Origin of the sequence: Butyrivibrio sp. (assembly GCF_015056685.1) — a bacterium.
In the GTDB taxonomy this organism is placed as follows: Bacteria; Bacillota; Clostridia; order Lachnospirales; family Lachnospiraceae; genus Butyrivibrio.
The window spans coordinates 1-44,032 of record NZ_SVFW01000034.1; the positions used below are offsets into that span (position 1 = coordinate 1).

Sequence of the window (44,032 nt, forward strand, 5' to 3'; positions counted from 1 at the left end):
GTTATTTTCTATAACGCTCAGGATTATCTCAACTTAAGAGTTGGTATGAATCCTGACAATGACAGCGATCCTGTGACCTTTAGTGGTGCGCTTAATGCAGGTATTAAGCTTATCCAGGAGAAGTATCCTTTCATAAGGATTGTGTGTATGTCTTTCCCTATGTGCTATGCCTATGATTCGTCAGGCCAGCTTGTGAGCGGCGACAGATATGATTTTGGAAATGGTAAGCTTACAACTTACCTGCAGTTTATGATTGATGTTTCCGGAGCAACTGGAGTTTCTTTTGTAGATAACTACTATGGCACGATTCATGAGGACAACAGTTCAACGTGGCTTTTGGACAACGTCCACGTGAATGCTGACTGTAATGCCTACATGGCAGATCACTTTGTGAGAGTCATCTATCCTGATTACGGTAATTGAGAGGTTTTATGAAAAAGAGAATTGGTTTAGCAGATATTTTGCTGCTCCAGAGTGCAGTAGTTGTTTATTCTCTGTCTACTGTGGCAGCCAATCTGGCTTCAAAATATGAATTTTTATCAGCCGGATACATTTTGTTTTTTGGACTTGAGTTTGTGATATTGGCAGCCTACGCACTTATCTGGCAGCAGATGATAAAAAGGTTCCAGCTATCAGTAGCCTATGCCAACAAGGCGATGACACTTATGTGGTCGATGCTTTGGAATTTTATAATTTTTAGTCAGGGTATAACTCCATTTAAGGTTGTGGGTGTAGTATTGGTAGTAATCGGAGTTATGATCATGAATACAGGCGCAGTGAAGGGGGAAGGTGAAGATGATTAACATTTACTTTTTCCTGATGATAGTATCTGAGTTTATAGCCTCCACTTCACAGATGCTTCTTAAGCAGAGTGCCGGACGTAAGTATTCTTCTTTTATCAGAGAGTATTTAAATGGACTTGTAATTGGCGGATATGGACTCTTGGTTTTATCCATGATCATTTCCATATTTTGTTATGATGGACTTGGATATATGGGGGTAGTAGTAATGGAGCCTGTGGGCTATATTATTGTTATGTTCATGTCCAGATTTTTCTTTAGAGAAAAGATCACGAACAGAAAACTTTTAGGAATGCTGTTTATTATTGCCGGAATAGCTGTTTTCTACGCATTGGGGTGAAAAATTGAAAGCGAAGCAAAAGTTAGAGGTAAACAATATAATCGCAAGGATTATCACAGTCATAATGGCTGTGGTAGTTCTTGCGCTTTTATTTGTATTTATCAGTGCAAATATTTTCCATTACACAGCCAGGATGGAAGCGGATATTGCGTCAGAGACTCTTTTGGGGACAGTGATATATGACAACGGTTTTGTTCAGCCATCAACCTGGTATGCTTCGACTACAGTGAGGGTCATATCCGTACCTAATCTTGCTGCATTTATTTATCCCCTTGTCTCACAGAATGCCAATCTTGCAGCAGGGATAGCCTGTGTCATAATGATGGTTTTACTTCTTGCGGTTATGATTGTCTACTTCAGACAGATAGGCTTTTCCTGGGCTCAGGTTTTGACGAGCCTTGTGATCATCTTGTCTTTTACAAATGCTGCAGATGAGTTTCAGAGAATGCTGTTTTTGTACGCTTCATACTATGTAAGTCATGCTATAACGCTGTTTATCATCCTTATTTTTTATAACAAATGGTTAAAAGATAACAAGGTAAGCTGGTGGACTTTGGCACTTTCTCTTTTGATAGCTGTTCTCAATGGATTACAGGGAATGCATGCCTGCCTCTTCTGCTATATACCCTTGGTTGTGGTTGAGGTTTTAAGGCGTTTCGTTTTCTGGATCAGGGAAAAGAAACAGAGTGATCCTTTCATTTTGATATGGACTGCTATTTTATTTGTTGTTTCTTTTGGATGTACCAAGATATTTGCTACCACCAACTTCGGAGCGAGCAGAAATATCAGACATGCCTTTGAGAAATTTGTAGGTGAGGTGTGTCCTGTTATTGGAACAACACTTAGTTTCAACAGGTTGCCAGTCTTAGTCATCCTGGTTCTTGCTGCAGCGCTTGCAGGCTTTGTTATTTACATTTTCAAGCTTGTTAAATATGCAGGTAAGAAGTTTGATGAAGATATATTCCAGAATTATAGGGCTGCTCTGTCAGACTATAAGCTTGATTCCTCTGATAAGACTTACAGATACTGGAGCATGTTGGTATTTCCTTTTGGATTTATTTTGTGTGTGCTGCTTGAGACCTTTACTACTGCAGATGTGGCAGGGAGATATTTTCTTATGCTTTTGTTTACAGTTGCTACAGGCTTTTCTCTTTTGATCCACCAGTTAAAAGAAAAGTTTCAGGACTTTGCTCTTTTGAGAGGAATTATTCTTACAGCATCTCTTTTCGTTGTGGCTTTCTATGGTGCTTTTTCTGCTGTTGTATTCTATAGTGACCTTGTGATTAATGACTATTCCTATGACACATATGCCTATAAGGCCTATAACTGGATGGCTGAGAATGGCTATACTTACGGTTATACAACATTTGATTATGCCAACTATATTACTGTTATGGGAAACAACACTGTCAAAGTCAGAGCTGTTAATAACATGGCTGAAATGGCCGGCTGCAAGTGGCTCTCTGACACTACCTGGTATCCGCCTGTTAAATCCCAGGAGGGGGAAACCTGCTATATAGTCTCTGAGGCTATGACTGAGGATTTTAATGTATTTCTTGAAACCTATGAGCCTGAAATTGTGAATACAGAAGAAGTTGGTAAATTTGTCATCTATGTTCTGGACCACGATTACACCCTGTGGGAGAGGTGACAAAAGGGGCTTGGTTGATGATGTGATTTATAAATGCTAGAATGTTTTTCGAGGGGATTACTGTTTTATGTGGAGGTATTTGGAAAAAGAGGAGTAATAATAATGATAATAACAATGATCAGTTGGGGCTACATCTTTTGTGTAAGCTTTTGCCTTGGATATGCTGTTTTGAAATTGCTGTCCAAAGTGATTCCGATACCGTCTCTTGAGACACTTGGTATTGCCGGCGTTGTAGTGACCGGACTGGTGAGTATGACTGTATATGCTGAGTATTTCAGCATTTTTTATAAGGTTGGGGGGCTATGTCATGGAATAATGTTTATAGCCTTTTTAGCGAGCTTTTTCATATATAGAAAAGAAATAGTGCCTATATTTAAGAATCAGCTTGTTCATGACAACAGATTAAAATTTGTCTTGTGTTCTATTATCTTTGTTACTGCGTCTTTCTATTCTTCCCGAGGACAATACCATACAGATACAGGAATTTATCACGCGCAGGCCATACGCCTGTTAGAGGAGTACGGATGCCTTAAGGGGCTGGGGAATTTCCAGCTTCATTTTGCTTATAATAGTTCATATCTGGCTTTATGCGCATTGTTTACCATGAGCTTTATTTTGCCGCAGGCTCTACACACCATGACAGGATTTTTTATGGTTCTTTTTACAGGCTACGCAGTAAGCGGGCTTATAAGGTCAAAAGGCCACGGCTGGAAGGGCTCTGATATGGCCAGGATAGCCATTATCATGTACTCTGTGACTGTATTGGACGGCCTTCAGTCCCCTGCCACTGATTATGGCACCATTTACATGATGATGTATATTTTTACAGCCTGGATCGTTCATGCAGAGGAGAAAAAAGATAAATCGGAAGACCTTGCGCTGTACGGGATTCTTTCAGTTTTTGCAATCTTTACTGTAAGCATGAAGTTGTCTGCAGCTGCTATTGTTTTACTTGCTGTGGTTCCGCTAGCTCTTTTGATCAGGCAAAAGAAGTTTCACCTGATTGTAATATATGTTTTGGTTGGATTCTTATCCTTCCTTCCGTTTTTGATTAGGAACGTGATTCTGTCGGGGTATCTGATATATCCTGTTACAGCAATAGATTTATTTGACGTGGTCTGGAAAATACCTGCTGAGTATGTAAAAGTTGATTCGCAGCAGATAACTGCCTGGGGAAGGGCTCTATATGACATAAGTAAACTTGATCTTCCACTTGCGGAGTGGCTTCCCATCTGGTGGGGTGGCCAACAGGTTTATGGTAAGTTTCTTATCTTTTCACAGGCTGTTGGAATATGTCTTGTTACTTTCATATTCCTAAGAAGGGTTGACAGAAGTCACAGGCTGAGAAATGATATGATAGTTTTCTACATAACGCTTCTTGGAGGCGTTGCTCTGTGGTTTTTGACAGCTCCATTTATAAGGTATGGTCTTGCATATCTGCTTTTGCTGCCTATGTGCGCTCTGGGTGATTACTTTGGTGAGATGTTTCACAGGTGGCAGATAAGGCTTTTGACTATAGTATTTGCAGTGGCAGTATTGTTCGGACCATGGACAGTCAATTATATTGGGGATGATATTGAGTTTGTGCAGGATTATACAAAGGATGGATATATATTTTGGCCCATCCCGTTTGAGGATGCGGAAACGGATATCTGTGAAATGGATGGTGTCACGGTGTATAATTCTACAGATGAAGAGGTTAACAGTTACAACTACTATCCAAACACCTGCTATCACGATATGATGAACAGGACAGAACTGATTGGAAGTACGATTAAAGAGGGATTTAAGCCAAAGGATGTTACCGATGGCGATTAAAGGGAGAAAAGTTAAGGTATGAGAAGAAGTTCGAAAAGAGGATTGGGGCTCATTGGGAAGAGTTCGCGTACAAGGCGCCATGACGAGGATATAGATTACAGAGAGCAGTACGATGATGAGTACGATGATTATCCTGAGGATGACTATGAGGATGATTACAGCGATGTAGAGGATGACGATTACTACGAGGATGATCGTGAGTATGATGAATCCGATGATGCGTACGAAAGAGATGAAGATTACAGATCAGATGATCGTAGGGATGATCAGGAATATGAGCGCGAGACAGACGGCATAGATGATGACGAATACGACAGAGACTATGACGACGACCGTGATTATTACGAAGATGATTATGAGGATGATGATTCCTACGAAGAAGATGACGAGCTCTACGAGGGCGACGAGGACTACAGAAATGTAGAAGACATCGATGCCCGTAGGAACTATGAGCACGACGACTACGATGAGGATGATGAAGACTACGACGATGTCTATGATGACTATGTGGCTGATTCCAGGCGTAGCAGATATCGTGAAGAAGATAGAAGAGATAATCGCCGTGATAGGGATTATGATGATAGGAAGTCTGGAAGAGGCAGAGCCCATGATGACTGGCATGAGAATGAGCTTCCAACTTTTCTTAGAATCATCACCGAGTCTTCTGCTGTTGAGAGAATCGCAGCATTGATTTTTGTTGTTCTGATTGCCGGAGCTGTGGCTACAGGTGTTTTCTACAAAAAAGCCATGGACAAAAATCATGAGATCAGTTCTTTTGCCAGTGTGGGAGAGAACTACGGCGAGACTGAGATCGTGGGTGAGAGCGGACTTATTGCAGTGGCAGATGCCCAGAGAGCAAAGCTTGAGGCGGCACAGCTTATTTCTGCGGACGAGGAAGCTGAGGAAGAGGAAAATAGTGAGAAAGAGGATGAGAGCGCAACGATCAATGTTTCCATGTCAGTTACCACTATTAAGAGCGATATTAAGATAAAGTTTACCAATTCCAAGACAGGAAAGCTTATTGCAAGCACTCCTTTTACAGTAACAGTTAAAAATCCTGATGGCAGCAGCGTAACCTATGACGACCACGATCAGGACGGAATCATCTATAAAAAAGACCTGACGGCAGGAAAGTACACAGTTACTCCAAATGCTCTTACAGGTGACTATGCAAAGTATAAGGTGGATACGTCTTCCAAGTCTGTTACTGTTAAGAATACAGTGGAGATGAAGGCCGTTGACGTTACAGGCGAAGTTAAGAAGGAATCTGAAGTCAACGTGGCAAAAGAGGACACGGCCGTAGCAGACAAGGTTGAGTCAGCCCTTACTGATACAGTTGAGTGGGTTGAAAGCACCAAGACTGCGGTTGGAGAAGGAACTGACAGCGGAGATGGCAGCTATACCTACGAGGCTGTGGATAAGAGCAACATTGTTGATCCTTCCAGCAGTGCAATGAACGGTGTTGGAAGATTCATGTTCCTTGCTTTTGCAGCTACATCTGAAGAGAATTCTGATAATGATGAAGAGGATAAAGAGTTCAAGGTAAAGTCCTACGATGTTACCCTGAAGATCGGCGAGACCTCCAAGATAGAGATAACTGATGGACCTTCAGAGTTTAATTATTCTTCATCTGATCCTGATCTTGTAAAGGTTTCTGATGATGGAACAATCACAGCTGTTGGCGAGGGTGTTGAGTACATTACCATCACAGCCGATGGCTATCAGAAGGAAATTGTAAAGGTTACTGTTAAGAAGGAAGATAGCTCATCAAGTAGCGCAAGCTCAAGCAGTTCTTCGTCAAGCTCCAGTAGCTCAAGCACCACAGGCAGCAGTTCTTCTGCAGATAAAACTGCACCTATCAGCATTACAAAGGTTACTCTTGTAAAGGGCAGGACCTTTAAGATTGAGCCTAAAAACTCTGATATATCACTTAAGGTAACTTCTGCAGACACCGGAAAAGTCTCTGTTGATGGCACAACCATAAAGGGTGAAGATGCCGGAGAGACAACAGTCACTGTAACAGCGGATGGCTATACAGAGGCAAAGGTGACAGTTACTGTAAAGAGCAATTCCGAAAAGCTCCAGACTAAAGACGGCAAACAGGTTTACATCAAGGACAGCGAAGGCAACTACATAGAGGCCGACTATGGTGACTACTATATTGAATCTGCCTTTTATCTTAGAAATGGTGCAACTTCTTACAAGTACACCGGATGGCAGACTATCGATGGAAAGACCTACTATTTTGATAAAAACGGCGTTGCTGTGACCGGTGAGCAGGTTATTCAGGGGGCAAAGTACACCTTTGGAAGCGACGGTGCTATTGCCGGTTCATCCAACGTTATGGGTATCGATGTCAGCAAGTGGAACGGAAATATTGACTGGGCCGCAGTTAAGAACTCAGGTGTGAACTTTGTTATCATCAGATGTGGTTACAGAGGTTCATCAGAGGGCGCACTTATTGAGGACTCCAAGTTCAAGTCCAACATAAAAGGTGCTCAGGATGCAGGACTTAAGGTCGGTGTATATTTCTTTTCACAGGCAGTTAATGAAGTTGAGGCCGTTGAGGAAGCTTCAATGGTTATCAGCCTTATAAAGGGCTACAGCCTTTCATACCCGGTTTACCTGGATATTGAAAAGAGTAACGGCCGTGGCGATGGAATCAGTAATGACCAGAGAACAGCCAATATCAAGGCTTTCTGCGGAACAATTGCAAATGCCGGTTACTCAGTTGGTGTTTATTCCAATAAGACCTGGTTTACTGAGAAGATGAATGTTTCTCAGCTTAGCAGCTACAACATCTGGCTTGCCCAGTACAAGTCAGCCATGGAATATTCAGCTTCCAAGGTAAATATGTGGCAGTACACTTCAAAAGGAAAAGTGTCCGGTATTTCCGGAAACGTAGATATGAACATCTACTATTAACAAACGGACGTATGAAAAAAATTTTTTATGATAGAAAATTGATATTTTTATACCTGATCCTCCCATTGGCATTTTTCTTGGGATTTGCAGTGTTTGATGGGACAGTATGGTGCGTGGATTCACCAAGTTACGTGAGCATGGATTTCACCAGGGAGCCTGTGTATCCTCTATTTCTCTTAGGCATCAGGAGAGTTTTTGAGTTTTTTGATTTTGCAGGTCAGATGTACGGGCAGCCTTCATATCTTTTCTGCGCTGTGATCATTCAGAGCCTTTTGTGGGTCTATGCTACAGCAAGACTTGGCTTTTTTATGTACAGGGTGGCAGGTGACAACACCTATGAGAACAAGGCAAGACTTGTTGGTTTCCTTGCTGTCTTTTTTCAGATTACTGTGTGCGTTTTGAACCGCTTTGTTGCGGCCAGAGGCTCTATGTATTCAGAGTGTATAATGACTGAGTCTCTTGCAATGCCACTGTTTGTGCTCTTTAACATCAGGCTCTTTATGGCACTTAAGGATTACAACAAGCTGAATGTGACTGTATTGTTCTTGCTGTGCGTCCTGATATCAAGCATCAGAAAGCAGATGCTCATAACTCTTCTTGTTTGGGGATTTGTGTCTTTTGTCATGCATCTTTTGTGGAAAAGAACCAGAGATATCAGGAGATTTGTGCAAACCTGTATCCTTGTGATCCTTGCAGTTGTCTGCATCAGCGTCGCAGACAGGAGCTATAACTACGTTCTTCGCGGGCATTTTGTGGAGCACACAGGAAACAGCAAGGGAGCTCTTGATACAGTTCTTTATACTGCAAAGGCTGAGGATGCAGTTTTGTATGAAAAGTATGATAGTTCTGAGGATTATCCAAAGCTTAGTGCGCTGTACACCAGGATTTATGATACTTTGATCGAGCGGGAGCTTACAATTGACTTTGCTCCATCAGGGTATGAACTTGGTGATGAATCTACGATTTCCAACTCTGACTGGGTATCCATGGCATCCCACTATGCGGACTGCTACGATGTTATAGGCTTTGACGTTGTGCTCCCCATCTGCGAAGAGTATGTGGCGGAGCATTTCCCGGAGCTTGATGAGGTGGAAGCTCAGCTAAAAGAGGACGCGGTTGAGAAAGTTCTTTTGACAGAGCTTATGAAAAAAGATATTTCGGGAATATTTAAGGGAGAGTCCAAAGCCTTCCTGTATGTATTCAAGGCAAATCTGCTCAAGGCATTTGTCATATCAGTGGCTAACATATCCCCAGGGATTCTTATTACAGCATCTTTGGTAATTTACATTTTGTATCTGACTTTGATGTTCAGAATGGGAGTCCTTAGGAAAAAAGAGGATATTCTTTTAATGGCATTCATTGTTATCGTAGGAGTGTTTATAAACAGCGTGGTTACGGGCTCTATGATATTCCCACAGCCCAGGTATATGTGCTATTCTATGGGACTCTTCTACTTATTGATGAGTTGTGGTATACTCCTATGATGAGAATATTTTTGTAGGATTGCGAGAACGAAGTGGAGCAATCCGTCTTATCATAGCTAAGTAAATAAAAGAACAAAAGGAAAACGAGGAAAAATAAATGAGAACTTATTTAGTAACTGGTGGTGCCGGATTCATCGGCTCTAACTACATTCACTACATGTTCAAAAAGTATGATAACGAGATCAGAATCATTAACGTTGATGCTCTTACATATGCGGGTAACCTTGAAAACCTCAAGGATATCGAGAACAGAGATAACTACACATTTGTAAAGGCTGATATCTGCGACAGAGATGCTATCAACAAGATCTTTGAAGAGAATGACATCGACAGAGTTGTTCATTTCGCAGCTGAAAGCCACGTTGACAGATCAATCGTTAACCCTGAGATTTTTGTTCAGACAAATGTTTTGGGAACAGCTACAATGCTTAACGCAGCCAAGAAGGCTTGGGAGCTTCCTGACGGAACATTCAAAGAGGGCAAGAAGTTCCTTCACGTTTCAACTGATGAAGTTTACGGTTCACTTGATGATGACCCAACAGCTTTCTTCTATGAGACAACACCATATTCACCACACAGCCCATACTCAGCTAGTAAGGCAAGTTCAGACATGCTTGTAAAGGCTTATATGGATACATATAAGTTCCCTGCAAACATCACAAACTGCTCCAATAACTACGGACCTTACCAGTTCCCTGAAAAGCTCATTCCACTTATCATCAACAACGCTCTTGCAGGCAAGACACTTCCTGTATACGGTGATGGTAAGAACGTTCGTGACTGGCTCTATGTTGAGGATCACGCTAAGGCAATCGACATGGTTCAGGAAAAGGGCCGTCTCTTCGAGACATACAACGTTGGTGGCCACAACGAGAAGCAGAACATCGAGATCGTTAAGACTATTATTGATGTTCTTAAGGATGAACTTGATGATTCAGATCCAAGAAAGGCTCACCTTTCATATGATCTTATCAAATACGTAGAAGATCGTAAGGGACATGACAGACGTTACGCTATCGCTCCTGACAAGATCAAGTCAGAAATTGGCTGGGAGCCTGAGACAATGTTCAAAGAAGGCATCCGTAAGACAATAAAGTGGTACTTCGAGCACATGGACTGGATGGCTAACGTTACATCCGGTGACTACGAAAAGTATTATGAAAAGATGTATAAAAATAAGTAAGGAGAACTGAGATGAAAGGTATAATTTTAGCTGGTGGATCAGGAACAAGGCTTTATCCACTTACACGTGCAATGTCTAAGCAGATGATGCCTGTTTACGACAAGCCAATGATCTACTACCCACTTTCAACACTTATGCTTGCGGGCATTAGAGAAGTTCTCATTATTTCAACTCCAAGAGACCTTCCTATGTTCGAAGAGCTTTTTGGCGATGGATCACAGCTTGGAATGCACTTTGAGTACGCAGTTCAGGATCAGCCAAGAGGACTTGCTGACGCATTTATCATCGGTGCCAAGTTCATTGGAAGTGATTCAGTAGCACTTGTTCTTGGAGATAATATCTTTTACGGTCAGAGCTTTTCAAAGCTCCTCAGAGAAGTTGCAGCAAGAGATAAGGGCGCAACTATCTTTGGTTACTATGTAAGAGATCCAAGAGCTTACGGCGTTGTAGAGTTTGATGAAAACGGCAAGGCTATCAGCATTGAAGAAAAGCCTGAACACCCAAAGAGCAATTATGCTGTTCCTGGTCTTTATTTCTATGACAACCAGGTAGTTGATATAGCAGCTAATGTAAAGCCATCAGCAAGAGGAGAGATTGAGATCACAAGTATCAACAACGAGTACTTAAGAAGAGGCGAGCTCAGAGTTGAGACTATGGGCAGGGGCTTTGCATGGCTTGATACAGGTAACCATGATTCACTTCTTGATGCATCAGACTTCGTTTGCGCATTCCAGAAGAGACAGGGACTTTACATTTCCTGCATCGAGGAGATTGCTTATAAGAGAGGCTTCATCGACAAAGAGCAGCTTCTTAAGCTTGCTGAGCCTTTGATGAAGACAGATTACGGTAAGTACCTTAAAGAGGTTGCTGAGGGCCTATAAGCACTGCCGAGGGGGCTTTGTATGGACAAAAGAGTGTTTAGAATGGCGATACTGACTATAATAAGCGCAATCTTCCTTGTCCTTGTTATAGTGTATGCCGCCAACACTGAAAAAATAAATGCACTTTTTGGATGGGGACAGACTACAGCGGAAGAGAATACTTCTGAGGTGGCTGCCTCCTATTACAGCGGGGATTTATCTGAGTATGGCCTGCAGATTGGCAATGACCTGGACGGCTTTTTGGCAGATCCGGACTTCTTTGATGAGACAGAGAAGGTTTCTTCTGCTGTTGTCATAAAGAAGGTTTCTTCGTCTGAAGATTCTTCGGAAAGTTCATCTGCATCCAGCTCTGGAAATCCGGATGAACAGTCAGGCACAGGAATGGCTGTTGTTGGAGAACTCCTTAATCCAAACGGACAGGGCGTTGATCCGGCCACACTTGACAGCAGCCTTTTTCAGTACAATGGGCAGATGCCACAGACTCCGCCTCCTGCAGGGCAGGCACCGGGAACTGCGGTTGGAACTGTACCTGGAAACTGATTTTTGTAAAAAGAAATTAATCTGATTGCAAGCAGCAGTTCAGGATAAAAGAATAAATTTATAAAATGGAGATAGTTTTAAAATGGGTAAGATAACAGTAGAAACATGTGAGATCGAAGGACTTAAGGTTATAACACCTACAGTTTTTGGAGATTCAAGAGGCTATTTTGTTGAGACTTACAATAAGAATGATTTCGTAGAGGCTGGAATTGATGTAGAGTTCGTTCAGGACAACCAGTCAGCAAGCCACAAGGGAGTACTTAGAGGCCTTCATTTTCAGAAGGAGTTCCCACAGGATAAGCTTGTAAGATGCATCAACGGCGAGGTATTCGACGTAGCAGTTGACCTTAGAAGAGATTCCAAGACTTTCGGAAAGTGGTTTGGCGTAAGACTTTCAGCAGAAAACAAGAAACAGTTCTTTATTCCTAAGGGATTTGCTCATGGTTTCTACGTTTTATCTGATTATGCAGAGTTTGCTTACAAATGTTCTGATTTCTATCATCCAAACGATGAGGGCGGTCTTATCTGGAACGATCCTGATATCGGAGTAGAATGGCCACTTCTTGAGGGCGTAGAAATTGACCTTTCAGACAAGGATACAAAGTGGAAAGGAATTAAAGAGTATTGATCAGGGGACTTAAGAAACTTCCCAAGCGCGCAGGCTTGGGGATTTTCTACGTACTGGCGCTTTCACTGGCGCTCTTAGTTATTTTTCACACGAACACTCTTGCAGACCCGCACACAGAGATGCTTAAAAAGATATGTGGATGTATCTTGATAGGTGTCAGCTGTGTTCTGGTCTTCTTTTGGTATGACAGACTTCTTGTTTTGCCTGTTGAACTGTACAATTCAAGAAAGCTCATAAAGAGATTATCAATAAATGACTTTAAGAAAAGATATGCCGGTTCCTACATGGGAATTGTGTGGGCTCTTGCCCAGCCTGTAGTAACGGTAGTTATGTACTACATCGTTTTTGACAGGGTTTTCCAGTCAAGAGCTCAGGCCGTATCTGACGGTGTTGAAGTTCCTTATGTTTTATTCCTTACAGCGGGCCTTGTGCCATGGTTCTTTTTCTCAGAGGCACTGACCAACGGAACAACATCACTTCTTGAGTACAACTATCTGGTAAAAAAGGTGCTTTTTAAGATCAGTATCCTTCCTATTATCAAGATAATTGCAGCTATGTTTATCCACGTGTTCTTTATTTGCGTGCTTTTATTCATTGCCTGCGTATACGGCTATTATCCAAGTATTTACTGGCTCCAGCTTATCTACTATGTGGGCTGCGAATTTATTCTGGTTTTGTCCATAAGCTATGCAACCTGCGCAATTGTGGTGTTCTTTAGAGATCTTTTGCAGATAATCAACATAGGACTTCAGCTTTTCCAGTGGGCTACACCTATTCTCTGGAATTTGGATATTGTACCGGACAAGTACAAGTGGATCTTCAAGCTCAATCCTATGACCTATATTGTTGAAGGCTACAGAAATGCCATTTACGGCGATACCTGGTTCTTTGAGCATTTCTATTCATCAACTTATTTTTGGATCTTTGTAGTTGCAGTATTCTGTATCGGATCCCTCATATTCAAGCGCTCTAAACCGCACTTTGCAGACGTTCTATAATCGGAGATTTGTATGGATAAAGACATTGCTATTGAAGTCAAAAATCTGACTAAAATATATAAGCTCTATGATAAGCCCATGGACAGACTTAAGGACTCTCTTGGACTTGCTAAAAAAGGCACGTTTAAGGAGCACAGGGCGCTTAACAACGTAAGCCTTTCTGTCAAAAAAGGCGAGACTGTCGGAATCATTGGAACAAATGGTTCAGGAAAGTCCACTATCCTTAAGATAATCACAGGAGTTCTTTCTCCAACAGAGGGAGAAGTGAACGTAGACGGCCATATTTCAGCTCTTTTGGAGCTGGGAGCAGGCTTTAACATGGAGTACAACGGAATCGATAATATCTACCTCAACGGTATGATGATCGGTTTTTCTGAGGAAGAGATTGAAAAGAGGATGGACGCTATCCTTGAATTCGCTGATATAGGCGACTATGTTTATCAGCCTGTTAAGACCTATTCAAGCGGTATGTTCGTGCGTCTTGCCTTCGCAGTTGCCATAAATATTGATCCTGAGATCCTTATTGTCGATGAGGCTTTATCTGTAGGTGACGTATTCTTCCAGGCCAAGTGTTATCACAAGTTTGAGGAGTTCAAAAAGAAAGGAAAGACTATTCTTTTTGTATCCCATGACCTTTCAAGTATCAGCAAATACTGTGACAGAGCAGTTCTTTTAAATCAGGGTGTTCTCCTTGGTGAGGGAACTCCCAAGAAGATGATCGACATCTACAAGCAGGTTCTTGTTGGACAGTACCCGCTTCCGTCAAGTGATGTGGAGAATCTTTTAGATGATGAGTCCATCAGGGAAGCTGCCGCTTCAGCAGACAAAAGAGCTGACGCCAAGATCAAGGGCGACAAAAAGACGTCAAAAGATAAGGAATCAGTTTCAGATGTTGAGGCCCTCGAGTATGGCGACGGCGCAGCAGTTATTACTGAGTATTACATCACTGATAACAAGGATGTTCGCACAAACTCCATCATCAAGGGAACAGATTTCACTGTTCACATGAGAGTTAAGTTTAACAGAAATGTTTCAGCTCCTATTTTTGCCATGACCTTTAAAAACGTTATGGGCATAGAGATTACAGGTACCAATTCCATGGTTGAGAAGGCCTTCTTGGAACCTGTAAAAGCAGGAGATGTAAAAGATATTACCTTTACTCAGAATATGTCACTTCAGGGAGGGGACTACCTTCTCAGCTTTGGAGTAACAGGTTTTGAACAGAATGATTTTACAGTTTATCACAGGCTTTACGATGTGCTTAACGTATCAGTCGTCTCCGATAAAAACACTGTTGGATACTATGACATGAACAGCATATGTAAAGTCAGTGATGCAAAAAACGACTGAAGAACATGAAACAGGTGCGTAAATCAGCACTTGCGAGGAAAGAGCATGCAGGAAGAGATTAAGATCGGGGAAGTCACCCTTAACTTTAAACACTATTCAGGGGTTGATCTTTATAGCGATGGCGCTATAGAGAACGACCTTCTTGATATTGTTAAAAATCATAAAAAAGAAGAGTATCAGAAGATCATAGAGGAGAAGGCAAACTGGCCTATCCTTTATCATTTATCTGATCAGAGAGCCAATATTGTTGAGTGGATCCCAATGGACCCAAAGGCTAAAGTCCTGGAAGTTGGTTCGGGGTGCGGCGCCATCACAGGCATGCTCTCTTCAAAGGCAGGAGAGGTTGTGGCCTGCGACCTTTCAAGAAGGCGCTCTGAGATCAATGCCACAAGAAATCAGGAGTGTTCCAACGTAACTATTCATGTTGGTAACTTCAGAGACATTGAGCCTGATCTCCCAAACGATTTTGACTATATCTTTTTGATCGGTGTATTTGAATATGGTCAGGGCTATATTGGCACAGACAATCCTTACGAGAAGTTTTTGAGAATGCTCTCAAGACACATGAAAAAGGGCGGAAGACTTGTCATTGCCATTGAAAACAGACTTGGACTTAAGTATTTTGCAGGATGCGCTGAGGACCACCTTGGAACCTATTTTACAGGTATCGAAGGTTATTCACCTGACAGCGTAGCCAAGACTTTTACCAGAAATGGTCTCATAAACATTTTCAAAAAATGCGGCATGAACGATTACCATTTCTATTATCCATATCCTGACTACAAGCTTATGACTCTTTTACACTCGGATTCATATCTTCCTAAATTCGGGGAGCTTCAGGATAATGTAAGAAACTTCGACAGAGACCGAATGGTTCTCTTTAATGAAAAACATGCCTACGAGGATCTTATAAAAGACGGCATGTATCAGGATTTTGCCAATTCGTTCCTGGTTATTTTGGGACCGGGAGTTGATACAATATACAGTAAGTACAGTAATGACAGGGTGGATGAGTTCAAGATCCGTACTGACATTGCAATAGACAGGGCAGGCAGAAAGATAATCAAAAAGTATCCTCTGACAGAGGCTGCAAAAGAGCATGTCTTTGGCATAAGGGATGCGTATCTTGGCCTTGTTGAGAAGTTCAGAGGCGGAGACCTTGAGATCAATGACTGTCAGCTTGATGAAAAAGAGGGCTGTGCCATTTTCTCTTTTGTCAACGGAGTGCCCCTGTCATCCCTTCTTGACGAGTGCATTGATAAGGATGACTTCGAAGGCTTCAACGCCCTTATAAATGAGTATTACCGCAGAATAAAGTATAAAGAGGATTATCCTGTATCGGATTATGACCTTATTTTCTCAAATATTATGGTTAATGGCCCCATTTGGACTATAATAGATTATGAGTGGACTTACGGTAAGTGCATCCCTGCAAAAGAGCAGATGTGGAGGGCACTTTACTGCTATAGGCTAGAGGACAGGAAAAGAGAAAGCTTCGATCCAAAGCCTATATTTAATAAGATTGGTATTACAGAAAAAGAGATCCAGGTTCTTCTTGATGAGGAATATGCTTTCCAGAAATATGTGACCGGCAACAGAAAGTCCATGGTTGAGATCTGGAAGGATATAGGACGAAAGGTCATCGTGCCGAAGGAAGTGACTTTGGGGGCACAGAATGCGGCAAGACCCGCGGACCTTATTCAGATTTATCTTGATGAGGGCGAAGGCTATTCAGAGGATGAATCCATTTTCCCTGAGGAGCAGTACGATGAGAAAAATACTGTAAACCTTGATATCAGGGTGGATTCAAACTGCAAGACAGTCCGTATTGATCCTGCCTTTGCATCCTGTGTAGTGACTATCGTTGACGCTTCCTGGAATGGTACTTCAATTTCAGAGGGCGGAGCGGACATAGATATACACCCTGTCAATGGACAGTGGATATCAGATGATTCTTTTGTCTTTAACAGTGATGACCCTAACATTGAGTTTAACCTTACAAGCAACAAACTCAGTATTCAGGAGAGGAATCATCTGAAGGTATCTCTTTTGACAACTCTGATCCCAAGGAATGCGGCAGATGCTATCGCAAACTCCATTCCTGAAGTGACAGTAGCTGAGCCAAAAGAGAATATCATTAAAAAGATCGGGAAAAAGATAATCAGTAAGCGTGAAGAGCTGTACTACAAAGACGACGAGGAGTAAGTAAAGGGGAATGCTTAAAGACCTGGCAAAGAGTGCTCTGATCAAAAGGAGTGTAACTAAATATAACAAAACAGTTAATGCTAAGTCTTCGGCCTATGACAAGTGGCAGAAAGCCATAGAAAAAGAGCCTGTTGTTAAAGCAGATGCGCCTGTTATCATGGAGACTTTGGAGACAGGAGAGGTTGTGCCTCACAAAAAGCCTGAGCCTAAGGTGAAGGTTATTGCCTATTCCAAGGTCTGGGAAGTCTCTGATGTGAAGGGCGATGAGAATACCATCTACATTTTTGCAAGTAGCAGAGGAAAGCTTACAAAAAGGGCTCAAGAGGTCATTCAGCAGTACTTTATTGCTCATCCGGAGCACAATGTAGTTTACGGAGATGAGGATGAAATGGGAAGTGGTGGCAAGTACATCCATCCATATTTCAAGCCGGACTGGTCTCCGGACTCTTATTTAAATGCTTTCTATATTGGCAGCTTTTTTGCCTGCCGTTCAGAAACCATGCATGCTGCAGCTACAGAATACGACAACGCAGTCAGGATGCTTGGTGGCGTTTCCAACAAAAAGAATTCACCGGAACAGGTTGGTCTTGAGGCATCTTTATTATCAGCAGATGTCCTCTTTTGTATGCTTGCAATACATGAGAGAGCCTTTGCAAAAAGAACCGGAATGGAGCTTCCAATCGGTCATATAAGAGAGGTTTTATTCCACAGAAGCGCTGAGCAGGAGGTCTTTTACGGAAGGTCATTCCACAATTCAAGGCATATGCTCTTAAAGCCTGCTACAGTCAGCATTATCATTCCGTCAAAGGACCATCCGGAGATACTGCAGCAGTGTCTTAATTCCATTATTGAGACCACCGGTGATGAGAATATCAAATATGAGATCGTGATAATTGATAACGGTTCCTCTGCTGCAAACAGGGTTAAGTACGGCGTATACTGCAGCCGCGCGCCTAGAAAGAACGGACTTACCAATATCAATTACATTTATAAGCTTCAGGAGTTTAATTTCTCCGCTATGTGCAATCAGGGCGTGAGGAATTCAACAGGGGAGTATCTTCTTTTCCTAAATGATGATATTGAGGCTAAAAAAGAGGGCTGGCTTCGCGAGATGCTCTCCCAGGCCCAGCTTGGCCATGTGGGAGCAGTGGGTGCTAAGCTCATTTACCCTGATACGGACCTTATCCAGCACGCTGGAATTGCCAATGTAAGGAGAGGTCCTGTCCACAAGCTTCAGAAGATGCACGATGGCAAGAACCATTATTTTGGCTACAACAGAGGTGTTCACAACAACATCGGTGTTACTGCGGCATGTCTTTTGATAAGCAGGAAAAAATATAATGACATCGGAGGTTTCCCTGAGGAGCTGAAGGTGGCCTTTAATGATGTGGATTTCTGTTACTCTGTGATAGAGGCTGGTTACTACAATGTCTGCTGTAATCATATTTACCTGTATCATCATGAGTCCCTGACCAGGGGAATTGATAATCTGGACCCTAAAAAGATGGAGAGACTTGGCCGTGAGGGAGATACCCTTATGAGACGCCATTCTCATCTTTATAATTTCGACCCGTTTTATAGTCCCCATCTTACTGAGGATGAGACTATTTCGGCCATCATTCCAAAGGAGGATTACACTCCTGTTGAGGACATCCCTTACAGCCGCATCTCTGTTCATGAAAAGGGAATCAAGGGCGCAAGGGAAGATCAGTGCTTAAGGATTGGCTGCGAGTACAACGGTACTCTGGACAACTGGCTCTACGGCGTAACTGCTGAGGGGAATGATGAAGGCTATTATTTAAAGGGCTATAGCTTTGTTATCGGATCTGATAATGCTATTTTCGAAAAGCAGCTGCTGCTGCGCCTTGTGGAGAGACATGAGGATGGAGCGGGCCCTGCTGACAGGAAGGTTTATGCTGTGCCATTTTATACCTGGTACAGGCCGGACATCCGGATAAGGCTTCAGGATCAGGTCAATGTGGACCTGACAGGCTATAAGGTAAAGATCAGAAAAGGCGATCTTGAGCCCGGGTATTACCAGATCGGCATGCTTGCTGTTGATAAGACAAGCAGGCTAAAGCTTGTAAACTGGGTGCCAAATATCCTTAATGTCAAGGAATAAATGGATATACAGAATTTAGGAGTAGTAGATGAGCGAAATTGACTATAAGTCTGCATATGAAAAAGAGAAACTAAAAAGTGCAGAGCTGGCCAGCAGAATAGCTGAACTTGAAGATAAGAACCAGGAGCTTCAGTTCAAGCTGGACAGGATAAAGAATAATCCTATATGGAAGGCTTCAACACCTGCGCGAAATACCATGCACTGGGTGATCAGACAAAGAGACCGTATCAGAAACCAGGGCTCTTTAAAGGGAGTCATTGCCAAGATAAAGTACAAGCAGATTGAGAAAAAGGCCATGACTCACTACGGAACAGAGAGCTTTCCAAGTGAGGAGACAAGGAGAGAGCAGGAAAATACTAAGTTTGAATATGAACCTTTGATTTCAATCCTGGTTCCTTTGTATAACACTCCGGAGAAGTTTTTAAGAGACATGGTTGAGTCAGTTCTGGCTCAGACCTACTCTAATTGGCAGCTTTGTCTTGCTGATGGTTCTGATGCTGAACACATAGAACTTGTTTCAAGGATCGTTAAGGAGTATCAGGATAAAGACGCTCAGCAAAATGCCGGTGATGCAGCTGGCAAGAGATTAAAAAGCAGGATTAGCTACATGAAGCTTGAGAAGAATGAGGGTATTTCAGGAAATACCAATCACTGTCTTGAGCTGGCTGAAGGTGAATATATAGGTCTTTTTGACCATGACGATATTCTTCATCCTGAGGTCCTTTACTGGTATGTAAAGGCAATCAATGAGGAAAAGGCAGATTATCTCTACTGTGATGAGACCACCTTTAAGGGCGACGACATCAACAAGATGATAACCATGCACTTTAAGCCTGATTATGCAATCGATAATTTAAGAGCTAACAACTATATCTGTCATTTCAGTGTATTTAAAAGAACTCTTTTGGACGGAACAGAGCTCTTTAGAACAAAGTTTGACGGAAGCCAGGACCATGACATGATCCTTCGCCTCACAGACAGGGCTGAGCACATCGTTCATATTCCAAAGCTTTTGTATTACTGGAGGTCCCATGCCGGGTCAGTTGCATCAGATATCAATGCAAAACCTTATGCTATTGAGGCTGCAAAGGGTGCAGTTGCTGATCACTTAAGGCGACACGGCTATGACCATTTTAAGATCACAAGTACCAGAGCCTTTGAGACAATCTTTAAGATTTCTTACGAAGTTGTGGGAACACCAAAGATAAGTATTGTGATTCCCAACTGTGAGCATGCTGAGGACCTTAAGAGATGTATTGATTCCATATATGAAAAGTCTGTTTACGACAATTACGAGATAATCGTTGTTGAGAACGGCAGCAAGGGTTCAGAAATAAAGGGCTATTATGAAGAACTTAAGAATGGCTCCTTAAAAGATATTGTGAAGGTGGTTGATTTCTACGAGAATGGGCTTCACTTAAATGCAGACGGCTCAAAGCCGGCATTTAACTATTCAGCAGTTGTAAACTACGGAGTTTCAAAGTCTACCGGTGAATATATAGTTCTTTTGAATAATGATACTCAGGTTATCACAGTCAACTGGATGGAAGAGCTCCTTATGTATGCCCAGAGAAGTGACGTTGGTGCGGTTGGTGCCAAGCTCTACTTCCCTGACAGAAAGATCCAGCACGCGGGCGTTGTATTAAAACTTGGTGCTCACAGAACTGCAGGTCATTCACACTATGGACAGGCGGGTATGAATCTTGGATACATGGGACGCCTTTGCTATGCTCAGGACGTAAGCGCTGTTACAGGTGCATGCCTCATGGTTAGCAGGGCAAAATACGATGAGGTCGGCGGCTTTGACGAGGGCTTCCAGGTAAGTCTTAACGATGTAGACTTCTGCTTAAAGCTTCGCGACAAGGGCTATCTGAACGTATTTACACCATTTGCAGAGCTGTTCCATTATGAATCCTTATCAAGAGGCCTTGACCTTGAAGGTGAAAACGCAAAGCGCTACGAGGCAGAGTCAGAGCACTTCAGGACTAAATGGAAAAAAGTTCTCGATAAGGGAGACCCTTACTACAATCCAAACTTCTCCCTTGACAGAAGTGATTTCAGCCTTAATGTAGAAGGGTATTCGAGCCTGAGAACACAGTAATCGACTTTATATGCTATAATATTATAAGTGCTTCAGAATATTAAAATGTGGAAATAGAGTGTGATAAATACTAGGAGGAAAGAGATATGAGTAAAGCTACGGAACAGTTTGAGTATTGGCTTAACAATGATTATTTTGACCAGGAGACAAAGAATGAGCTCCTTGCCATCAGAAACAATGCTGATGAGGTCGAAGATCGTTTCTATAGAGAACTTGAATTTGGTACTGGCGGACTTCGTGGAGTTATCGGAGCCGGCACAAACAGAATGAACAAATACACTGTAAGAAAGGCTACACAGGGTCTTGCTAATTACATCAAAAAGCACGGCGGAGCTGATGCAGCAAAGAAGGGCGTTGCTATTTCCTATGACTGCAGAAAGTTTTCACCTGAGTTTGCAGAGGAGACAGCTCTTTGTCTTGCAGCAAACGGAATTAAGGCTTATGTGAGTGATATCCTTCGTCCTACACCAGAGCTTTCTTTTGCACTTAGAGAGTTTGGATGTATCGCAGGTGTAATGGTTACAGCTTCTCACAATCCACCTGAGTACAACGGATATAAGGTATACTGGGAGGACGGCGCACAGATCACACCTCCTCACGATACAGGAATCATCAGTGAAGTTATGGCTATCACTGATTACAACGAAGTTAAGACAATGCCAAAGGAAGAGGCTGTTAAGGCAGGTCTTTACGAGTCATTTGGCGAAGAACTTGATGATAAGTACATGGTTGAGCTTAAGAAGCAGATCATTCATCAGGATGTTATCGATGAGATGGCTGATAAGTTCACTATCGTTTACACACCATTCCACGGAACAGGTAATCTTCCTGTAAGAAGAGTTCTTAAGGAACTTGGATTTAAGAATGTGTTCGTAGTACCTGAGCAGGAGCTTCCAGATCCTGACTTCACAACACTTGATTATCCTAACCCTGAAGATCCTAAGGCATTTAAGCTTGCTCTTGAGCTTGCAAAAGAGAAGGATGCAGACATTGTCCTTGCAACTGACCCTGATGCAGACCGTCTTGGAATCTATGCAAAAGATACAAAGACAGGCGAGTATGTAGGATTTACAGGTAACATGTCAGGTATGCTCATCGGTGACTACATCTTAAGAGAGCGCACAAAGACAAACACAATGCCGGCTAACCCTGCATTTGTTACTACAATCGTTACTACAAACATGGCTAAGGCTGTTGCTAAGAAATACGGCTGCCACTACATAGAAGTTCTTACAGGATTTAAGTACATCGGCGAGCAGATCAAGCTCTTTGAGCAGAACGGTCAGTCTTATAACTATGTATTTGGCCTTGAGGAATCCTATGGATGTCTCGCAGGAACACACGCAAGAGATAAGGACGCTGTTGTTGCAGTTATGTGCCTCTGCGAGCTTGCTGCTTTCTACAAAAAGCAGGGCAAGAGCGTATGGGATGCTATGATCGATATGTACGAGGAGTACGGTTATTACAAAGAAGGCCAGTACTCAATCACAATGAAGGGCAAGGAAGGCGCAGAGCAGATCGCAGCACTTATGGATAAGCTCCGCAGCAATCCACCTAAGGAATTTGGTCAGTGGAAGGTTGAAGAGTTCAGAGACTACAAGACAGGCAAGACTCTGGATATGGCTACAGGCAAGGAAGGCGAGACAGGACTTCCTACATCAAATGTTCTTTACTTTGCACTTGATAACGATGCCTGGTGCTGTGCAAGACCTTCAGGCACAGAGCCTAAGATCAAGTTCTACATGGGTGTTAAGGGAAAAGACCTTGCTGATGCAGACAAACTTCAGGAAGAGCTTACAGCTGCAGTTAAGGCTGTAATTGGCTGAGAGCACTTGCCGAGGTCCTTTCGAGGCTAGTGCGAACGTGTTTTGGCGAGGCTTTAGCCGAGAGCAAAACTTCCTTATGAAGAAATTAGGAGAATGAATTCACATGGGCATAAAGAATGCGGCTAAAAAGACAATAGCATATGCAAAACGCAATGGTGCTAGGGCTGCATTCTTTGCTGCCGTTGAGAGATTATCCGTAGGCAGGAAAGAAAAGTATACATATAATGAATTGTCAGAGGCTGTACTTAATGAGCAGAAGCAGGAGTACAAGACTCTGGCTGAAACAGGAGGCGCTTTGCGGTTTAGCATTGTAGTGCCTCTTTTTAATACTCCGGAGAAATACCTTCGCCAGATGATAGATTCCGTAGTGGCTCAGACCTACGGCAATTGGGAGCTGGTTCTTGCAGATGCCTCACCCCTTGAATCTGACCTGGTAAAAGAGTATATGAAGGAAGATCCAAGGATAAAATATTATTACCTTGGTTCCAATGAAGGAATTTCAGAAAACACAAACAGAGGTATCGAGAAGGCTAAAGGGGATTATATAGGTCTTTTGGATCATGACGATCTCCTTACACCGGACGCATTATATGAAGTTTCAAGAGTTATCAGAAAGAGCATGTCAAGAAACCATCTGACACAGTTTCAGACATGTCCTATTAGGCTTATCTATTCTGATGAAGACAAGTTTGATGACCATAAGAACCTTTACTATGAGCATCATCAAAAGCCTTCATTTAATTTGGATTATCTTTTGTCCAATAACTATATCTGCCATTTCACAGTAATGAGGGCTGATATAATAAAGAGACTTAAATTCAGGAAAAAGTACGATGGAGCTCAGGATTTTGACCTGGTTTTAAGGGCCTGCCTTGAGGCAACGCTGACAATGCCTATGGCTACTGATCAGATTGCCCATATTGATAAGGTTCTTTATCATTGGAGATGCCACAAGGGCTCCACAGCATCCAACCCTGCCAGCAAGATGTATGCCTATGAAGCAGGACAGATCGCTATAGGCGATGCTCTTAAGAATTTTGGAGTGGAGGCGGAGATTGCCCAGCTCCCTCACCTTGGCTTTTATCGTGCAGGTTATACGGGAGATATCTTTTCCCAGAGAAAAGACATTGGCTGTGTCGGCGGCAAGCTCATAAATAAAAAAGGCAGAGTCGCAGGCGGCATCTACAAAAAAGATGGAACCGCGATCTTCAAGGGCATGCCTTTTGGATACAGCGGCGGCCTTCAGCATAAAGCTGTCGTGCAGCAGGACTGCTACGCAGTGGATATCAGGTGCATGGCACTTAGACCTGAGTTTGTAGAAGTCTTTAAGGATATTGCAGGCTTTGACTATGTGGATACCTTTAGCGATTTGCAAGGGAACATGACTGATAAGTCTCATGATGATGTTCAGGTTGAGAGCAAAAGGGAATATCTTGATAATATCAACAGTCTGACCGAGGAAGAAATTCTTAAGATCAACTTGAAAATCGGGGAAGAGATGAAAAGACGTGGCCTAAGGGTTATGTGGGATCCTCAGGTCGTTAAGAAAATATAGGGAAAGAGCTTATGGAAAAAGTTTCGGTTATAATTCCCAATTACAATGGAAAAAAGTTTTTGACTGATTGCCTTGAAAGTCTGAAAAAGCAGACTTTCAGGGATTTTAGAGTGCTTATTGTTGACAACGGTTCAACAGATGGAAGTCAGGATTTTATTAAGAATAACTATCCAAGGGTGACTTTGGTGGCGCTTCCTGAAAATACTGGCTTTGCCAATGCGGTTAATATCGGCATAAAATCCTGCGAGTCAGAGTATGTCTTTTTACTAAATGATGACACTGTCTGCTCGGAAGATGTCCTGGAAAGATTAGTAGCAACTATGGATAGGAAAAAGAAAATCTTCAGCGCTCAGGGCAAGATGCTTCAGTTTAAAGAGCCCCACCTTATCGATGATGCGGGGGATCTTTACTGTGCTTTGGGATGGGCTTTTTCTCCGGGAAGAGACAAGGATAATAAGTATTTTTCAAGCATAGAACCTGTGACCAGCGCCTGCGCGGGAGCTGCAATTTACAGGAGAGAGTTGTTTGACGAAGTTGGACTTTTTGACCCGGCACATTTTTGCTATCTTGAGGATGTGGACCTTGGCTACAGGGCCAGATTAAAGGGATATATCAATGTCTGCGAGCCCAGGGCCATAGTTTATCATGCAGGAAGTGGCACAAGTGGTTCAAGATATAACAGATTTAAGGTTGAACTTACAGCGGGTAATAATTTATACTTTATCTATAAAAATATGCCTATCCTTCAGATAGTGATAAATCTGCCACTCATTCTGGCAGGTATATTGATAAAGCATATTTTTTATACAAAGAGGGGGCTTGGAGGAGCACATCTTAAGGGACTTGCCCTTGGCTTATCCAAGATTAGAGTTAATGCCGACAGAAAAGTGGCATTTGGAAAAAAAGAAATCTTTAACAGTTTAAGGATGCAGCTGGAGCTGTGGATTAACTGTGCCAGGAAGTTTGGGGCTGTATTTCTATGATAAAAGACAATCAGGTTCATTTAAACAGGGCGCATGTAGTTGCGGACGGGCTCATTGTAGCCGGTTCTTACATTGCGTCTTATTTTATAAAGTTTGAGCTATTTAGTAAAAGGCTGCCGGGCGGCCATCTGCCTATGGAGATCTACTTCAGGGCACTTTATTTTCTGGTGCCGGCTTACCTTATTCTTTATTATATGGTTCAGCTGTATACGCCGCGCCGTGCCCTACGAATGTGGGACGAGTTCATGGATGTGGTCAAGGCCAATGTGGCCGGGATCCTTGGCTTTTGGGTAATCCTTTTCCTTTTAAAGCACAACGATTTCTCCCGTTCCATGATGATCATATTTGCAGTGCTGAATGTGACCTTTGCCACAGCTTTCAGGATTGTTCTCAGGAAGTTCCTAAGATATATCAGGAAAAAGGGCTACAATCTAAAGCATGTGCTTCTTGTTGGCTATTCAAGGGCTGCAGAAGGCTATATAAGCCGAATTCTTGACAATCCTCAGTGGGGATATGAGATAGCAGGAGTTCTGGACGACTTTGTTCCCCTTGGGACCAATTACCACGGTGTTAAGGTTGTGGGCAAGATCGAGCAGCTTGGCCTTTACCTTGAAAACAATAATTATGATGAGATAACTATCACCCTTCCTCTGGATGACTACGACAGACTGGAGGAGCTGGTAGCCCAGTGTGAAAAATCCGGCGTTCACACCAAGTTCATTCCGGATTATTCATCTCTTTTCCCAAGTAATCCGTACACTGAGGATGTTCAGGGAATGCCGGTTATCAACATCAGGTACGTGCCACTTTCCAATTCATTTAATAAGGCGATGAAAAGGCTTGTGGATATCATAGGATCATTGTTTGCTATTATTATCTTTTCACCGGTCATGCTGGCTGCGGCTATAGCAGTCAAGGCTACCAGCAAGGGACCTATCATCTATAAGCAGGAGAGAATAGGCCTTAACGGCGCTCCTTTTAAGATGTACAAGTTCAGAACCATGAAGGTTCAGACTGAAGACGAGGAGAAAAAGGGCTGGACCACTAAGGGAGATCCGAGAGTTACAAGAGTTGGTGCGATCCTTAGAAAGACAAGTATTGATGAGATGCCACAGTTCTTTAACATCTTTATCGGGCAGATGTCTCTGGTTGGGCCTCGTCCCGAGAGACCGCAGTTTGTTGAGAAGTTTAAAGAGCAGATTCCAAGATACATGGTAAAACATCAGGTTAGACCGGGACTCACAGGCTGGGCACAGATCAACGGATACCGCGGTGATACATCCATCAGAAAAAGAATTGATTACGATATCTACTATATCGAGAATTGGACCATGGCTTTTGATTTTAAGATAATGCTTGGAACCATCCGATATGGCTTTGTAAATAAAAACGCATACTAAATAGTGAGAAACAGGCGCAGGATAGAATAATTTATCCTGCGCTTGTATATTTTATTTATTTGTGGCATAGTATAACTTGGTTTTTATTTATGTAAATTATTATTTTGCTGGGATAAAGGAGATAGAAAATGTCAAGGCGTGATGACGAATATTATGACAGAGACGAGAGACGTTCATCTCACAAGAATAACGGAGAAGTGAGAAAGTCTACTCGTGATAATAGATATCGTGATGATTACGACGATTATGATGATTACGATGACTATGATGAGAGACCTGCAAGGAGAAGTTCAAACGGTTCTAAGAGCCATTCTTCTTCCAAGAGCGGTGCCAAGAGCCACTCAAGTGCTACCAGAAGCCACTCATCCAGAAGAGGCTCTTCACATGGCGGGTCAGGTAAAAAGAAAAATAACAAGAAGGCAATCTTCATTCTTGTTGCAGAAGTTTTAGTAGCATGTATTCTTGTTCTTGTTGCTTACCACGTATTCTTCAAGGTTGATGTTACCAAGGTTGGTAAGGTTAACATGAACGAGGAAGTTATTTCAAAGAGTATCAGTGAGGCAGCTGCTGAGAACGAGCAGATGAAGGGCTATACCAATATCGCACTCTTTGGTGTTGATACCCGTGATGAAGCTAAAAACCAGGGCGCTATCAAGAAAAACACCAGAACAGATACTATCATTATTGCTTCTATAAATAATGAAAATGGTGAGGTTAAGCTTTGCTCAGTTTACCGTGATACATACCTTAACCTTAGTAACGATGAGTACACTAAGTGTAACGCAGCTTATGCTGAGGGTGGTCCTGAGCAGGCTATCTCAATGCTTAACATGAACCTTGATATGGATATTGAGGACTTCATTACTATCGGATTCAAGGGACTTACAGATGTAGTTAACGCTCTTGGTGGTGTTGAGATTGATGTTACAGAGGCTGAGATTTCTCACCTTAACAACTATCAGGCAACAATGGCTACAGAGCTTGGACTTGAGTATGTACCTGTAACAAGCACAGGCCTTCAGACACTTAACGGTCTTCAGGCAACAGCTTACTGCCGTATCAGATACACAGCAGGTGATGACTTCAAGCGTGCTGAGAGACAGAGAACAGTCCTTATGGCTTGTCTTGAAAAGGCAAAGGGCAAGAGCTATTCAGATCTTGAGACAATTGCCAACAAGGCATTTGATGAGACATATACATCACTTGATCTGTCAGAGATCCTTGAGCTCCTTAAGAATGTAGCTAATTACAACGTAGTTGATAATGGCGGATTCCCTGAAGAGAGCATGAGAGCAACAGGTACTATCGGTAAGAAGGGAAGCTGCGTAATCGCAGTGGATCTTGCTAGCAACGTTAAGTGGCTTCACCAGTTCCTGTTCAATGATTCAGATTACACAATTTCTTCAGATGTACAGAAATACAGTGACAAGATCAAATCTGATACAGATCCATATTTGAATTGATTATTTAATGCTGAGGGCATTTTAGACTGTAGAGATGGTATGTGCGTATTGTGCTCGAACAAAGCGCACATACCTCTTTTCATGTGATAGGGTATTCCTACCGGGTGAAAAGGCTACGCTAAACATGTGCTCAGCATAAGTTGTATATAAAAGGAAAAACAGATGAATACAGTAGACGTAATTATTCCTACCTACAAACCGGATTATTCCTTGCTGACACTGATCGATGATCTGGAAAAGCAGTCCCTTAGACCAAGCCACATCATCATCATGAACACCGAGGAAAAATACTGGAATAAGCTTCTTGAGGAGACAAAAGAAAATCCTTTGGAGAAGTATGACAACATAATAGTAAAGCATGTGACAAAGGCTGAATTTGACCACGGCGAAACCAGAAATCAGGGAGTAGCCTTATCTGATTCGGATTTCTTTTTAATGATGACTCAGGATGCGTTTCCAAGGGATAAGATGCTTATAAGTAACCTGGCAAAGGCCCTTGACAGGGATGTTGCAGCAGCCTATGCAAGACAATATCCAAAGTCTGACTGCAATCTGGCGGAGAGATATTCCAGAAAGTTCAATTATCCCAACGAGCCTATGAGAAAAACACAGGAAGATGTGGATAAGCTTGGAATAAAAACTTATTTTTGTTCAAATGTATGTGCCATGTACAGGCGTGACGTATATAATGTAATTGGTGGATTTACTCACAGAACTATTTTTAACGAGGATATGGTATTTGCGGGTAATGCCTGCCAGCGCGGCTATGCTATCATGTATGTTCCTGAGGCAGGAGTCATCCACTCACACAATTACACCTGTATGCAGCAGTTTCACAGGAATTTTGACCTTGGTGTTTCACAGATTGATCATCCGGAGATCTTTGGTAAGATCAAGTCTGAGACTGAGGGCAAAAAGATGGTAAGACAGACAATTGATCATTTCAGACATATAGGAAAAGCCCATCTTATCCCGGGATATATTGTTATGTGCGGATTCAGATGGATGGGATATAAGCTTGGAAGAAATTATAAAAAGCTTCCTATGGGCGTTGTGAAGGCTTGCAGTTTGAACAAAGAGTATTGGAAAACAAGGAGCTGATATGGAATTAGATCTCGCTGAGAGCAACATAAAGATTTCCGATGATATTAACACCTGGGAGGAAGTTAACCTCCTTTACAATGCAGCACTTAAGCAGATTACAACCAAGATCGAGATCCTTAACGAGGAGTTTCAGGAGGTTCACAGATATAACCCTATTGAGCACGTTAAGGCAAGAGTCAAGGTGCCTGAGAGCATTGTAAAAAAGCTTAAGAGAAACGGATATGAGTCCACGATAGGAAACATGGTCCGCTATGTTAATGACATAGCAGGAATTCGTATCATATGCTCTTTTACCTCGGATATATACAGAATTGCTGAGATGATCAGCAACCAGAAGGATATTCAGGTCCTTACAGTCAAGGACTATATTATGAACCCTAAAAACAGCGGCTACAGGAGCTATCACATGATAGTGTCTCTCCCTGTTTATCTTTCAGACAGGATTGTTAACGTTAAGGTTGAGATACAGATAAGAACAGTAGCCATGGATTTCTGGGCTTCTCTTGAGCACAAGATCCAGTACAAGTTCGAGGGCAAGGCTCCCAGCCATATCAATTCTGAGCTTACACAATGTGCACAAATGGTGGCTGACCTTGATGCACGCATGCTTTCGCTTAATGAAGAGATTCAGGCAGTTGGAGAGAAACAAGAGGATTAAGGCATGGGTAATGGTATATTTGCCATTACCGTAATTGCCCCATTAATGAGGAGTGGCCAGACACGGTTTCCCGCACCTGGCCTATTATGAAAAAATCTATCTTTCTAAATTAGGTTGCCGTATTTCCATCGGCTATGGTATTAATATACAATTCAATTATTAACAAATTATGAACAAACGGTAAACAAATAGTAAAAGTGAACAACAAAACTATTTTTTAAAATATTGTCTTGTCTAATTTGCACAACAAATGATAATCTATATTGTATGCAGAACAGAGGGATAGTAGATCACGTTGGGAGGGAAATATTTTGGATAACATTATGGATAAGCTCACTAGAGAAATGAGCGCACAGGACATGATCAAAGCTAACACACAGGCTGAAGTTGAGTCAGCTATCAGTGAATCTGTTGAAGCTGTTTCAAAGAAAATGGAGGAGAACTTCAACAAGAAGTTTGATGAAAATAGCACAAAAACCCATGACGTTGGTGTTCAGACCTACCGCAATATTCAGGCAATATTGAACAAACAGGAAGAGAAGCACCAGGAAGAATATAAAGAGATCCAAAAGAAATTCGAAGAAGTTCATTTTGCAATTGAGACCAAGAATTCAGCCCTTCTTCCACTTCTTATAGTTACACTCCTTGTGGCAGGAGCAGATCTTGTTATCAATATTCTTAGAATTTTTGGCATTATTTAATACGCTTTGGAAAGATTTACAACATGAATTTTAGAAACACAATTTTTAGAAACAGGATTAAAATATGGTTTTTGCATTCCACTTTGGTGGTAATAGCTTTCTGGATCTTATTTATGCCTACATTTGTAAAGTTCCAGAAGGGCGGCAACAACCTTTTTACTATAACTTTAAACGGACAGTTCGTTGGAACGGTTGCTTCCAGGAATGATGCTTATGAAGCATATCGAACAGCGAGAAAAGAGATATCCAGCAGCGACGATGAGCTTACTCTTGCCGGCGCAGATATGACAATTGACGGAAGTGACACGATCTTTGGGGCTGTCAATTCTATAGCAGAAGTTACGAACTCCATGGTAGAGGTCCTTTCAGGCAGCAGGAAGAGTACCCTTAACAGGGCTTACTCCATTAAGATAAATGAGTTCTCTGTGAATCTGGCTTCTATCGATGATGTAATGGCGCTTCTTGAGACAGCTCTTTCTACCTATGATACCGAGGATAAATACGATGTCACACTGGCCCTTGATCCCACAAGAGAAGTGAACGTTCTGACTCCTGTTGTTCTTAGCAAGGAAGAGGTGAAAAAAGAAGAGGAAGATGCCCAGACAAGCATGCCTGAGTCTGGTTTTTCTCAGATGCTCACTGAGGCAGTTAAGGATGCTGCGCCTCTTTCTTATGACAAGGACTTTTCAGATTATGAGCTGGGACTTATGTCCATAGATTTTGCTGATAAGGTTGAGATTGTTGAAAGTTACCTGCCTGATGATGAGATCACATCTCTCTCAGATGCTATTGATGAAGTAACCAAGGACAAAGAGACCAATCAGATCTATGAAGTACAGGAAGGAGATGTTCTTGGCTCCATAGCTTTAAAATATGATCTTACTGTAGCGGATATCGTTGCCATGAACGGATTTTTGGAGAGTGAGAACACCACGATCCGAACCGGTGATGAACTTATAGTAACAGTTCCTGAACCTGAGCTTTCTGTTGTTTACACAGTTCAGGAGTATTACGAAGAGGACTATGAGGCAGAAGTTCAGTATGTCTACAACGATTCATGGTATACCACAGAGACCAAGGTCCTTCAGGAGCCTTCTGCAGGACACAGAAAGGTTGTAGCCCTTGTTACATATAATGATGCCAGCGAGGTATCCAGCGAGATCCAGAAGGAAGAAGTCACATATCAGGCTGTTCCTAAGATTGTTGAAAAAGGTACGATTGTTCCTCCTACATACATTAAGCCTATATCCGGTGGTCGTTTGACATCAGGCTTTGGAAAGAGAAATGCACCTACCAAGGGAGCAAGCTCTTACCATAAGGGCGTTGACTGGGCGACTCCTGTTGGAACTGCAGTCGTTGCATCTTCTTCAGGTGTAGTTACAAGAGCCGGTTGGGGAAGCGGATATGGATATTGTGTATATATCAGACACCCTGACGGAAGAGAGACAAGATATGGTCACCTCTCAAAAGTTCTTGTTTCTGTGGGCCAGTCTGTAACTCAGGGACAAAAGATTGCTCTTTCAGGTAACACGGGTGTTTCCACAGGGCCGCATCTGCATTTCGAGATTTTGGTTGGCGGAACTCAGGTCAATCCTTTGAACTATTTAAATTAGCCATTTTTGACACATATATCATATTGTGCTATTAATATAATTTGGCAAATGAGTTATTTTTTTAAAATTAGGTTATATGGGATGGGATTCCTATGGAAAAATATGTAATAAAAGGTGGAGTTCCTCTTGTAGGTGAAGTTGAAATAGGTGGCGCTAAAAACGCTGCGCTGGCTATTTTGGCTGCAGCTACAATGACGGACGAAACTGTCTATATAGACAATATGCCTGACGAGTCAGATACCAATGCGATGCTTCAGGCCATAAGCTCTACCGGAGCTTTTGTAGAGAGAACCGGCAGACATTCAGTAAAAATTAATGCTTCACAGGTCCACACATTTACTATAGAGGACTACATTAAAAAGATACGTGCTTCTTACTATCTGCTTGGTGCTTTTCTTGGTAAGTACAAAAAAGCAGGAGTTGTACTTCCAAGCGGCTGTAACATCGGCCTTAGACCTATTGACCAGCATATCAAGGGCTTTACAGCTCTTGGGGCACAGGTGAGCATTGAGCATGGCATCATTGATGCTCACGCAGACAAGCTGATCGGCAGTCACATTTACCTGGATGTTGTAAGCGTTGGCGCTACTATCAATATCATGATGGCAGCAGCAATGGCTGAAGGTAAGACTATTATCGAGAATGCAGCCAAAGAGCCACACGTAGTAGACTTTGCAAACTTCCTTAACAGCATGGGTGCCAATATCAAGGGCGCTGGAACTGATGTTATCAGGATCAAGGGTGTTGAGAAGCTTCATGGTACTGAGTACACAATCATTCCTGACCAAATAGAGGCCGGAACATTTATGATGGCAGCGGCAGCTACAAAGGGTGATATCACAATAAAAAATGTTATTCCTAAACACTTGGAATCAATCAGTGCGAAACTTATAGAGATGGGATGTCAGATCCATGAGTCAGATGACGCAGTCAGAGTTGTAGCTACAAAGCGTCTTACCAACACTCATGTTAAGACACTTCCTTATCCTGGATTTCCAACAGACATGCAGCCACAGATCACGGTTGCCCTTGGACTTGCCAGCGGTATCAGTATCGTAACAGAGAGTATTTTCGAGAACAGATTTAAGTACGTGGATGAGCTCACCAGAATGGGAGCCTGCATTAAGGTTGAGGGTAGCACAGCTATTATCGAGGGTGTGGATAAGTACACCGGAGCTACAGTTTCTGCACCGGACCTTAGAGCAGGAGCAGCTCTTGTTATCGCAGCTCTCACAGCCGAAGGATTCTCATCCGTAGAGGATATAATGTATATCGAAAGAGGTTACGAGGACTTCGATAAAAAGCTTCGCGAGCTGGGAGCACATATCGAAAAGGTTGATTCGGACTACGATATGCAGAAATTTAAATTGAAAAATGCATGACAAATATAAAAGGAAAGCTGTTGTAGGCTTTCCTTTTTTGTGCATTAAGTAAAAATGCAATTCTTAAAATATGGTTCTTACAGGATTTTCTCGATAGTGACTCCCTGGCGCTTGCTAAGGTCGATATAATCATCGCCTATTTTTACAGTTGGCTTTGACAGACTGTCCTGATTTACAAAGATGATCTCGCCTATCTCTCCGGTACTTAGCTTAACGGTGCTTGATATATAGGTATCCACAATATGTTTTAAGAAAGTCATGATCATTTCAGAATCATATTTTGTGAAGCCGTTTTCCTCAAAAAGCTCGATTGCAGTGAATGGGCAAAGGGGTTCACGGTAGTATCTGGCACTGGTCATGGCATCGTATACATCTGCTATGGAGACGAGCTTGGCATAGCGGTCGATCTGTGGAGCCTTTAGTCCCTGTGGATAACCTGTGCCATCGCATCTTTCGTGGTGCATAAGCGCAGCATTTTTTATGTGATTGCCGATTGGCTTGTCTTTTAGAACATCATAGCCGATCTGTGGATGCTTTTTTATTTCCTCGTATTCTTTAGCCGTGAGCTTTCCTGGCTTTTTAATGATCTTTTCAGGGATCATTATTTTGCCGATGTCATGAAAAAGACCTGACTGGGTTGCGGTTTCTATCTCGGTATCATCCATCTTCAGCCATTTGGCGAGGATGTTGGAGATGAGAGCAACATTGATGCTGTGGGTGTAAGTTGCATCGTCGTATTCTCTTAAATTGTGGAGCATATCAAAGACTGTGTTGGTATTTGGATTGTTCTTTAGGAGTTTGTAGATCGGGGCCATGAGCTCCCCAACCTTAAATTCTTTGTTTTTGAGAATAACGTCATTTATTGTATTTTCAAAAGTGTCTGCGCACTCTTCAAAATCTTTTTTAAATTCCTGAAATTCTAGTGAGGCCTTTATCCTTTCTGAACGGGTAGGGAGAGTGCCGAAATCGTCATCTGTACCTGACTGAGGCTGCTTTATGATCTTATCTTCAATACAGACTTTGTCTATAGAATAAAAAGCAAGCTTTGCAAGATCTTTTCTTGTGATGACATCGCCTTTATTCAGAAGAACAACTTTTTGTGAATTTACATGGACATCTTTTGCCAGCACCATTCCGGGCTTAAGGCTCTTTCTGTCTACTGTTTTCATAGCTACCTCATGGACTCTGGATGGGTTTGTTCATATAATTCTTAGTGATAATTGTACAGTCAAATTATAATTTTGCAAAATTAAATTGTCAAACACTCTTGACATATGTCTATAACCATTATAGTATTTGATTTAGAAAAAATATAGTTCTTCGGGGTAGGGTGTAATTCCCAACCGGCGGTATAGTCCGCGACCTGCTTGTCTATTGATAGGTGGCTGATTTGGTGAGATTCCAAAACCGACAGTAAAGTCTGGATGAGAGAAGAATGCACGATTTTTAGTTTGCGTACCCCAAGTATATTTACTTGGGATTTTTTATTTTTCGAAAGTTCTTTTACCAAACTTAAAGGTCGTGTGTAGGACTCCTCCCCCGAACCAAAGGAGGAAAAAATGAAACAGGAACAAAATTTACTTCAGATCATTGCGGGGAATTCAGGCAGATTCATAGGCCTTGTGCTTCTTATAGTACTGGCTTTTGCACTGGCATATCTGGCTGAAAAGATTGCAGCAAAGAAGGATCTGAAGGAAGGAAGAAAAACGGAGGGAATCTTAACACCCAGAAAGATGGCAATCATCGGTGTTTTCTCAGCAATATCTTTTGTGCTGATGCTTATAGAGTTTCCGCTTCCAATCGCACCAAGCTTTTACAAGTTCGACTTCAGCGACATTCCGGCTCTTATAGTTGGATTTGCTGCCGGTCCATTTGCAGGAGTTATGGTGGAGTTCATCAAGGTTACACTTAACGTTCTCATTCAGGGAACAACTTCTGCTTTCGTAGGAGAGATAGCTAACTTCGTGATCGGGGCTTCTTTTGTAATGGTTGCTTCAATCGTTTACAGATTTAAGAGAACAAGGAAAACTGCTCTTATCGGATGTATTCTCGCTACACTTTGCATCGCATTTATCGGTGCAGCACTGAACGCATTCTTCATGATTCCTGCTTACGCCCTTATGTTTGGCGGCGTAGAGAACATCTTAAAAGCAGGAACAGAGATTTATCCATTTGTTGATAATCTCTTTACATTCTGTCTGTTCTGCGTGGCACCTTTTAACCTTATCAAGGGCATCGTTCACAGTGCAGTGACATTCCTTATCTACAAGCAGATAAGTCCTATTTTAAAGGCAGAGCCCATGCTCGTTGCTAAAAAGAAAACAGCTGAAGCTGATGCGTGATGGTGGCTGCAGTTTAATATGAGGGTTTTAAGAGTCGCATGTAAAAGTGCGACTCTTTTTGCGCCTTGTCTAATATGCTATACTATATTTTAGAATGTGATATTTGTGAGGTTTTATATGGATATAGTTACCAGACTTGAAACAAATAGTGCAAAAGAAACCTTCGAAATAGGAAAAAGAATCGGTGAGAATGCTGCGCCCGGCATGGTCTATACTCTGATCGGTGACCTGGGGGTTGGTAAAACTGTGCTTACTCAGGGAGTTGCAGCGGGACTTGGAATAAAGGGACCTGTCAGCAGCCCTACTTTCACAATCCTTCAGGTTTACGATGAGGGAAGGATTCCTTTTTACCATTTCGATGTTTACAGAATTGGCGACGTGAGCGAGATGGATGAGATAGGCTATGAGGACTATTTTTATGGCGATGGAATCTGCTTCGTTGAGTGGGCCAATCTGATCGAGGAGATTCTTCCTGAGCACTACACAGAGATTGTCATAGAAAAGAACCTTGAAAAAGGCTTTGATTATCGTCTTATTACAATGACAAAGAAATGATCCGGAGATATAAATGAAGATATTAGCAATTGATACATCAGGACTTGTGGGAGCTGTAGCTGTTTCAGACGGCGATATGCTTCTTTCACAGTTCCTTATTCAGTACAAAACTACACACTCAGAGATACTTATGCCCATGCTTGATGACATCTGTAAAAAGGTTCATCTTGACCTTTCCACAATCGATGCCATAGCTGTGGCTAAGGGCCCAGGCTCTTTTACGGGACTAAGGATAGGAAGTGCAACAGCCAAGGGACTTGCCCTTGCTCTTAACAAGCCTATAATAGCCATTCCAACTGTTGATGGCATTGCCTATAATCTCTACGGTGTTGAGAAAATCATCTGTCCTATGATGGATGCCAAAAGAAATCAGGTATATACAGGTCTTTACACCTTCGTGCCAAACAGACAGGAGGGAAAGGTTCGCGAGCAGACCTTTGATATGCAGGTGATCCACGAGCAGTTTGCAACCTCTGTGGAAAACATTGCGGAAGAGATCAACAAAATCGGGAAACCTGTAGTTCTTTTGGGAGATGGAGTTCCTGTGTACAGGGATAAGCTTGAAGGGCTTTTGACTGTTCCTTATTCCATCGCGCCATTCCATCAGAGCAGGCAGAATGCGGCAGCTCTTTGTGCCCTTGCCAATGTTTATGCTGCAGAGAACAGATTTACAACAGCAGATGAGTTTGCACCTGACTATTTAAGACTTTCACAGGCTGAGCGCGAGGCCAAGGAAAATGGCGGCGCAGCGCCTAAAAAGGACAACACTCCTAAGGCTCCCGGAATCATCAGGGTAAGAGAGATGACTCCTGAAGATGTGGATGATGCCTATAAACTTGAAGAGATGAACCTTGGCAGAGAAGCCTGGACTAAAAAGCAGCTTCTTGATGCCATGACCCGTGACGATACTATCTATCTTGTGGCTGAAAAGGCCGGAAGGATCGTGGGTCTTTGCGGAGTTCAGAATATATCCGGGGAGGGCGAGATAACCAATGTGTCAGTATCGCCTGACACCAGAAGAGAGGGCGTTGCCTACAAGATGATGAGGCAGCTCCTTGAAAGAGGTCGCGGACTTGGTATAGGTGACTATACTTTGGAAGTACGAGCAGGCAATGCCCCTGCCATAGGCCTTTACGAGCGTCTTGGGTTTGTATCTGAGGGCAAAAGACCCGGATTTTACGAGGATCCCAAAGAGGATGCCGTTATTTATTGGAAAAGGAAATAATTTATGATAGATGTTTGTTTACTTGGAACCGGCGGAATGATGCCCCTTCCAAACCGTTTTCTCACTTCACTTCTTGTGAGATATAACGGAAAATGTATTTTGATCGATGCCGGCGAAGCTACGCAGATTGCCATGAAAAAGAAAGGTGTCAGCGCAAAGCCCATCGATGTGATCTGTTTTACCCATTACCATGCAGACCATATCAGCGGTCTGCCGGGACTTCTTTTGACCATGGGAAATGCAGAGCGCACGGAGCCTCTTTTGATGGTAGGGCCCAAGGGCCTTGAAAAGGTGGTTAATTCACTTCGTGTGATCGCTCCGGAGCTTCCTTTTAAGATCAACTTTATGGAGCTTAATGAGAATGAAAAAGAGTTTTCTCTGGAGGAATTTCCTGAGTTTACCATAAAGGCATTCAAGGTTAATCATAATATTACGTGCTATGGCTACACCATGGAGCTTAAGCGTCAGGGCAAGTTTAATGTGGAAGCGGCCACGGCAGCAGGGATAGACAGGCAGTACTGGAACAGGCTTCAAAAGGGCAACACCATTGAGCTTGAGGATGGAAGAGTATTTACTCCCGATATGGTGCTTGGAGAGACCAGAAAGGGACTTAAATTAACTTATACAACGGATTCACGTCCTACGGACAGTATCGTGGAGAATGCGAAAGATTCAGATCTTTTCATATGCGAGGGAATGTATGGAGAGCCTGATAAGATCGCAAAGGCCAAAGAGTACAAGCATATGACCTTCTACGAGGCTGCGAAGATGGCCTCCAAAGCGGGGGTAAAAGAGCTGTGGCTTACTCACTACAGCCCTTCACTTGTGAATCCGGCAGAATATTTACCAGAAACAAAAAAGATTTTCCAAAATGTAGTGGCAGCAAAAGACGGCAGAAGTGCCACACTTAAGTTTGAAGAGTAAAAGAGCTTAAGAAAGCGAGGGGGCTATGGAAAACACAAAATCAGCAGTGATCAAGTCGGTATTACTGGTAGTTTTTGGCGCGCTTGTTGTACTGGGACTTTTTCTTCTTTTTACCAGGAATCATCGCTCGTCCAATGAAGAGAACTACACTTTGACGGTGGTTGATCAGATCACAACAACTAATCTTGAAAAAGATTATCCTGCCAATCCCAGGAAAGTTGTGGATATGTACGCCAACATCATGAAGGTGCTCTACAAGGAAACCTATACTGATGATCAGCAAAAGAAGATGCTGGATGTTTTAGCGGGGTTAATGGATGATGAGCTTTTGGCTAATCAGTCCAATTTTTATCAGTCCATGAAAAATGAGGTAAAGACAAGGCGTGACGAGGATTACTCAATTCCTACTTACCAGGTGCAGAGCAGAGAGCCTGAGGTTGTGACGGTTGAGGGCAGGAAGATGTGCAATGTTGACTGCTATCTTAACCTTAGAAAGGGCACCTCAAGCCAGGGCCTTTACTATATGTTTATTTTGAGACAGGATGATTCCGGCAAGTGGAAGATCCTTGGGTGGACACAAAAAGCGAATTAAGTTTTAGGAGGAAATATTTTTGGTTGAGTATCATGCAGACGACTATGGTCTTTTTCCGGAACAGAGTCGTCATATTATAGACTGCTATCATAACGGAGCTCTTAACGGCATAAGTATTATGCCAAACAGCCCCTATCTCAAGGAGTGCATGGATGCCATAGAGGACATCAGAAAAGATCTCTTTGTGACAGTACATCTCAATTTTGTTGAGGGAAAGCCCCTTACAGGCGATAAGGCATCAAGACTGATTGATGCTGAGGGGAATTTTAATATCGGCTTTATTAAGCTCCTTGTAATGAGCTATGTTCCGGTAATGCGACTTCTGTATTTTAAACAGGTGAAAAAAGAGGTTGAGGCCCAGATCGAAGCCTGCAGACCTTACATGAATGACGGTGTTTTCAGGATAGACGGACATGTTCATTACCACATGATCCCTGTTATTTTTGATGCTGTTATGGATGTGATAAAGGAAAAGAATCTTCAGGTTTCATATATAAGATTTCCAAAGGAAGAAATATCAATTTACAAAAAGGCTGCTTCAAAGCTTACCGGTATCTCTTTTGTAAATGTACTTAAGGTGCTTATCCTGAATTTCCTTTCAGCGAGAAATCAGAGAAAATATAGAAATGAGCTGGATAGCTTAAAGGTAGAAGATAAGCTCTTTATGGGAGTTATGATGTCGGGCCACATGTTTTATGACAATGTAAAGGCCTGCCTTCCTTTTGCAGGAGAGATCCTTGCTGACAGGGGAAAGAGCAGCATGGAAATTCTTTTCCACCCGGGAGATGTATCAAACTCTACAGATATAGGTCTTCTTACCAGCAAGGACGATTACAATTTCCTCACAAGTGAGAACAGGTTTAAAGAAGCGGAAGCTCTGAAGAAATTTGGTGGAAATCTTAAAAGATAAAGGTACGAAAAGATATGGAAATAAATAAAAATGTCGAGGATGACGGCGTCATCTTTATGTCAATAAAAGAAGGAAAAAACAGTGAGGCTGCTGCGAAGGAAGATGGCGATGTGACTATACTTGCTATTGAGAGCAGCTGTGATGAAACTGCGGCAGCAGTAGTGAGAAACGGCAGAGAAGTTCTCTCCAACATCATTTCTTCCCAGATCGCGCTTCATACGATCTACGGCGGAGTTGTACCAGAGATCGCATCCAGAAAGCATGTCGAAAAGATGAACGGCTGCATAAGAGCAGCACTTTCAGAGGCAAATCTGACTCTGGAAGATATTGACGCCATTGCAGTGACCTACGGCCCTGGGCTTGTGGGAGCTCTTTTGGTGGGCGTTTCTGAGGCTAAAGCAATCTCTTTTGCCACAGGAAAGCCGCTTATCGGTGTTCATCACATAGAGGGGCATATCAGTGCCAACTTTATTGAGAATAAAGACCTTGAGCCGCCTTTTGTATGCCTTGTGGTTTCCGGTGGTCATTCACACCTTGTTGTTGTAAAGGACTATGGCGAGTACGAGATCATCGGACAGACCAGGGACGACGCAGCAGGAGAAGCTTTCGATAAAGTGGCAAGAGCCATAGGACTTGGATACCCCGGCGGCCCCAAGATCGATAAGGCGGCAAAAGAGGGAAAACCTGATGCCTTTACATTCCCACAGGCTCAGATCCCTGACGCGGAATACGATTTTTCTTTTAGCGGATTAAAATCATCTGTACTAAATTACATAAATCAGGCGAAGATGCAGGGCCAGGAGCTTGACCAGGCTGATGTTGCTGCTTCATTCCAGAAGGCAGTGGTTGAAGTTTTGGTTTCCCATGCCATTAAGGCCTGCAAGGAATATGGCTATGACAAGCTCGCTATAGCCGGCGGTGTTGCGTCCAATTCAGGGCTTCGTGAGCTCATGGAAAAAGAATGCGCCAGGGAAAATATAAAGTTCTACAGGCCTTCACCGGTTCTTTGTACTGATAATGCAGCAATGATCGGGGCAGCAGCCTACTATGAATACAAAAAAGGCGTGCGCTTCGGACTCGATATGAATGCAGTTCCAAACCTTCCACTTGGAGATCGCGAGAGAAGATTCCACGGAAGGCAGTAAGGAAGCATACTGCTGTGCATTTTTTGGTTAAAATGCGAATAAGTATGACTTCTTGCGGGCAAAAGCGGAAAAAATCTATATACATCCATGAGGAGATGACAATGAAGACAGTTGCGGTGGTGCTGGCTGCAGGAAGCGGCAGCAGGATGAAAAGTGATGTTAAAAAGCAGTACATGGAGCTGGGCGGAAAGCCGCTCATATACTACTCTTTAAAGGCTTTTGAAGAGAGCCTTATAGACGATATAGTTCTGGTGGTCTCCCGTGGCGATATTGACTACGTGAGAACTGAGATTGTAGATAAGTTCGGCTTTGACAAGGTTAAGGCAATTGTCGAAGGTGGATTATACCGCTATCACAGCGTGCGCCTCGGGCTCCAGGCAGCAGATCCTGATTGCGACTATGCATTTATCCACGATGGAGCCAGACCTTTTGTGGATAATGACATTATTCTGCGCGCTCTTCATGGAGTTAAGGAGTATGGCGCCTGTGTAGTGGGCATGCCTGTAAAAGATACTATAAAGATCGCTGATGATAACGGATTTGCGCAGACAACCCCTGACAGGGCAAAGACATGGATGATCCAGACGCCACAGGTCTTTTCCTATAAGATGATCCTTGACCTCTACCAGCGACTTGACAGGGAAGAGGGAGAACTCATGGCAAAGGGCGTCAACATCACTGATGATGCCATGGTAGTTGAGTATTTTTCAGACAAGAAAGTTAAGCTCATCGAGGGCTCTTATAACAATATCAAGATCACTACACCTGAGGATATTCCAGCCGCAGAGGCGATTTTAAATGGGATAAAGAAGGGATGAGCGAGGCACGGGTAAATGATGCGAAAAAAGATATTGATGGTCGGACCTGACAGAGGTGTCCATGGCGGGATATCTGCTGTAGTTAATGAATTTTATAAAGCAGGCTTGGACGATAAGGTTGAACTTAAATATATTAGCACCATGCGTGAAGGCAGTAAGGTGAAAAAGGCACTTGTTGCCGGACGCGCATATTTGGATTTTTTAACAAAACTTGGCTGGTGTGATATTGTACATGTTCATTTTTCATCAGATTCAAGCTTTGTTCGTAAGTCTTTTTTTATTAAAACAGCATACAAACATGGAAAGAAGATAGTACTCCACCAACATGGTGGAGATTTTATTAATTATTACGAGAACCAGTTGAATGATAGACAGAGAAAAAATGTAAAAGACATTCTTTCAATGGGAAACAGAATGTTGGTACTTACTTCATTTTGGAAGGATTTCTTTTCAACTATCATCGATTGTGAAAAAATTGAAGTTTTCCCTAATGGTATAGTGACAAACGATAGCAATCGCGTTGCATATGCTATGGATGGAAATACAAATGCATTATTGGCGGACAAGGACTTTACTAAAATTCTTTTTCTTGGAAGAATATGCAGGGAAAAAGGTCTTGATGAATTATTGGAGGCTATGGATGGCATACATGTAATGATTCCGGAAGCTAAGTTATATATAGGCGGAATATACGAGGATGAGTCTTATAAAGAGGAATTTGGGAAGCGTTCTGACTATATTACTTATCTTGGATGGCTTGATGAAAAGGGAAAGGACATGTATCTGAAAAAATGTGGCATCCTAGTCCTTCCATCATATTTCGAAGGCTTTGGAATGACCATAATAGAAGCGATGCTAAGGGAAGATGCAGTTATAGGTAGTAATGTAGGCGGAATACCTGACATCATAGAAAACGGTGAAAATGGTATTTTGATACCAGCCAAGGATTCTTTTGCATTAAAAAATGCGTTACTTGAACTCATAAATGATAAAGAAAAAGCAAAAGAATATGGAAAAAAAGGTAAGGAAAAGGTAAAAAAATACTATTCTGTAGAAAAAAATATTGAAAAACTTCTGGATGTATATGAAAGATGCATGTCAGAGTGAAAATGGTAGTAAACAAGCGCGTTGCGGCAGATAACTGGGGGAGAGTACTTAATGGCGATGCGTGAAGTTGATTCTTGAAAAAGCGTAAAAAAAGAAAAAAATAAAAAAAGTTTCAAATTACGCTTGACATAAGGGTCGCCCTTTGTTAATATAATTCTTGCGCTGCGGCGAGAACGAAAGAACTTCCGCAGAAACAATAAATATTCGGAGCGATATCGAAGCGGTCATAACGAGGCGGTCTTGAAAACCGTTTGGCGGCAACGCCACAAGGGTTCGAATCCCTTTCGCTCCGCTTAATTATGAACACGCTGCTACAATAATATAATTATTGTGAATCAACTATTTTGCAGAAGTACTCAAGTGGTTGAAGAGACACCCCTGGAAAGGGTGCAGGTCGTTAATAGCGGCGCGAGGGTTCAAATCCCTCCTTCTGCGTTGCCTTATGCAACTAGTAAGGCTCATAATTACAGCACCTTGACAAATAAACAGTAATGCAACCCTGAAAAATTCCAGAAAGCAATGAGCATTGCGAAATCAGGAAAGCAGAAATCGAATGAGCTTGCTCAATGAGATTTATGATTGACTGATTACATTTTGCGAATGCAAAAGCTTGGGAATTACGAAGTAATTCGCAAGACCAATGCTCAAAAGAGAATTTATTCAGAACAAAGATTTAGTAAATAACGGACAGAACGAAAGCCAA

General features: G+C 42.4%; 36 protein-coding genes, 2 tRNA genes and 1 riboswitch. Of the genes, 37 read left to right on the top strand and 1 reads right to left on the bottom strand.

Annotated elements, in window-relative coordinates; genetic code table 11:
- From E7303_RS12240 to E7303_RS12365, 26 genes are all read left to right on the top strand, one after another.
- The coding region (locus E7303_RS12240) for a hypothetical protein (RefSeq protein WP_292145609.1) at nt 1–423 on the top strand (423 nt) is incomplete at its 5' end.
- 8 nt (nt 424–431) lie between these two features.
- A complete protein-coding gene (locus E7303_RS12245) occupies nt 432–803 on the top strand; it encodes a transporter (RefSeq protein ID WP_292145610.1) in 372 nt (123 codons plus the stop codon).
- Nucleotides 796–1,140, top strand: a complete 345-nt coding sequence (locus E7303_RS12250) for a multidrug ABC transporter (RefSeq protein ID WP_292145612.1) — start codon at nt 796–798, stop codon at nt 1,138–1,140. The genes E7303_RS12245 and E7303_RS12250 overlap by 8 nt, the downstream gene beginning before the upstream one ends.
- A gap of 4 nt (nt 1,141–1,144) precedes the next feature.
- Nucleotides 1,145–2,791 carry a hypothetical protein gene (locus tag E7303_RS12255; RefSeq protein ID WP_292145614.1) on the top strand — a complete coding sequence of 549 codons (1,647 nt, stop codon included), beginning with the start codon at nt 1,145–1,147 and terminating at the stop codon, nt 2,789–2,791.
- Nucleotides 2,792–2,893: 102 nt separating this feature from the next.
- Nucleotides 2,894–4,609, top strand: coding sequence for an LIC_10190 family membrane protein (locus E7303_RS12260; RefSeq protein ID WP_292145615.1), 1,716 nt, complete (start codon nt 2,894–2,896; stop codon nt 4,607–4,609).
- A gap of 18 nt (nt 4,610–4,627) precedes the next feature.
- Nucleotides 4,628–7,534 (top strand): GH25 family lysozyme, encoded by a 2,907-nt coding sequence (locus E7303_RS12265; RefSeq protein ID WP_292145618.1) that lies wholly within the window; start codon nt 4,628–4,630, stop codon nt 7,532–7,534.
- 11 nt (nt 7,535–7,545) lie between these two features.
- Nucleotides 7,546–9,018: a hypothetical protein gene (locus E7303_RS12270; protein ID WP_292145619.1), complete on the top strand. Its 1,473-nt coding sequence runs from the start codon at nt 7,546–7,548 to the stop codon at nt 9,016–9,018.
- A gap of 97 nt (nt 9,019–9,115) precedes the next feature.
- On the top strand, nt 9,116–10,201 hold the full coding sequence (rfbB, locus tag E7303_RS12275) for a dTDP-glucose 4,6-dehydratase (RefSeq protein ID WP_103870246.1): 1,086 nt from the start codon (nt 9,116–9,118) through the stop codon (nt 10,199–10,201).
- An 11-nt stretch (nt 10,202–10,212) separates the two neighbouring features.
- A complete protein-coding gene (rfbA, locus tag E7303_RS12280) occupies nt 10,213–11,082 on the top strand; it encodes a glucose-1-phosphate thymidylyltransferase RfbA (RefSeq protein WP_292145621.1) in 870 nt (289 codons plus the stop codon).
- Between the two features lie 21 nt (nt 11,083–11,103).
- Nucleotides 11,104–11,622, top strand: coding sequence for a hypothetical protein (locus E7303_RS12285; RefSeq protein WP_292145622.1), 519 nt, complete (start codon nt 11,104–11,106; stop codon nt 11,620–11,622).
- A gap of 82 nt (nt 11,623–11,704) precedes the next feature.
- Complete coding sequence (rfbC, locus tag E7303_RS12290) at nt 11,705–12,250, top strand: dTDP-4-dehydrorhamnose 3,5-epimerase (protein WP_022774378.1); 546 nt, start codon at nt 11,705–11,707, stop codon at nt 12,248–12,250.
- Nucleotides 12,247–13,248 (top strand): ABC transporter permease, encoded by a 1,002-nt coding sequence (locus tag E7303_RS12295; RefSeq protein WP_292145623.1) that lies wholly within the window; start codon nt 12,247–12,249, stop codon nt 13,246–13,248. Before rfbC ends, E7303_RS12295 begins: the two co-directional genes overlap by 4 nt.
- A gap of 12 nt (nt 13,249–13,260) precedes the next feature.
- A complete protein-coding gene (locus tag E7303_RS12300; protein WP_292145625.1) occupies nt 13,261–14,598 on the top strand; it encodes an ABC transporter ATP-binding protein in 1,338 nt (445 codons plus the stop codon).
- A 45-nt stretch (nt 14,599–14,643) separates the two neighbouring features.
- Nucleotides 14,644–16,803 carry a class I SAM-dependent methyltransferase gene (locus E7303_RS12305; RefSeq protein WP_292145627.1) on the top strand — a complete coding sequence of 720 codons (2,160 nt, stop codon included), beginning with the start codon at nt 14,644–14,646 and terminating at the stop codon, nt 16,801–16,803.
- A gap of 10 nt (nt 16,804–16,813) precedes the next feature.
- Nucleotides 16,814–18,925 (top strand): glycosyltransferase family 2 protein, encoded by a 2,112-nt coding sequence (locus E7303_RS12310; protein ID WP_292145629.1) that lies wholly within the window; start codon nt 16,814–16,816, stop codon nt 18,923–18,925.
- Nucleotides 18,926–18,953: 28 nt separating this feature from the next.
- Nucleotides 18,954–21,026 carry a glycosyltransferase family 2 protein gene (locus E7303_RS12315; RefSeq protein WP_292145630.1) on the top strand — a complete coding sequence of 691 codons (2,073 nt, stop codon included), beginning with the start codon at nt 18,954–18,956 and terminating at the stop codon, nt 21,024–21,026.
- Nucleotides 21,027–21,112: 86 nt separating this feature from the next.
- Nucleotides 21,113–22,852 (top strand): phospho-sugar mutase, encoded by a 1,740-nt coding sequence (locus tag E7303_RS12320; RefSeq protein WP_292145632.1) that lies wholly within the window; start codon nt 21,113–21,115, stop codon nt 22,850–22,852.
- Nucleotides 22,853–22,955: 103 nt separating this feature from the next.
- Nucleotides 22,956–24,407 carry a glycosyltransferase family 2 protein gene (locus E7303_RS12325; protein ID WP_292145633.1) on the top strand — a complete coding sequence of 484 codons (1,452 nt, stop codon included), beginning with the start codon at nt 22,956–22,958 and terminating at the stop codon, nt 24,405–24,407.
- Nucleotides 24,408–24,418: 11 nt separating this feature from the next.
- Nucleotides 24,419–25,390: a glycosyltransferase family 2 protein gene (locus tag E7303_RS12330; protein WP_292145634.1), complete on the top strand. Its 972-nt coding sequence runs from the start codon at nt 24,419–24,421 to the stop codon at nt 25,388–25,390.
- A complete protein-coding gene (locus E7303_RS12335) occupies nt 25,387–26,790 on the top strand; it encodes an undecaprenyl-phosphate glucose phosphotransferase (RefSeq protein WP_292145635.1) in 1,404 nt (467 codons plus the stop codon). Before E7303_RS12330 ends, E7303_RS12335 begins: the two co-directional genes overlap by 4 nt.
- A 128-nt stretch (nt 26,791–26,918) precedes the next feature.
- Nucleotides 26,919–28,253 carry an LCP family protein gene (locus tag E7303_RS12340; protein WP_292145637.1) on the top strand — a complete coding sequence of 445 codons (1,335 nt, stop codon included), beginning with the start codon at nt 26,919–26,921 and terminating at the stop codon, nt 28,251–28,253.
- 162 nt (nt 28,254–28,415) lie between these two features.
- On the top strand, nt 28,416–29,354 hold the full coding sequence (locus tag E7303_RS12345; protein ID WP_292145638.1) for a glycosyltransferase family 2 protein: 939 nt from the start codon (nt 28,416–28,418) through the stop codon (nt 29,352–29,354).
- A 1-nt stretch (nt 29,355) separates the two neighbouring features.
- Entirely contained in the window at nt 29,356–30,015 is a 660-nt protein-coding gene (locus E7303_RS12350) for a GTP pyrophosphokinase (protein ID WP_022774363.1), read from the top strand.
- Nucleotides 30,016–30,326: 311 nt separating this feature from the next.
- The gene (locus tag E7303_RS12355) at nt 30,327–30,716 is read left to right on the top strand and encodes a hypothetical protein (protein WP_292145640.1); all 390 of its coding nucleotides are present in this window, start codon (nt 30,327–30,329) and stop codon (nt 30,714–30,716) included.
- 113 nt (nt 30,717–30,829) lie between these two features.
- The gene (locus E7303_RS12360; protein WP_292145641.1) at nt 30,830–32,329 is read left to right on the top strand and encodes a M23 family metallopeptidase; all 1,500 of its coding nucleotides are present in this window, start codon (nt 30,830–30,832) and stop codon (nt 32,327–32,329) included.
- Nucleotides 32,330–32,421: 92 nt separating this feature from the next.
- On the top strand, nt 32,422–33,711 hold the full coding sequence (locus E7303_RS12365) for a UDP-N-acetylglucosamine 1-carboxyvinyltransferase (RefSeq protein ID WP_103870261.1): 1,290 nt from the start codon (nt 32,422–32,424) through the stop codon (nt 33,709–33,711).
- Nucleotides 33,712–33,788: 77 nt separating this feature from the next.
- Here the strand turns inward: E7303_RS12365 and E7303_RS12370 are convergent, their stop codons facing one another.
- Nucleotides 33,789–34,880, bottom strand: coding sequence for an HD-GYP domain-containing protein (locus E7303_RS12370; protein ID WP_292145642.1), 1,092 nt, complete (start codon nt 34,878–34,880; stop codon nt 33,789–33,791).
- Nucleotides 34,881–35,023: 143 nt separating this feature from the next.
- Nucleotides 35,024–35,151: riboswitch (FMN riboswitch) on the top strand.
- A gap of 119 nt (nt 35,152–35,270) precedes the next feature.
- On the opposite strand from E7303_RS12370, the gene E7303_RS12375 reads away from it, so the two are divergent.
- The 11 genes from E7303_RS12375 (at nt 35,271) to E7303_RS12425 (ending at nt 43,764) form a co-directional block, all read left to right on the top strand.
- The gene (locus tag E7303_RS12375; protein WP_103870262.1) at nt 35,271–36,053 is read left to right on the top strand and encodes an ECF transporter S component; all 783 of its coding nucleotides are present in this window, start codon (nt 35,271–35,273) and stop codon (nt 36,051–36,053) included.
- Nucleotides 36,054–36,170: 117 nt separating this feature from the next.
- Nucleotides 36,171–36,608 (top strand): tRNA (adenosine(37)-N6)-threonylcarbamoyltransferase complex ATPase subunit type 1 TsaE, encoded by a 438-nt coding sequence (tsaE, locus tag E7303_RS12380; RefSeq protein WP_292145644.1) that lies wholly within the window; start codon nt 36,171–36,173, stop codon nt 36,606–36,608.
- Between the two features lie 13 nt (nt 36,609–36,621).
- Nucleotides 36,622–37,833 (top strand): tRNA (adenosine(37)-N6)-threonylcarbamoyltransferase complex dimerization subunit type 1 TsaB, encoded by a 1,212-nt coding sequence (gene tsaB, locus E7303_RS12385; protein WP_103870263.1) that lies wholly within the window; start codon nt 36,622–36,624, stop codon nt 37,831–37,833.
- A gap of 3 nt (nt 37,834–37,836) precedes the next feature.
- Nucleotides 37,837–38,757 (top strand): ribonuclease Z, encoded by a 921-nt coding sequence (locus E7303_RS12390; RefSeq protein WP_292145646.1) that lies wholly within the window; start codon nt 37,837–37,839, stop codon nt 38,755–38,757.
- Nucleotides 38,758–38,782: 25 nt separating this feature from the next.
- Nucleotides 38,783–39,349: a DUF6715 family protein gene (locus tag E7303_RS12395; RefSeq protein WP_292145647.1), complete on the top strand. Its 567-nt coding sequence runs from the start codon at nt 38,783–38,785 to the stop codon at nt 39,347–39,349.
- 19 nt (nt 39,350–39,368) lie between these two features.
- Nucleotides 39,369–40,259, top strand: a complete 891-nt coding sequence (locus tag E7303_RS12400; RefSeq protein ID WP_292145648.1) for a ChbG/HpnK family deacetylase — start codon at nt 39,369–39,371, stop codon at nt 40,257–40,259.
- Nucleotides 40,260–40,315: 56 nt separating this feature from the next.
- A complete protein-coding gene (gene tsaD / locus E7303_RS12405; protein WP_292145651.1) occupies nt 40,316–41,404 on the top strand; it encodes a tRNA (adenosine(37)-N6)-threonylcarbamoyltransferase complex transferase subunit TsaD in 1,089 nt (362 codons plus the stop codon).
- A 101-nt stretch (nt 41,405–41,505) separates the two neighbouring features.
- Nucleotides 41,506–42,222, top strand: a complete 717-nt coding sequence (gene ispD / locus E7303_RS12410) for a 2-C-methyl-D-erythritol 4-phosphate cytidylyltransferase (protein WP_292145649.1) — start codon at nt 41,506–41,508, stop codon at nt 42,220–42,222.
- A gap of 15 nt (nt 42,223–42,237) precedes the next feature.
- Complete coding sequence (locus tag E7303_RS12415; protein ID WP_292145650.1) at nt 42,238–43,329, top strand: glycosyltransferase family 4 protein; 1,092 nt, start codon at nt 42,238–42,240, stop codon at nt 43,327–43,329.
- A gap of 206 nt (nt 43,330–43,535) precedes the next feature.
- Nucleotides 43,536–43,621, top strand: a tRNA-Ser gene (locus E7303_RS12420).
- A gap of 54 nt (nt 43,622–43,675) precedes the next feature.
- Nucleotides 43,676–43,764 (top strand) — tRNA-Ser (locus E7303_RS12425).
- Nucleotides 43,765–44,032 lie beyond the last annotated feature (268 nt).

Excerpts from the sequence above, each read along its gene's own strand:
- tsaD (WP_292145651.1), top strand. The coding sequence starts at position 40,316 with ATGTCAATAAAAGAAGGAAAAAACAGTGAGGCTGCTGCGAAGGAAGAT.
- E7303_RS12300 (WP_292145625.1), top strand. The coding sequence starts at position 13,261 with ATGGATAAAGACATTGCTATTGAAGTCAAAAATCTGACTAAAATATAT.
- E7303_RS12315 (WP_292145630.1), top strand. The coding sequence starts at position 18,954 with ATGAGCGAAATTGACTATAAGTCTGCATATGAAAAAGAGAAACTAAAA.
- E7303_RS12390 (WP_292145646.1), top strand. The coding sequence starts at position 37,837 with ATGATAGATGTTTGTTTACTTGGAACCGGCGGAATGATGCCCCTTCCA.
- E7303_RS12365 (WP_103870261.1), top strand. The coding sequence starts at position 32,422 with ATGGAAAAATATGTAATAAAAGGTGGAGTTCCTCTTGTAGGTGAAGTT.
- E7303_RS12250 (WP_292145612.1), top strand. The coding sequence starts at position 796 with ATGATTAACATTTACTTTTTCCTGATGATAGTATCTGAGTTTATAGCC.
- rfbB (WP_103870246.1), top strand. The coding sequence starts at position 9,116 with ATGAGAACTTATTTAGTAACTGGTGGTGCCGGATTCATCGGCTCTAAC.
- E7303_RS12305 (WP_292145627.1), top strand. The coding sequence starts at position 14,644 with ATGCAGGAAGAGATTAAGATCGGGGAAGTCACCCTTAACTTTAAACAC.
- tsaE (WP_292145644.1), top strand. The coding sequence starts at position 36,171 with ATGGATATAGTTACCAGACTTGAAACAAATAGTGCAAAAGAAACCTTC.
- E7303_RS12375 (WP_103870262.1), top strand. The coding sequence starts at position 35,271 with ATGAAACAGGAACAAAATTTACTTCAGATCATTGCGGGGAATTCAGGC.
- E7303_RS12285 (WP_292145622.1), top strand. The coding sequence starts at position 11,104 with ATGGACAAAAGAGTGTTTAGAATGGCGATACTGACTATAATAAGCGCA.
- E7303_RS12350 (WP_022774363.1), top strand. The coding sequence starts at position 29,356 with ATGGAATTAGATCTCGCTGAGAGCAACATAAAGATTTCCGATGATATT.
- E7303_RS12360 (WP_292145641.1), top strand. The coding sequence starts at position 30,830 with ATGCCTACATTTGTAAAGTTCCAGAAGGGCGGCAACAACCTTTTTACT.
- E7303_RS12330 (WP_292145634.1), top strand. The coding sequence starts at position 24,419 with ATGGAAAAAGTTTCGGTTATAATTCCCAATTACAATGGAAAAAAGTTT.
- E7303_RS12415 (WP_292145650.1), top strand. The coding sequence starts at position 42,238 with ATGATGCGAAAAAAGATATTGATGGTCGGACCTGACAGAGGTGTCCAT.
- rfbA (WP_292145621.1), top strand. The coding sequence starts at position 10,213 with ATGAAAGGTATAATTTTAGCTGGTGGATCAGGAACAAGGCTTTATCCA.
- tsaB (WP_103870263.1), top strand. The coding sequence starts at position 36,622 with ATGAAGATATTAGCAATTGATACATCAGGACTTGTGGGAGCTGTAGCT.
- E7303_RS12320 (WP_292145632.1), top strand. The coding sequence starts at position 21,113 with ATGAGTAAAGCTACGGAACAGTTTGAGTATTGGCTTAACAATGATTAT.
- E7303_RS12340 (WP_292145637.1), top strand. The coding sequence starts at position 26,919 with ATGTCAAGGCGTGATGACGAATATTATGACAGAGACGAGAGACGTTCA.
- E7303_RS12265 (WP_292145618.1), top strand. The coding sequence starts at position 4,628 with ATGAGAAGAAGTTCGAAAAGAGGATTGGGGCTCATTGGGAAGAGTTCG.
- E7303_RS12370 (WP_292145642.1), bottom strand. The coding sequence starts at position 34,880 with ATGAAAACAGTAGACAGAAAGAGCCTTAAGCCCGGAATGGTGCTGGCA.
- E7303_RS12245 (WP_292145610.1), top strand. The coding sequence starts at position 432 with ATGAAAAAGAGAATTGGTTTAGCAGATATTTTGCTGCTCCAGAGTGCA.
- E7303_RS12270 (WP_292145619.1), top strand. The coding sequence starts at position 7,546 with ATGAAAAAAATTTTTTATGATAGAAAATTGATATTTTTATACCTGATC.
- E7303_RS12260 (WP_292145615.1), top strand. The coding sequence starts at position 2,894 with ATGATAATAACAATGATCAGTTGGGGCTACATCTTTTGTGTAAGCTTT.
- E7303_RS12310 (WP_292145629.1), top strand. The coding sequence starts at position 16,814 with ATGCTTAAAGACCTGGCAAAGAGTGCTCTGATCAAAAGGAGTGTAACT.
- E7303_RS12395 (WP_292145647.1), top strand. The coding sequence starts at position 38,783 with ATGGAAAACACAAAATCAGCAGTGATCAAGTCGGTATTACTGGTAGTT.
- E7303_RS12345 (WP_292145638.1), top strand. The coding sequence starts at position 28,416 with ATGAATACAGTAGACGTAATTATTCCTACCTACAAACCGGATTATTCC.
- rfbC (WP_022774378.1), top strand. The coding sequence starts at position 11,705 with ATGGGTAAGATAACAGTAGAAACATGTGAGATCGAAGGACTTAAGGTT.
- ispD (WP_292145649.1), top strand. The coding sequence starts at position 41,506 with ATGAAGACAGTTGCGGTGGTGCTGGCTGCAGGAAGCGGCAGCAGGATG.
- E7303_RS12325 (WP_292145633.1), top strand. The coding sequence starts at position 22,956 with ATGGGCATAAAGAATGCGGCTAAAAAGACAATAGCATATGCAAAACGC.
- E7303_RS12335 (WP_292145635.1), top strand. The coding sequence starts at position 25,387 with ATGATAAAAGACAATCAGGTTCATTTAAACAGGGCGCATGTAGTTGCG.